The organism is Pseudomonas frigoris, from assembly GCF_047758635.1.
In the GTDB taxonomy this organism is placed as follows: Bacteria; Pseudomonadota; Gammaproteobacteria; order Pseudomonadales; family Pseudomonadaceae; genus Aquipseudomonas; species Aquipseudomonas frigoris.
Genome location: NZ_CP180479.1, coordinates 2005593 through 2063263, shown reverse-complemented (window position 1 = coordinate 2063263; position 57671 = coordinate 2005593). Strand labels below are relative to the sequence as shown.

Here is a 57671-nt window from a genome sequence, read left to right as displayed (position 1 = left end):
TCGAACACGAACAGGCTGTCGAACAACGGCTGGCCCTTGGGCAGCTCGCTGTTTTCCTGGATGCTCACCAGCGGCAGGTATTCGTACTCGCGCAGTTGCATGTTGCTGTCGAGCAAGCCGCTCAACCATTGACGAACGCTGCAACGCTGATGGTCTTCGGGCATTTTCACCCGCAGCGCGATGCTGTTGATGAACAGCCCGACCGTGCGTTGCATCTGCGGCATGTCCACCGGACGCCCGGCCACCGTGACACCAAACAACACGTCGCGATCACCGCTCAAACGGCGCAGCACCAACGCCCACGCCGCTTGAGCGAAGGTGTTGATGGTCAGTTGATGCGCCTGAGCCAGTTCGCGCAGTTGCGCACCGTCACGGGCATCGAGCCTTGTGTAGCGGTCACCGACGATCATGCCGCCGCTTTCGCCGGCATGTTCACGCAGGAACGGTCGATCGCTCGGAATCGGCGTGGTCCGTTCGAAACCTTGCAGGTTGGTTTTCCACCACTGCCGCGCCTCGGCCAGGCTCTGGCGTTGCAGCCAGCCAATGTAGTCGCGATAGCGCGGTGGCACGGCCAGTTGCGCGTCCCGGCCTTCGCCAAGGGCGGTGTAGATTTCGAAGAAATCGTTCATCAGCAGCGAACGGCACCAGGCATCGATGAGGATGTGGTGGTTGCTCATCATGAACCAGTAGCGCGCCGCGCCGACCTTGATCAGGCGCAGGTGGAACGGTGCCTGATTGAGCAGATCGAACCCGGCCTCGCGCTCGCTTTTGAGCAACGCCTGCAACTTCGGCTCCTGCTCGACTTCGGCGATTGCGCTCCAGTCCAGGTACTCGATTGGCGTGCTGCCCGGCTTGTGGATAACTTGCAGCATGTCTTCGCCCACGTTCCAGCAGAACGACGCGCGCAGGGCTTCGTGACGGGCGATCACCGCTTGCCAGGCCTGGGCAAAACGCTGCGGGTCGAGCTCGCTGTTGATGCGGTAGCGATCCTGCATGTAGTAGAGGCCGGTGCCCGGTTCCAGCAAGGTGTGCAGCAGCATGCCTTCCTGCATCGGTGTCAGCGGGTAGACGTCTTCGATGGCGGCGGCCGGGATGGGCAACGCGTCGAGTTGCGGCTGGGTCAGTTTCGCCAACGGGAAGTCCGACGGCGTCAGGCCTCCCGCATCGGCGCGCAGGCAATGCTCGATCAGGCTCTGCAATTCGCCGAGGTAAGCGTCTGCCAGCTCAGTGATGGTCCGCAGATCGTGGCGTTCGGCACTGAAGGTCCAACGCAGCACCAGCTCACCGCCATAGACCTGACTGTCGACACTCAGCTCATTGGGCAGCGGCGCGCGAGGATCATGGGCCGCGCCGACCGCTTCATCGAGAGGACGGAACAAGGCGTCCGCGCCAAAGCTCTGGTCGAACTGGCCTAGGTAGTTGAAGGTGATCGGCGCCACCGGCAAGGCAGCCATGGTCTGCCGGCTCGAGTCATCGGCGAGATAACGCAGCACGCCATAACCCAAGCCTTTATGCGGCACCGCACGCAGTTGTTCCTTGATCGCCTTGATCGAGGCGCCCTGCCCGTCCACTGGCATCAGCCGCAGCGGATAGGCACTGGTGAACCAACCGACGGTGCGGGTCAGGTCGATCTCGTCGAACAGCGTTTCGCGGCCGTGACCTTCGAGTTGAATCAGCGCCGATTCGTGACCGCTCCAACGGCACAGCACGCGGGCCAATGCGGTCAGCAGCAAGTCGTTGACCTGAGTGCGATAGGCACTCGGCGCTTGCTGCAACAATTGGCGGGTGCGCTCGCTGTCGAGGCGCACGCTGACGGTTTGCGCATGACCATTCTGCCGGCCACCCTCGGGGCGATCACACGGTAATTCGGCGCTTTGACCGGCCAGTTGCGACTGCCACCAGCTCAATTCTTCACGCAGGGATTCGCTACCGGCATACGCTTGCAAACGTGCCGCCCAGTCCTTGAAGGCACTGGTTTTCGCCGGCAGTTTTGCCGACTGCCCCGCGTCCAGTTGGCGATACACCGTTTGCAAATCGTCCAGCAACACCCGCCACGAAACCCCATCCACGACCAAGTGGTGAATGGCGATGAACAGCCGTTGTTGGCCCTCGGGACCGTCGACCAGCAGCGCGCGCATCAGCGGACCCTCCTCAAGGTCGAGGCTGCGCTGGGCATCGGCGAACAGTGCCGCGCATTTGTCCATGGTCGAAACACGCACTTGCCACAGCACCGGCGCGTCGGAAACCGCCTGGTGCTCGGCCTGCCATTGGCCTGCAATTTCAGAGAAGCGCAAACGCAAGGCGTCGTGCTGTTCGATCACTGCCAGCAGCGCTTGCTCCAGACGATGGGGCTCCAGCGCCACGGTGGGTTCCAACAGCAATGCCTGGTTCCAGTGTTGGCGCTGGGGGATGTCGGTGTCGAAGAACCAGTGCTGGATCGGCGTCAGACGCGATTCGCCGGTCAGCAAACCTTGTTCGGCGGTGACCTGCTCGGTGCGGGTCGCCACGGCGGCCAGGGTCTGCACGGTCTGGTGCTGGAACAGGTCACGCGGGCTGAAGTGAATGCCCTGCTGCCGCGCACGGCTGACCACCTGGATCGACAGAATCGAATCGCCGCCCAATTCGAAGAAGTTGTCGTTGAGGCCGACCTGTAGAACGTTCAGCACTTCGCACCAGATGCTGGCCAACGTCAGTTCAAGCTCGTTGCTCGGTGCCACGTACTGCTGACGGTTCAGCTCCGGGTCCGGTGCCGGCAATGCGCGGCGGTCGAGTTTGCCGTTGGCGGTCAGCGGCATGCTTGCGAGCAGGATCAGGTGCGTCGGCACCATGTAATCCGGCAACTGGGATTTGAGGTGCGCCTTCAACGCCTCACGCAGTGTGTGTTGTTGCGCTTCATCTTGCTCGGCGACTTCAGTCACCAGATAGCCGACCAGTTGTTTGCCGCTCGGGGCATCCAGCGCCAGCACCACGGCTTCACGCACGGCGTCGTGTTCCAGCAAACGGGTTTCGATTTCGCCCAACTCGATGCGAAAACCACGAATCTTCACTTGATGGTCAATACGTCCGAGGTATTCCACCAGACCGTCGGCGCGCTGGCGCACCAGATCGCCGGTGCGGTACAGACGCCCGCCATTGGCGGCGAACGGATCAGCCACAAAACGTTCGGCCGTCATGCCCGGACGCTGGTGATAACCCTGCGCCAGACCGGCGCCGCCGACGTACAACTCGCCGGTCGCGCCTTGCGGCACCAGCGCCAGATCAGCGTCGAGGATGTAGGCCACGCGCGCGCCGATCACACTGCCGATCGGTACGCTGCTGAGGCCTTCTTCCAATTGCTCGGGCGCCAGACTGGCCAGCGGCATGACCACGGTTTCGGTCGGGCCATAGGCGTTGAAAAACAAGCTCGGCTTGAACGCCGCGCAAATCCGCGTCAGGTGCTCGCCAGTCAGCGCTTCACCGCCGGTGATGCACATGCGCACTGGCAGGATTTCGCCCTGAGTTGCCAGCCACTGCGCCAATTGGCTGCCGTAGCTCGGGGTGAAGCCGAGAATGTTGATGTTGTGACGGCGAATCAGCCCGCAGATTTCTTCCGCGTCCCACTGGCCTTGAGCGCGCAAAACGACTTGAGCACCACTCAACAGCGGCACCAGCAACCGCTCGGTCGCGGCGTCGAAGTTGATGGAATAGAAGTGCAGTTCGCAATCGTCCGGGCGCATGCCAAAGCGCTCGATCACCGCGCGGCAATGCATGGCGATTTCACCGTGGGACACCACCACGCCTTTCGGTTTGCCGGTGGAGCCCGAGGTGTAAATCAGGTACGCCTGATGCTGCGGCAGGCTGATAAACGGCAGCTCGGTGGCCGGGTAGTTGGCCAGTTCTGCTGTGTCCTCCTCCAGGCACCAGCGAGCCACGGTAGGCGGTAGTTCGCCAAGCGCTTCGAACATCGCCGCATCGCTGAGCAGCAAACCGATGCCACTGTCTTCGATCATGTAGTGCAAACGATCCAGCGGGTATTCCGGGTCCAGCGGCACGTAGGCGCCGCCCGCCTTGAGGATCGCCAGCAGGCCGACGACCATTTCCAGTGAACGCTCAAGCGCCAGACCGACCCGAACCTGCGGCCCGACGCCACGCTCGCGGAGCATCCAGGCCAGGCGATTGGCGCGGCTGTCGAGTTCGGTGTAGCTCAGGGTTTGCCCGGCGAAGGTCAGTGCCGGCGCATCTTTGCGCGCCAGCGCCTGCTCGCTGAACAGGTGATGAATGCACTGGTCGAGGCGATGTTCGCCCGGCTCGACGCCGAGGCTGTCGAGCAGGTTTTGCTGTTCGGTGGCTTCCAGCAGCGGCAGCTCACTGAGGCGCTGTTGCGGATCGGCCAGCAGCGCTTCCAGCAGGTTGCGCCAATGCCCGGCCATCCGCGCAATGCGTGGTTCATCGAACAGATCAGTGCTGTAGGTCAGGCAGCAACCCAGGCGATGGTCGAGGTCGGTGACTTCCAGGTTGAGGTCGAACTTGGTCGCACGCGCATCGTTGGCCAGGTATTCGACGGTCATGCCCGCGAGTGTGCGGCTCTGCTGGAATTCCCAGCGCTGCACGTTGCACATCACCTGGAACAACGGGTTGTAAGCGGTGCTGCGCGGTGGCTGCAAGGCTTCCACCAAGTGATCGAACGGCAAGTCCTGATGGGACTGGCCTTCGATCACGGTATGGCGAACCTGCTCGAACAACTCACCCACGGACATCTGCCCGTCAAGCTGGCAACGCAGCACCTGAGTGTTGAGGAACGCACCGATCAGCCCTTCGCTTTCCGGACGAATCCGGTTGGCCACCGGCGCGCCGATGCGCAGGTCGGTCTGACCGCTGTAGCGGTAAAGCAGCACCGCCAACGCGGCGGTCATGGTCATGAACAGGGTCAGACCGTTTTGTGCATTGAAGGCGCGGACCCGCGCGGCAAGATCATCGCTCAGGTCGAAACGGAACAGTTCGCCCTGATGGCTTTGCACCGGTGGACGCGGACGGTCGCCCGGCAATTCCAGCAGCGGATGTTCGCGGCCCAGTTGCGCGGTCCAGTAATTGAGTTGGCGCTGACGTTCGCCGGACTCCAGCCACTGGCGCTGCCAGACGCTGTAATCCAGGTAGTGCACCGGCAGCGGTTGCAGCGGCGATTCGCGGTCATCGACGAAGGCCTCGTAGAGCGCGCTCAGTTCCCGGGCGAAGATGTCCATCGCCCAGCCTTCGGTGACGATGTGGTGCAGGGTCAGCACCAGGTAGTGCTCCTGCTCGGCGGTCTTGACCATGCAGGCGCGCAGCAGGGGTCTGGTTTCCAGATCGAAGGGTTTATGTGCCTCGTCGTCGGCCAGTTGCTGGACGCGTTGTTCGCGGCGATCAACGTCGAGCGCGGAGAAGTCCTTCCAGTCCATGCGCATCCCGGTGTCCGGGTGAACCCGTTGCTGCGCCACGCCATCGATGCTCGGGAACGTGGTGCGCAGGGTTTCATGACGCATGATCAGTGCTTGCAGCGCGGCTTCGAAGCGCCCGACATCGAGCACCCCGCGCAGCCGCGCCATGCCGCCAACGTTGTAGGCCGGGCTGTCCGGTTCCATCTGCCAGAGGAACCACATGCGCTGCTGGGAATAGGACAACGGCACCGGTTGGCTGCGATCGACTTTCTCGATCGGCGGTTGCTGGTTGGTTTTGCCGCTGGCCTGGATCAGTTGAACCTGTTCGGCAAAGGCGCCCAGCTCACTGTTTTCGAACAGCGCGCGCAGCGGCAACTCGACGTCGCAGGCCTGACGAGTGCGGGAAATGATTTGCGTGGCCAGCAAGGAATGGCCGCCGAGTGCGAAGAAATCGTCGCGCAGACCGATTTTCGCGAGGCCCAATACCTCACGCCAGATGCCGGCGATTTGTTGTTCCAGCGCGGTAACCGGTTCGACGTGTTCGCGCACTTGCCATTGCGGTTCCGGCAAGGCGCGACGATCGAGTTTGCCGCTTGGGCTCAGGGGCATTTCGTCCAGACGCATGAGTTGCGCCGGGACCATGTACTCCGGCAACTCGGCGGCCAGCGCAGCTTTCAGGCGTGCGGTTTGAGCATCAATATCTTCTGTGGAATCGGTTGCGGTGTAGTAACCGATCAACTGTCCACCGGCCGCCGTCTCTCGCACCAACACCACGGCTTGAGCGACACCGTCCTGAGCCAGCAATCGTGCTTCGATTTCTTCCGGTTCAACGCGGAAGCCACGCAGCTTGACCTGCTGATCGAGACGGCCGAGGTATTCGATCACACCGTCAGCGGTCCAGCGTGCACGGTCACCGGTGCGGTACAGACGCGCGCCCTGCTCGCCCAATGGATCGACGACAAAACGTTCTGCAGTCAGACCCGGACGCCCCAAATAGCCACGGGCCAAACCGATACCGCTGATGCACAGTTCACCCGGCACACCGGCCGGAACGGGATTGTGTGCCTCATCGAGCACGCGGCACAGCACATTGCCCAGCGGACGACCAATCGGCGAGCGTTCGCCATCGGCCGTTGTGCAGTGCCAATGAGTGACGTTGATCGCGGTTTCGGTCGGGCCGTAGCGGTTGTGCAATTGCACGGCGGGCAGTTGTTCCAGCACGCGGTTGCGCAGTTCGGCAGGCAAGGCTTCGCCGCCGGAGAATACGCGGCGCAGGCTTGTGCACTCGGCGCTCAGCGGTTCGTCGATGAACAACGCCAGCAGCGGCGGTACGAAGTGCAGCGTGGTCACGCCGAATTGCTGAACCAGTTGCGCGATGCGGTGCGGATCGCGGTGGTCGCCGGGGCCGGCAATCAGCAAACGTGCACCGCTGATCAGCGGCCAGAAGCACTCCCACACCGACACATCGAAACTGATCGGCGCCTTTTGCATCAGCACGTCGGTGTCGTTCAAACGATAGGTGTTCTGCATCCATTGCAGGCGTTCGGCGAGGGCTGCGTGGGTGTTGCCGACGCCCTTCGGCTGGCCGGTGGAACCGGAGGTGTAAATTACGTACGCCAGGTTGTCGCCGTGCAGGTGCAGGCCCGGGGCGTGGCTCGGCCAGTTCTCCAGATGCAAGGCGTCCATGGCGATCACGCTGACGCCATCGGTGGCCGGCAAGCGCTCGAGTAATTGGGTTTGGGTCAGCAGCAACTCGACGCTGCTATCGCTGAGCATGTAGGCCAGGCGTTCGGCCGGGTAATCCGGGTCCAGCGGCACGTAGGCGCCACCGGCCTTGATGATCGCCAGCAGGCCGATCAGCAATTGCGGCGAACGCTCGGCGGCGATGGCCACGCAGACGTCCGGGCCGACGCCTTTGTCGCGCAGGTAATGGGCCAGGCGGTTGGATTGGGTGTGCAGTTCGGCGAAGTTCATGGCGCCACCGTCCCACATCAACGCGGTGCGTTCCGGGGTCAGGCGAGCCTGTTCGTTGAGCAATTCAGGCAGCCAAACGCTGGCCGGCGTACACGGTGCGGCGCTCCACGATGCTTGCTGATCGAGCTCGGACGAGGTCAGCAATTGCAGATCGCCGATGGCGATTTTCGGTTGTTCGCAAATGGCTCGCAACAGGTTGGTGAAGTGCTCGGCCAGACGCTCGATAGTCGTCGCGTCGAACAGGTCGCTGGCGTAGTCGAAAGACAGGCTCAGGCGACCCTTTTGGTCTTCCTCGCTGTGCAGTTGCAGGTCGAACTTGGCTTCGCGGCTGTGCCACGGCAGCTCTTCAGCCAGCAGCCCTGGCAGGCGACGCAATGCGCTCAAATCCCGCTGCTGGTGGTTGAACATGACCTGGAACAAACCTTGTTCGCGGGCTTGCGGGAAGGCTTCGAGCAATTGCTCGAACGGCAGATCCTGATGCGCTTGTGCGCCCAACGCGGCCTGACGGGTTTGCGCCAGCAGCTCCACGAATGGCAGCTGCGAATCCAGTTCGGCGCGCAGCACCTGGGTGTTGATGAAGAAGCCGATCAGCCCTTGGGTTTCCAGGCGCGGACGGTTGGCGTTCGGCACGCCGATGCGGATGTCGCGTTGGCCGCTGTAGCGGTGCAGCAGGCTCTGGAACGCGGCGAGCAACAGCATGAACGAGGTGGATTCATGGGCCTGGGCGGTCTGGCGAATGGCATCGCTCAGGGTCGCGCCCAACCGTACGGTGTGGCGCGCGGCGCTGTGAAGGTGTTGCGCCGAACGCGGATGGTCAGTGGCCAGGCTCAGGGTCGGATGGTCACAGCCCAATTGCGCTTTCCAGTAAGCCAGCTGACGCTCGCCCTCCCCTTGCGCCAGCCATTGACGCTGCCAGCTGCCGTAATCGGCGTACTGGGTCGGCAATACCGGAAGCGTCGCCTTTTTTCCTTGGGACGCTGCGGCATACAGGCGCGAGAACTCGTCGATCAGCACGTTCAGCGACCAACCGTCGGCGATGATGTGATGCATCGTCACCAACAGTTGATGGTCCTCATCATCGAGACGCACCAGAGTCACCCACAGCAGCGGGCCTTGCTGCAGATCGAATTGCGTGCGGGCTTCGTCTTCACGGATCTGCTGTGCGCGAGCTTCACACTCGGCAACCGGCAGGTCGCTGATATCGATGAGTTGCAGGTTGAATTCGCTCGCTGCATCGACCTGTTGCAGCGCCACACCATCACGTTCGAAGAACCGCGTGCGCAGGGATTCGTGACGCTCGATCAACTGTTGGAAGCTGGCGCGCAAGGCGTCTTCATCCAGCTCGCCGCGCAGGCGCAAGGCGCCGGGAATGTTGTAGGCGCTGCTCTGCGGGTCAAGTTGCCAGGTGATCCACAGACGGTTTTGCGCAAGCGATTGCGGCATGGCATCGGTGCGCGACAACGGGGTGATCGCGCCTTGGGCGAGTCCCCCGTCCTGTTGCTGCTGAGCGACTTCGGCGGCAAACGCGCCGAGGGTCGGCGCTTCAAACAGCAGGCGCAGGTTCAGCTCCAGACCGAGTGCTTCGCGCAGACGCGCAACCACCTGAGTGGCGGCAATGGAGTTGCCGCCCAGCAGGAAGAAGTGATCGTCGGCGCTGACCTGTTTGACGCTCAGCTGCTCGCACCAGATCTGGCCGATCAGGGTTTGCAGTTCGGAACCTGATTCAGTCGCGGATTTACTTTCGATGTCTGCCGACGGGAACAATGCATAGCTTTCGAGGCTGCCGTCCGCCAGACGATTGCGGCATGCCGAGCGTTGCAGTTTGCCGCTGGAGGTCTTGGGCAACGCGCCCGGATTGAGCAGTACCACCACGCTTGGCGCTTCCTGATACGCCTCGGCCACGGCTTGGCGGATGGCTTTGATCAGGGCATCGGGCGGGAGGATTTTCTGCACGCTGCGGCTGATTTCCGCCGCAATGCCGATGCCTTCCTGCCCCTCGATGTTGACGGCGAAAGCGGCGACACGACCTTTGCGCACCACCTCCACTTCGCGCTCGATGGTTTGCTCGATGTCCTGCGGATAAAGGTTGTGGCCACGGACGATCAACATGTCTTTCAGGCGCCCGGTGATGAACAGTTCACCGCCGCGCATAAAGCCCAGGTCACCGGTGCGCAGCCAGGTGCGGCCAGCGTGCTGAACGAAGGTTTTGGCGCTGGCCTCCGGATTGCGCCAGTAACCGTGGGCGATACTTGGTCCGGCGGCCCAGACTTCGCCAACCGCGTCGTCAGCCAACTCGGTGAGGGCTGCTGGATCGACAATCAGCACCGCGTGATCCGGCTGACTGATGCCGCAACTCATGATCGGGCTGCCATCGCCCCGCTCGGCACGGTTTTGTGCCAGGGCTTGATCGTCCACGCGCAGGTTGCCAATGCCCTGACCGCGAGGGCTGCCAGCCACGAACAGCGTCGCTTCGGCCAACCCGTAGGACGCCATGAAACTGTCTTGGGTGAAACCACAGGCCGCGAACTTCTCGGCGAAGCGTTCCAGCGTATCGAGGCGAATCGGTTCGGAACCGGAATACGCCACGCGCCAGCCACTCAGGTCGAGGCGTTCCAGGGCCGATTCACTGACCCGCTCGCTGCACAATCGATAGGCAAAATCCGGCCCGCCGCTGATGGTGCCGCCGTACTCGCTGATCGCTTCCAGCCAGCGCAACGGCCGGCCGAGGAAATACGCCGGCGACATCAACACGCACGGCACGCCGCTGAAAATCGGCTGCAACAGACCGCCGATCAGGCCCATGTCGTGGTACAGCGGCAACCAGCTGACGATCACGTCGTCAGGATTCAGATCGATGCCGAAGCCGTGGCGAATCAGCAATTCATTGGCCACCAGGTTGCCGTGGCTGACTTGCACCCCTTTCGGCAACGCGGTGGAGCCGGAGGTGTATTGCAGGAACGCGATGTGGTCGTCTGTAAGGACCGGCGCCACCCAACGTTCGGCCAGGGCGCTGTCGAGGGTGTCGACACACAGCAACGGCGGCGCGCCCTCAATTTGCTGCAACGCATCGCGCAGAGCGGCGCTGGTCAGCAGCAAACGCGGTTCGGCATCGCTGATGATCGACAGCAAACGCTCTTGATGATGACGACGAGTCGACTCCGGCGGATAGGCCGGCACCGCAATCACACCGGCGTACAGGCAGCCGAAGAACGCCGCGACGTAATCCGGACCGCTGGGAAACAGCAGCACCGCGCGATCGCCAAACGCAGCCTCGGCCTGCAACGCGCCAGCAATGGTCCGCGCCCGCTGATCCAGCTCGCGATAACTGAGCACCACAGCCTGATCCTGGGTTTCGGAGAGAAAACGCAAGGCCACCCGGTCCGGCGTCAGGGCCGCTCGGCGCTGAAGGGCTTGGACCAGTGTGCTGGGGAGTTCGAACGCGTCGGTCATGAGGTTTCCTGCCTGAATTCGGCTTGCAAGTGGAATCGGTTTTCTGACGTCACGCCCCTTCGAGGGCGTACAGGGCGCGGTCTTCGCCGACCGCACAAGGCTTGGGAATGCTGTTTTGGCCGCAGCCGCTACCCGGAACCATTCACCAATGAGAACGGTTGACCTCTTGAAATAATTAGTCGGTAAGCCTGATCGCCAATGGGGCTGCAGTGCGTCAGCGTGTCGCAGTTCTCACTCTGCACCTTTGCGGCGCATTAGTTCTATTTCTCATTTGACAATCATTATCATTAAGAATAATTTGTCGCTCGATGTGTTGGACGGCTAAGCCCCCGCTTGCCGTCCCACGAACCTATTGGCAGCAAGGTGATTTCCATGACGGAACAAGTGTCCACAAGCAGGTGCGATTCACCGCTACTTCAGGCATTCGTCGACAATCGACTGATTCTGGTCAAGATTGCAGCCCGCATTACCGGCTGCCGGTCGCGTGCTGAAGACGTAGTGCAGGATGCGTTTTTCCGGCTGCAATCAGCGCCGCAGATCACGTCCTCGTTCAAGGCTCAGCTCAGCTACCTGTTCCAGATCGTGCGCAACCTGGCGATCGATCACTACCGCAAACAGGCGCTGGAGCAGAAGTATTCGGGCCCTGAAGAGGAAGGCCTGAACGTGGTGATTCAAGGTGCTTCGCCGGAAACCTCGCACATCAACTTCTCGACCCTGGAACACATCGCCGACGCGCTGACCGAGCTGCCCAGCCGCACCCGCTACGCCTTCGAGATGTACCGCCTGCACGGCGTGCCGCAAAAGGACATCGCCAAGGAGCTTGGCGTCTCGCCGACCCTGGTGAACTTCATGATTCGCGATGCGCTGGTGCACTGCCGCAAGGTGTCGGGCAGTCGTGTGGATACCTTTGCCCGCCGCTAAGATCTGAAATTTGCGTCGCCCCCTTCGCGAGCAAGCCCGCTCCCACATTGGATCTTTTGTGAACACACTCTTTGTGGACACTGGAGATCAAATGTGGGAGCGGGCTCGCTCGCGAAGACTGACTCAAGGTCGGTGCAGACCTTGAGACTTACATCTCAAACCAACACACACCGATCAAAAAACCGCTCACGCCCCAGCACCATCAGCGCCGCACGCTTGTGTGGGAAGTCGAACGCTTTCTCGCAGTGGAAACCCTGGCTCTGCATATGCCCGATCATCTTCACGTTGTCGGCGCGAGGCTCGGCAACCACTCGCTGAGTGCGTGGATCGTCGAGAAACAGGTAGTGCGTCAACGCCGATAACCAGCTCGCCACCTTATGCGGGCCTCGGTGATTTTCTTCACCCACCAGCATGTGAATACCGCGGTCGTAATCACCGGCGTCATAGAACGGCGCGATGCGATCTTCCTTGGCCCAATACGCTTCAAAGTAGGCGAACGGCTGATCATCGAAACAACCGATCAGCGTCAGGGTGTGGGGATCGGCCTCAAGTTTGCTCAGGTACTCGTGATGCTGCTCGAGGCTGCCCTCCTCCTGCCAGAAACTCGCCACGCGCGGGCTGTTCTGCCAACGATTGAAACGCGCCAGGTCCAGGCCGATGTCAACCGTGCGCAGGGAAATCCAGGCACCGAGGCGCGCATCAAAACGCCGATAGACTTCACCACGCGGTTTCACCGGGCGCAGCGGATGACGCTTGCCGCCACTGATGACCATTTGCTGCGGATAACTCGATGTCTGTGACACGCCCAGCCAAGGCTGCGGCAACTGCCAGAACAGCGTGCGTTCGCAACGATACTGGCCGACGATTTCGGTAGGGATCAGCAACCCGCCGAGCAATGCTTCGGTGGGGGCTTCATCGAGATGCCAGGTCAGGCGCTGGCAGACCGGGTCACGGGCAAACAGCCAATAACAGACCGCCCAGACGGCCCGATTGTCGGCGTGGTCGAAGCGCTCTTCTACTTGCACATGCAACTCGGGCTCGCGAGTCAGGCGCAACTGAATCAGCGGCTGCCCTTCAAGGCTGAGACACAGGCGGCTTTCGGTTTCATCAGCTACAAGACAGCTTCCTGTCGGCAAGGCCAGGGCAGTCAGGTCATTCAGAGTGGACATGGGTCGGGCTCACGTTAATCGTCGACAGTTCAACGAGGTGACGTGAGCCAGTGCGGGAAATTTAAGAAAAGTCGGTCAATACGCGACCTGTGGTGCGATCTCAGGTACCCGGGACCGGCACCACGGCGATCTTGTAGGGATCGAAAATCTTCAGCATTTCGCCATTGTCCCGCAACCCTTGCAGCAACTTGCCGAACGCCTCACCACTGATGGGTGCGGCCGGACTGAGGATGGCGTAGTGGTGATAAACCTGATCGATACGTTGGGACACCAGCAGTTGATTGGCGACTTTCTCGTTGCGCAGCAGGTAATCGCTGAGGTACGAGCGCGTCACCAGGGCAACGTCGGCACGCCCACGCAGCACCATCAGCAGGTTACTGTCATGGGAATACGTCAGCGTGGCGTTGTAGTTTTGCGCGAGGAATTTTGGATCGGCATTGAAGTTGGCGAATTCGTAGTGATAGCCGCTGAAGAGCGCCAGACGCTTGCCAGCGAGGTCGGCAAAATAATTCTGCTGACGAACCGGCTGGCCATCGGGTTGGCGTTGCGCGACAAAAATCTCGGCGTCGTCCAGTCCCATGTCGACAGTGGTGTGCGGGATGTCCTTCCAGCCCCAGTCCGGGTTCTCGAAAATCGCCATGTCCACCCGGCCTTGCTTGAAGTCACCAAAACGCCGGGGAATGGAAGTGGGCACCAACTCAAACTGATAGCCGCTCTGCAAGGCATTGAGCGCCTCGACCAGCTGCGGCAGCAAACCGGTGTCGGCACCGGATTCCGGGCGCACGGTATAGGGGGGGAAATGTGCGGCACCGACCCGCACCAGCTGTGCGGCCTGGGTCGGAACCACGCATAACGCCGCAAGCGTTGCCAGCAAAAGCCGCGAAACCGTCCGAATTGGCGAAGACATCAAAACAACCCACTCCCCAAAAAATACACTTCAATGCATTCAAGCTAGGCGGTTTCGGCCACTTAGCCAGTTTCCTGCGACCTGAATAAACTTATTGCTTCTCTTCCAGCACCAGAATCAACGCCTCATCGGCCAATTGATCGAGGCTCATGCTGCCGCTGGCGCGATACCAGGTGGTGGTCCAGGACAACGCACCGGTCAGAAAACGGCGGGTGATGAACACATCCCCGCGAATAAAACCGGCCTCCTTGGCCTCGCCCAGCACCTGAAGCCAGAGTTCTTCATAAATATCGCGCAGCGCCAGCACCTGCGCCTGCCCGTCTTCCGACAGCGAGCGCCATTCATACACCAACACCGCCATGGCCTCGCCGCTGCCGCCCATGATCGACTGCAATTCACAACGAATCAGCGCCAGTACCCGCTCGCGCACACTGCCGGCTTCTGCCAGGGCTGCACGCATCAACGCAGTGTTGTAACGAATGGTTTCCTCCATCACCGCCCGCAGGATCTCGTCCTTGCTTTTGAAGTGATGAAAAATACTGCCTGACTGAATCCCCACGGCGCCGGCCAGATCGCGCACGGTGGTGCGTTCGTAACCTTTGTTGCGGAACAGGTGAGCCGCCACTTGCAGCAGTTTGCCGCGGGCGCTGTCCGGGTCGGTCAATTGGCCGCTATCGACCAATTCGCGCATCACCCTCAGGGCTTTTTGCTCGTCCACCCGTTCTCTCCTACAGTCGATCAATCAAATACGCCGCTCACCGCTAAAACTGCGGGGTTGCGCGGGCAATTTAAGCTGGCCGGCGCGACCAAGCAAGCGCTCGGGCAGAAGATATTTCAGCCGTTTACAAACCAAGCGCTTGCTTGGTAGTCTCGATGTACTTCTGTCGGGGGTGGTTATGGAGTTGACTGTGCCAAAAACAATCCGCATCGGTTGCGCCAGCGCCTTCTGGGGCGACACCTCGACCGCCGCCGCGCAACTGGTGGTAGGCGGGAGTCTGGACTATCTGGTCTTCGATTATCTGGCCGAGATTACGATGTCGATCATGGCCGGCGCGCGCATGAAAGATCCCGAGGCCGGTTACGCCAGCGACTTCATCGAAGTCCTCATCCCGCTGTTGGGTCAACTGGCCGAACAGAAAATCCGCGTCATCAGCAACGCCGGCGGGGTCAACCCGCAAGCCTGCGCCGCCGCCCTGCAAGCGGCCTGCGACAAGGTCGGGGTAACGCTGAAAATCGCCGTGCTGCTGGGCGATGACCTGCAGCCGCAGCTCAAACAGCTGGGCGGCAGCGGTATCCATGAAATGTTCAGCGGCGCCCCCTTGCCGCCGATGTGCGTCTCGACCAACGCCTACCTCGGCGCACCGGGCATCGTCGAGGCCCTGCGTCTGGGCGCCGACATCGTCATCACCGGACGCGTGGTCGACAGCGCCGTGGTCAGTGCCGCGCTGGTGCATGAGTTCGGCTGGTCGTGGCACGACTACGACAAACTCGCCCAAGCCGCATTGGCCGGCCACATCATCGAATGTGGCGCCCAGTGCACCGGCGGCAACTTCACCGATTGGCGCGAGGTGCCCGACTACGAACACATCGGCTTCCCCATCGTCGAAGTCAGCGCCGACAGCCAGTTCATCGTCAGCAAACCCGAAGGCTCCGGCGGGCTGGTCACTCCACTGACGGTCGGCGAGCAGATGCTGTATGAAATCGGCAACCCGCAGGCGTATCTGCTGCCCGACGTGGTCTGCGATTTCACTGAAGTCAAACTCGTGCAACAAGGCAAAAACGCGGTCCAGGTGCATGGCGCAAAAGGCTTGCCGCCGACCGATCAGTACAAGGTCAGCGCGACGTACCCGGACGGTTTCCGCTGTACCGCCAGTTGCCTGATCGCCGGGATCGATGCGGTCGACAAGGCGCGTCGGGTCAGCGAAGCCATCATCAACAAGACCTCGGAAATCTTCAGCCAGCGCGGTTGGCCACCCTACAGCGAAGTGAACATCGAACTGCTCGGCAGCGAGGCCACTTACGGCCCCCACGGTCAGCGTCAGGACAGCCGCGAAGTGGTGATCAAACTCGCGGTGCGCCATCCGGGTAAACAGGCGTTGATTGTGTTCTCCCGTGAAATCGCCCAGGCCGCCACCGGCATGGCGCCGGGACTGACCGGGATTGTCGGTGGACGGCCGACGGTGTATCCGCTGATCCGGCTGTTCTCGTTCCTTATCGACAAAACCGCCTGCACGCTGGAAATTGATCTCAAGGGCCAGCGCCATCCCTGCGCCCTGCCTGCCGTTGATGTGCTCGACACCGCCGACCTGCCCGTGGCGTGCGCCTCACCGAAACCCTCAGGCCGGGCCGATGCCAGCGTGGCCCTGGTCAAACTCGCTGTGGCGCGTTCCGGTGACAAGGGCAACCACAGCAACATCGGCGTCATGGCCCGCGAGCCGGAGTACCTGCCGTGGATTGCCGAAGCCTTGACGCCGGAAGTGATCGTCGACTGGATGAGTCATGTCCTCGATCCGATCCACGGACGTGTCGAACGCTGGTACCTGCCGGGCACCCACAGCCTCAATTTTCTGCTGGAGAACGCCCTGGGAGGCGGTGGCGTGGCCAGCCTGCGGATCGATCCGCAAGGCAAAGCCTTCGCCCAGCAACTGCTGGAATTCCAGATACCGGTGCCCCAACGCATCGCTGACCGAGTCAACTAGAGGACTGTCGCCATGGCATACGATTCGATTTTCAAAGCCGATTTGTTTGCAGGCCAAAACATCATCGTCACCGGTGGTGGCAGCGGCATCGGCCGTTGCACCGCGCACGAACTGGCGGCCCTCGGCGCCCATGTGCTGCTGCTCGGGCGCAAGGCCGACAAGCTGAAAAACGTCGCGGCCGAGATTACCGAAGATGGCGGCAAGGCTGACTGGATGGTCTGCGATATTCGTGAGGAAGAAGCGGTCAAGCATGTGGTCAGCGAGTTGATCCGCAAGTACGGACCGATTCACGGTCTGGTCAATAATGCCGGCGGGCAGTACCCGTCGCCGCTGGCGTCGATCAATCAAAAAGGCTTCGATACGGTGTTGCGCACCAACCTGATGGGCGGCTTCCTGATGGCCCGGGAAGTGTTCAACCAGTCCATGAGCACGCACGGCGGCGCCATCGTCAACATGCTCGCCGACATGTGGGGCGGCATGCCCGGCATGGGCCACTCGGGCGCGGCGCGTTCAGGCATGGACAACCTCACCAAGACCGCCGCGTTCGAATGGGGTTATGCCGGGGTGCGGGTCAATGCCGTGGCGCCGGGCTGGATCGCGTCCAGTGGCATGGACACCTATGAAGGCGCATACAAAGCGGTGATCCCGACGTTGCGCGAGCACGTTCCACTGAAACGCATCGGCACCGAATCGGAAGTCAGCGCGGCGATCGTTTTCCTGCTCAGCCCGGCCGCGGCATTTGTCAGTGGCAGCACTTTGCGCATCGATGGCGCCGCCAGCCTGGGCGGGCGCGCCTGGCCGATACACAAGGCGCAGATCAGCGAGTCGTTCAACGGTTTTCACCGCGCCTACCTTCCCGACGTGCTCAAGGACAAGGAATAAGTCATGCCGGTGATTCAGTCGCAAGTGGACCCGTTCAGCGAACAGTTCACCCGCAATCGCGCGGCGATGCTGGTCGGCATCGAACAGGTCCGCCAGCTCGAACAGACCTTGCTGAACAAGGCGGCCGAAGCCAAACCCCGGTTCGACAAGCGCGGGCAATTGTTGCCCCGGGAACGCCTCAACCTGCTGCTGGACCCTGGCGCACCGTTCCTCGAACTGGCGAGCCTGGCGGGCTACAAACTGCATGACGACAAGGACGGCAGTTCGGCTGGCGGCGGTTTGATCGCCGGGATCGGCTATGTGTCCGGCGTGCGGGTGCTGGTGGTGGCGAACAACAGTGCGATCAAGGGCGGGACCATTTCCCCCAGCGGTTTGAAAAAATCCCTGCGCCTGCAACAGATCGCCATGGAGAACAAACTGCCGGTCATTACCCTGGCCGAAAGCGGTGGCGCCAACCTCAATTACGCGGCGGAGATTTTCGTCGAAGGCGCCCGCAGCTTTGCCAATCAGGCGCGGATGTCGGCCATGGGCCTGCCGCAAATCACGGTGGTCCATGGCTCGGCCACGGCGGGCGGCGCCTATCAGCCAGGGTTGTCGGATTACGTGGTGGTGGTGCGTGGCAAGGCCAAGCTGTTTCTGGCCGGTCCGCCGCTGCTCAAGGCTGCCACCGGCGAAGTCGCCACCGATGAAGCACTGGGCGGCGCCGAGATGCATGCGCAAATCGCCGGCACTGCTGAATACCTGGCCGAGAACGATGCCGATGGCGTGCGGCAGGTGCGCGAGATTGTCAGCCTGTTGCCGTGGAATGATCAGTTGCCCTGGATACCCGAACGTCGCTGGGAAGAACCGCTCTACCCCATCGACGAGTTGCTCGGGCTGATTCCTGACGACGCGAAAAAACCTTACGACGTGCGCGAAATCATCGCGCGGATTGCCGACGGCTCGAACTTTCTCGAATTCAAGGGTGAGTTCGATCAGCAAACCGTCTGCGGCCATTTGCAGATTCAAGGTCGCGCCTGCGGGTTCATTGGCAACAATGGACCGATCACGCCCAAGGGTGCGAGCAAGGCGGCGCAGTTCATTCAGCTCTGTGACCAGAGCAAGACCCCGTTGCTGTTCTTCCACAACACCACAGGATTCATGGTCGGCACCGAGTCGGAGCAGCAAGGCGTGATCAAACACGGCGCGAAAATGATTCAAGCGGTGGCCAATGCCCGGGTGCCTAAACTGACCATCGTCGTCGGTGGCTCCTACGGCGCCGGCAACTACGCGATGTGCGGCCGCGGCCTCGACCCGCGCTTCATTTTTGCCTGGCCCAACAGCCGCACGGCGGTGATGGGCGGTGCCCAGGCCGGCAAAGTGCTGCGGATCGTCACCGAGGCCAAACAGGCCAAGGACGGCCTGGTGCCCGACCCGAAAATGCTCGACATGCTGGAACAGGTCACCGCGCAGAAACTCGACAGCCAGTCCACCGCGCTCTATGGCAGTGCCAGCTTGTGGGACGACGGGTTGATTGATCCTCGGGATACCCGGACCTTGCTCGGGTACTTGCTGGATATCTGTCATGAGGCTGAAGTGCGGCCGCTGCAATCCAACAGCTTTGGTGTAGCCCGCTTCTAAGGACGATAAGGAGAACAATAAAAAATGATCTTCACCCAGGAACACGAAGCACTGCGCCGCACCGTCCGCCAATTCGTCGATCACGAGATCAATCCTCACGTCGAGGCATGGGAAAAGGCCGGACGCTTTCCGATCCACGAGATCTTCCGCAAGGCCGGCGACCTCGGCTTGCTGGGGATTTCCAAACCGGAAAAGTTTGGCGGCATGGGGCTCGATTACAGCTATTCGATCGTCGCGGCTGAAGAGTTCGGCACCATCCACTGCGGCGGCATTCCGATGTCCATAGGCGTGCAGACCGACATGTGCACCCCGGCGCTGGCGCGTTTCGGCTCCGATGAATTGCGTGAAGAATTCCTGCGGCCGGCGATCACTGGCGAGCAGGTCGGCTGCATCGGTGTTTCCGAAGTCGGCGCCGGTTCCGACGTGGCCGGTTTGAAAACCACCGCCCGCAAGGACGGCGACGACTACGTGATCAACGGCAGCAAGATGTGGATCACCAACTCACCGAGCGCCGATTTCATCTGTCTGCTGGCCAACACCTCGGACGACAAACCGCACATTAACAAGTCGCTGATCATGGTGCCGATGAACACGCCGGGCATCAGCCTCAGCTCGCACCTGGACAAGCTCGGCATGCGCAGCTCGGAAACCGCTCAGGTGTTTTTCGACAACGTGCGCGTGCCGCAACGCAATCGCATCGGCCATGAAGGCGCGGGGTTCATGATGCAGATGCTGCAGTTCCAGGAGGAACGGCTGTTCGGCGCGGCGAACATGATCAAGGGCCTGGAGTACTGCGTCGACAGCACCATCGAGTACTGCAAGGAACGTAAAACCTTCGGCAATGCGCTGATCGACAATCAGGTCATCCACTTCCGCCTGGCCGAACTGCAAACCGAAATCGAATGCCTGCGGGCGTTGGTCTATCAAGCCACCGAGCAATACATCAAAGGCCAGGACGTCACCCGTCTGGCGTCGATGGCCAAACTCAAGGCCGGGCGTCTGGGCCGCGAAGTCAGCGACAGCTGCCTGCAATACTGGGGCGGCATGGGTTTCATGTGGGACAACCCGGTGGCCCGCGCTTACCGTGACGTGCGGCTGGTGTCGATCGGCGGCGGTGCCGACGAAATCATGCTGGGGATCATCTGCAAACTCATGGGCATCCTGCCGGGGAAAAAGAAATGAGCACCTTGCCCGTTTGCCAGACCTTGCTGCTCGAACCGCATAACGGTGTCCTGCACATCACCCTCAACCGACCGGAAAGCCGCAACGCCATGAGCTTGCAGATGGTCACTGAGCTGCGCGCGGTGCTGGCGGCGGTGCGTGACGACCGAGCCATTCGCGCGCTGGTGATCGGTGGTGCGGGCGGGCATTTTTGCGCCGGTGGCGACATCAAGGACATGGCCAACGCACGCGCTCAAGGCCCGAGTGCCTATCGCGACTTGAATCGCGCGTTCGGTGCGTTGCTGCAAGAGGTGCAACACGCGCCGCAAGTGGTGATCACGGTGCTGCAAGGCGCGGTGCTCGGCGGTGGTTTGGGTCTGGCCTGCGTCAGCGACGTCGCCTTGGCCGATCACCAGGCACAATTCGGTCTGCCGGAAACCAGCCTCGGTCTTCTGCCTGCGCAGATCGCGCCGTTCGTGGTGCAGCGCATCGGCCTGACCCAGACTCGCCGACTGGCGCTGACCGCGGCACGTTTCGATGGCACACACGCACGGCGCATGGGGTTGGTGCATTTTGTCGAGCATGACGCGCAAGCGTTGGCCGAGCGTCTCGATGAAATTCTGGCCCATGTGTTGTGCTGCGCGCCGGAGGCCAATGCGACGACCAAAAAACTGTTGCTGGCGAGTGCCGGACAGCCATCGAGTGCGTTGCTGGATGAAGCGGCCGACTGGTTCAGCGAGGCGGTGACCGGGGCTGAAGGTATTGAGGGGACCATGGCCTTCGTACAAAAGCGTAAACCGGGTTGGGCGCCTTAAAAGCATCGTCGGAACGCCGCCCGGAGCAAGCTCGCTCCCACATTTGAAATGCATTCCCCTGTGGGAGCGGGCTTGCTCGCGAAGAGGCCATCACATCCACCGCAAAACAAAAGGGAAACCCCCATGCCCGGACTCAGCAAAATCCTGATCGCCAACCGCGGTGAAATCGCCTGCCGCATCCAGCGCACCGCCCAGGCCCTGGGCTATCGCACGGTCGCAATCTTCAGCGATGCCGACGCCGATGCGCTGCATGTGCAGATGGCCGACGAAGCCGTTAACGTCGGCCCGGCCCCGGTGCAGCAGTCCTATCTGAATATCCCGGCCATTCTCGATGCCGCCCGGCGCACGGGCGCTGACGCGATCCATCCAGGCTACGGCTTCCTCTCGGAAAACGCCGGGTTCGCCCGCGCCTGCCAGGATGCCGGCATCACCTTCATCGGTCCCAGCCCCGACGCCATCGAACTGATGGGCAGCAAACGCCTGTCGAAACTCGCCATGCTCGATGCCGGTGTGCCGTGCATCAAGGGTTATCAGGGCGAAGAACAGGACGACGCGACCCTGAGCCGAGAAGCCGCACGCATCGGCTATCCGCTGATGATCAAGGCCAGTGCCGGCGGTGGCGGGCGGGGCATGCGCCTGGTGCACGAGGCCAGTGATTTGCTGGAGCAACTGCGCACCGCCCGCTCCGAAGCGCTGCATGGGTTTGGCAGCGACGAACTGATTCTCGAGCAAGCGCTGATTGACCCGCGTCACGTCGAAGTTCAACTGTTCGGCGACCAGCACGGCAACCTGATCTACCTTGGCGAGCGCGACTGCTCGATCCAGCGTCGCCATCAAAAAGTCATCGAAGAAGCACCCTGCCCGGTGATGACCGCCGAGTTGCGTCAGGCCATGGGCGAAGCGGCGCTGAAGGCAGGTCGCGCAGTGAATTACGTCGGCGCTGGCACTGTCGAGTTCCTGCTGGATACGCGTGGGCAGTTTTACTTTCTGGAGATGAACACCCGACTCCAGGTGGAGCACCCGGTGACCGAATTGATCACCGGCCTCGATCTGGTGGCCTGGCAGTTGCACGTCGCCCAAGGACTGCCTCTGCCCCTGCGACAGGAGCAGGTTCAGCTCAGCGGCCATGCCATGGAAGTCCGTTTGTACGCCGAAGATCCGGCATACGGTTTTCTCCCACAAACCGGCCGCATCACCGCCTGGGAGCCTGCGTTGCAGCGCGGCGTGCGGATCGATCATGGCCTGATCGAAGGCCAGACAGTCAGCCCGTTTTATGACCCGATGCTGGGCAAGATCATCGCCCACGGCGCCACCCGCGAAGAAGCCCGGCGTAAGTTGCTGCGGGCGGTGCAGGACAGCGTGCTGCTCGGCGTGCAAAGCAATCAGCGCTTGCTCGCCGCCCTGCTGGAACACCCGCAGTTCATCAGTGGCGAGTTCAACACCGGGTTCATCCCGGCACACTTTTCGGAGCATCCCTGCCTGCATGCGCATGTGCCGAGCGCCGAAGAACTGGCCATCGCTGCTGTGCTGTTCTATCAGGCCTCGGCGCAGGTTCATCAAGTGCCACTGGCCGGTTGGCGCAACAACGCCAGCGTGCCGTTGCTCTATCGAATCGGCCTTGAGGATCAGGATTGGCCGGTGGAATTGAACGCTGTGCCGGGTGAACCGTATCGGATTCAAGTCGCCACAACGCCCTTTGAATTGAAGTTCATCCAGTGCGACGGACGCTGGGCCAATATGGAAATCAACGGCATCCGGCGACGTCATGCTTACCGTCTCGAGGCCGGGCAACTCTGGCTGTTCACCCGTCCCGGCAGTGTGCGGCTTGTGGACCGGACGCAGGCCTTGGTCAGCAGTCAGGCCAGCGTCAGCACCGGCACCCTCAAGGCTCCGATGGACGGGGCGATCGTCGATGTGCTGGTGACTGAAGGCAGCCCGGTCATTAAAGGCCAGTTGCTGGTCGTGCTGGAGGCCATGAAAATGGAGCATCCGCTCAAGTCGGGCATCGACGGCGTGCTCAAACGCTTGCAGGTCAGGGTCGGTGATCAGGTGAAAAATCGTCAGATTTTGTTGGAGGTCGAATAAGCCGCTAGGCGGATCCGCCGGGTTTGGCTACGCTCAAGCCCTATCAGGACGCGGATACCAGGAACCCTGCGATGCCTCACTGGCTGGTCATTGATCTAGAAGCCACCACCGATGAGGGTGGTTGGCCAGTAACGGAAATGGAAATCATCGAAATCGGCGCCACCCTGGTGGACCGCAAGGGGCGCGAACTGGACGCTTTCCAGCGTTTCGTCCGGCCGCTGCGTCGGCCCATGCTGACGCCGTTTTGCCGGCAACTGACCCACATCACCCAGGCCAACATCGACGCCGCGCAGCCTCTGAGCGAGGTCTGGGCGTCGTTCGAGCACTGGCTCGACCAACATCACTCGCGCCTCGAAGGCTGGGCAAGTTGGGGCGATTACGATCGCAAACAGTTGGTTCAGGAGTGGGATCGCCTGCAACTCGACAGCGCCCTGAGCCGAGTGCCGCACATGAACCTCAAACAGCGCTTTGCCAAGGCTCGTCGACTGGAGCGCCCGCTGGGGCTTAACGGCGCGCTGCAACTGGCGGGCATGCAGTTCAATGGCCAACAACATCGGGCACTGGAAGATGCGCGCAATACCGCACGATTATTGCCACTGGTTCTTCCGCTTTAGAGAGGTGACGCCGGCATGGGCCTTGTGCATACTGGCCGGCCCTTTTCAGCCCTTTTCGAGGAATCGCCCATGTTTAAAGTCAACGAGTACTTCGATGGCACCGTCAAGTCGATCGCCTTTGGCACCGCTGAAGGTCCTGCGACCATCGGCGTCATGGCACCGGGCGAATACGAATTCGGCACCAGCCAGCGTGAAATCATGCACGTGGTGTCCGGCGCCCTGACCGTCAAACTGCCGGACAGCAGCAACTGGGAAACCTTCGCCGCCGGCAGCCAGTTCAACGTGCCTGCCAACAGCAAGTTCCAGCTGAAAGTGGCCGTCGACACCGCTTACCTGTGCGAATACCGCGGCTAGACACCTGGGTTTTCACAGCGACAAAAAAATGCCCGCGTCCTTGGACACGGGCATTTTTTGTTCAACGGCAGTCATTCAAATTGTCTTATTCCAGAACCGTCACCGGCATACCGACTTCAAGTTGGCCATTGCTGTCGTTGACCAGGTTCTGTCCGAACATCGCACCATCGGCCTCGGCACGGTATGTTTGCAACGTGGCCAGAGGTTCGCGATCTTCGCTGCGCTCGCCGGTTTGCGGGTCGATGGTGGTCAGAATGCAACGTGAACACGACTTGACCACGCGGAACTCGACATCACCGATGCGGATGCGCTTCCAGGCATCTTCGGCATACGCCTCGCTGCCCTCGATCACCAGGTTGGGCCGAAAGCGCAGCATTTCCATCGGTCGGCCGACTTTTTGCGACAAGTCTCCCAACGATGCCTGTCCGATCAGCAACAGCGGAAAGCCATCGGCGAAGGCCACCTGATCATCGTCCTTGCCATAGCCGGCCTGAGTGGTCCGTGCGCGATCAAGAGGGACTTGCACCAGACGAGTCGGTTTGCCAATGAATTCACTGACCCAGGCACCCGCCTCGTCGCCGGCATCCGGCACACGCAGTGTGTCGCGCCAGATGGTCACGCCACGCAGTTCCGCGTCGCTGGCAGGCAATGCGATATCGATCGGTGAGCGGCCCGGCGCACTGAGGGTCAAGCCACCGTCGGCATTCCACAACGCCGACAGCTGACTCATCTGCGCCACTGCACGCTGGGTCAGAAAGCGCCCGCTGGCCTCGTCCACCAGCATCCAGCGTCGATCACCGTCCAGGCCCAGCTTGTCAAGGCTGACCTGCTGCAGGATCTCGCCCTTGCCGGATTTCAACGGATAACGATAAAGCGCGCTCAGACGCAACATGGCCAGCTCCCTGGTGGGCAAAAAACGCCACCCTATACGAGCTTGATCGCCGAATCAAAGGCTGACGTCAAGTCAGCCTCTGCGGGTGGTGTCAGGCAGGTACTTCATCAAGCATCAAGCGCTGGCGCACCACGTCGACGAGTTTGTCCGGCTGGAATTTGGAGAGGAAGTTGTCGCAGCCTACTTTCTTGACCATCGAGTCGTTGAAGCTGCCGGACAACGAGGTATGCAGCACCACGTAAAGGCCACGCAGACGCGGGTCGTTGCGGATTTCCGTGGTCAGGCGATAGCCGTCCATTTCCGGCATTTCCGCGTCGGTGAAGATCATCAACAGTTTGTCGGTCATGTTTACACCGGTATCGGCCCAGGCCTTGAGCATGTTCAGTGCCTTCAAGCCATCGCTGGCAATGTGCATTTTCACGCCCAGCTGACCCAGGGTGTCACGCAGTTGCGACAACGCCACGTTAGAGTCGTCCACCAGCAGCACTTCACGGCCACGGGCACGTTCCAGAACCGGATCGTCGAGTTTGTCGCGCGAGACCTTGGCGTTGTACGGGACGATTTCCGCCAGGACTTTTTCGACGTCGATGATTTCCACCAACTGATCGTCGACCTTGCTGATGGCCGTCAGGTAATGCTGACGACCGGCGCTGGCCGGCGGCGGCAGAATGGCTTCCCAGTTCATGTTGACGATACGGTCCACACCACCGACCAGGAACGCCTGTACCGAACGGTTGTACTCGGTAACGATGATCGTACTGGTCGGGCTTGGCACCAGCGGACGCATACCGATGGCCTGGGACAGGTCGATCACCGGCAGGGTCTGGCCACGCAAATTAACCACGCCGCAGACAAATGGATGACGCTGAGGCATCAGTGTCAGCTTCGGCAGTTGCAGCACCTCCTGCACTTTGAACACGTTGATCGCGAACAATTGCCGTCCGGCCAGCCGGAACATGAGAATTTCCAGGCGATTCTCACCCACCAGTTGCGTGCGTTGGTCTACCGTGTCGAGAATGCCGGCCATCAATGACTCCTGGGCTTGTTCTGATGAATTCACTAAAGAGGGTTATCGGCTGTTTTTGCCGGACCTTGACCCCCTGTAAAATGCCACGACCAAACATTGATGTCACATTAACATCATGCTTTACTAGCCAGGTGATTTCATCTGCATCATTGCCTGCCGCGAGACCTCGTTTCGTTCGGCTGGTTCCCCCGTGTAAGGGATTCCCCTAGTAGCAATCAGGCCCAACCTGATATTCGCAATATCCAATAGCCATTAATGTGACGCCATTCTCATTGCATGAACGGAGTCAGGCTTTTGTGTGCGATCGCAGGTAAGTGGCCATCCACCCTATCGAGTTCCCCAGCCTGCAGCCAGACAGGCCGGCGCGCGATCTCACGACGGCATGGCAATGCGGGGACTCTGATCGTCCCCGTCGACACACACGACATCCCCTCATTTGACATGACGTTGTGGAGATAAGCATGCCGAACGATCGTAAAGAGTGGGCTCAACGGCTCCCGGAGTTTCTCGTCGAAGCAGAGACCCTCCTGGTTAAAACCGAGGAATGCCTGAGTCATTTGCAACTGATCAGCAATGACAAGGATGCCATCGACTGCATGCTTAGCACCCTGCTCAAACTGGCCAACAAGGCCGATGCCCTTGCTCTGGCAGCTGTTTCCGAGTTCTCGTTGCACATTCATGGTTTGCTGAGCCATGCCCAGAATCACATGGATTTACACGACCAGGCCCTGAGTGCGCTGAAAGACTGCCTGACGTTGATCGCCTGGCAACTCGAGCTAATCGATCAAAAGACCGGCCAACTCAGCCTTGATGACAGCGAACAGACATCCCTGATCGAAGCCTTCGCCTTTCAGGTCGGACAAAGTCAGTTTCAGCCCCCCGCTAATTCCAAACCGTTCACGCTCGTTTCCTCTTTGGGACGGTAATCCTCAATGGATCGGAGCACTGTGCCGCGCTCCGAGTTTTTATTGCCATGACTGCCTCTCTAACTTTAACGGGCTCATGTCGCAATTGAATATTCCATACCTGCTAACGACAACTCAAAACAAATAAAACCCTTCCTGCCACCCAACTTTTTCCATTATGGAACTGCTGTCCACAAACGCTTATTTCCTGACTCGGCAGACATATATAGCAAACGCGACCAACGGTATCTTAAGTGGTATTATGCCGCCCATTAGTTGACGTCAATTAATGGCAGAGTGACTCCAGACAGAGACCCGTCATCCACGATGCCCGGTTTTCCCGCAGCGAACATCCATTGGCTCCATCCGCTATGTACGCCAGCCTCAAGTCGATCACCCTAAAGCCACCCTCCCGAAAAAACGCGCGCCTGGTCACGCTTGTGTTGTGTACCTGCTCGGCGCTTGGCTGCCTGCTGATTTATAGCCAGTCCACTCCCCTGCCGCTGAGTCTGCTGGTACTCAATATTGCGGCATTGACCTGCGTCGGGGTGCAGTACTGTCTTTCGCGCAAGTCGATAAAGTTTCAACCCCAGGAGTTGGCTGACCGGTTGTTGGAGGTACAGGAAAACGAACGGCGCCGGCTCAGTCGGGAACTGCATGACGATATCGGCCAATTGCTGACCGCGGCAAAACTTCAAAGCGACTGGCTCAAACGCCGAATGCCCGAAGAACTTCAGGGCCAGTGTTCGGTGCTCTGCGATACGCTGGAAGAAACCCTGGCCAAAGTGCGAGACGTATCGGCCATTCTCAATCCGAGGCAGCTGACCAGTCTCGGGCTGGAAGCCAGTCTGCGGGCGCATTTACTCAAGACGCTTGCCAACACGCCGGTGCACTGGAGCCTGGAATGCCATCAGCGTTTGGCCGGTATACCGGAGGAAATGACGCTGGCCGCCTTTCGAATCACCCAGGAAGCGGTGACCAATATATTGCGCCATGCCGAAGCGAAAAATCTGTTGGTCCGCCTGCAACGTCAGCCTCAGGGCCTGACACTATTGATCAGTGACGATGGCCTGGGATTCGCGCCAGCGACCGATCCAGGTCGTGAGGGGCAACGTGGAATGGCAGGGATGTCGGAACGGATCAATCAGCTGGGCGGCACACTGAGCGTGACCAGCGAGCCGGGCAAAGGCACTCAAATCGAAGCACTCTTCCCCTGGGCGCCTCGTGCGCTCGAACGGGCCAGTACGAATAAGGTTATGCGTTGACTTGTAACTTACTTCTGGTGGATGACCACTCGCTTATCAGGGCAGGCGTGCGCGCTCTGGTGCTGGATATTCCCGGCTACGCGGTAATCGGTGAGGCCAATGACGGCTCGCAGCTGCTCGAGATAGTCGAACAGTTGTCCCCGGACATCGTCCTGCTGGATATTTCCATGAAGGAAACCAGTGGCCTTGACGCATTGCAGCGACTCAAGCGAGTACGCCCGCAGAGCAAGGTGCTGATCCTGTCGATGCACACCGATCCAGCACTCATCATGCAGGCACTGGAATCCGGTGCACATGGCTATCTGCTCAAGGACACCACGGCTACCGAGCTCGAACATGCCCTGGATGCCTTGCGTAACAACGAACGCTACCTGAGCCCGGCCATCGCCCACACCGTCATCAACCAGGCGCTAACCCGAACTCAGAAAAACCAGCCGGAACCTGCCGACTCGCACAACCTGACAGCGCGTCAGCTGGAAATCCTTCGGCTGATCGTTCGCGGAAAATCCACCCGGGAAATTGCCAATGGCCTGGGCCTCAGCATCAAGACCGTTGAAACCCACCGCTCGCAGATCATGAAGCGCTTGCAGATCTACGATGTGGCGGGCCTGGTGCTGTTCGCCGTTCGCGAGCAGATCATCAGCCTGGATGATTGATCAACTGCGATGACCCCAGCAGCGGCGAGTTTTCAGGTAAATGCACGCGCAGTGCCGCAGGACGTATCGAGAAACGCAAATTGTCACCTTCCAGAGGTTCGCCATCGAGGTTGATGTAGAGGCCTTCCGAGACCTTGATTTCGACCCATGGCAACCGGACTCGCACAAACATGTTGTCGATGCCGAAGCCATCGGCGAGCAGGGTTTTCAAGATGCCGACGACTTCCTGCGGCGCAGGCAGAATACTGATGTCCAGCAGACCGTCGTCAGCCAGCGCTTCTGGACACAACACATGCCCACCACCAGCCTGCCGGCCATTGCCGATGCCCAATGCCAACAGCTCGCCACTCCACTGAAAATCAGGCCCCTGCAACTCGCCATAGGCTGCGTGCAACTCACTGAAGCGCGATAAACCGGTGAACAGGTAAGCCGCGCCCCCGAGGATTTTTTTCAAGTCCTCCGAGGTGTTTGCAGTGACCTGACTGCCAAAACCGCCCGTGGCCATATTAAGAAACACTTGGCCGCCGACCTCCCCCAGATCAATGGCGCTCGGTGCAATGTCGAGAAGTTCCAGCGCCTGCGCGGGCTCCAGAGGCACGCCAGCGGCACGCGCAAAATCATTGGCGGTCCCCAACGGCATCAGTACCAGGCTGGCCTCAGTCGAATGCGCAGCCATGGCTTCGGCAATATCGCGCAAGGTACCGTCACCGCCACCGGCGATGATCTGCATGTAGCCTGCCGCCAGCGCTTCATCCACCAGCCGCTGTGCGTCGCCCGCTTCCCAGGTCACTCGAACGGCCAGCTCCCAACCCTGTTTGCGCTTGTCCGCAACGGCAGAACGAACCGCCTCGTTGAGCGCTTGCTTGCCATGCAGAATCAACAACGCCTTGCGTTCGCTCATTAGTTGTCACTCCCATGATTGAATTCCGTATGGGAGATGTTGACCTCATCTCGCCCCATAAAAGTCGCAAGAATTTGAATTATTTGAAGTCGAGCCCTATGGCGTCCTACAAGGCGGGATTTTTTCTTACAAGACGTGAGGAATCGGCTCAATTGACCGACCCATGCGATTGGTACACCTTGGCGCCTGCGGTTATCAAACATCAGCAGGAACTACACAGGGACGTGCCATGCAAAGCCATGAGATCAGGTCACCGGTCATTCCGGTCGTACCGCTCGCAGAAAAACGCGCCAATCATCAAGCTGAATTCAAAATCAGCGCAAAACCCACTGGAGAAGTTGATATGGAACCTCGCGTCGTTGAATTGGAGACACACCTCAAATACATCCGACGAGACATGGATGAAGTCCGTGGTGACGTCAAATCCATCAAACACAGGCTTGCCTATTCGGCTGGCGGAACAACCGTGGTCATCGGGCTTCTGGCCTGGATCGCCAATAGCCGTTTTGACCAGGTCGTGACACTCCTGGCTCATTAAGGGTTAGCCATGAACGCAAAACCCGGTTCGACCAACCGGGTTTGCGGCAAGAGTCAGCTCAGGACTTCACTCAGCGGGATAAAGCTTACGCAGTCACCTTCGATCAACGTGCGATCCTCCAGCACCTCAACCAGACCATCAGCCCAGGCGGCGCTACGCAGTACACCCGAACTCTGATTCCTGTAGATGATTGCCCGGCCATTCTCCAGACGTCCGCGCAAGTACTCGCGCCGATTACCTGCTTTTGGCCATGCAAACCCTGCTGACACCTGAAATTTCAGGGGTTCAACCTCTTTTACACCCTGTCGGCGCAAGAGATAGGGCCTTGCCAACAAAGCAAAGGTCACCAGCGTTGAAGCCGGATTGCCAGGCAAACCAATCACAGGTACGCCGCGAAAATGTCCGAATGTCAGCGGTTTGCCAGGTTTGATGGCGAGTTTCCACAACGTCAACTCGCCCTCTTCCCGCAAGGCAATGCCCAGAAAGTCAGCCTCTCCCACCGAGACACCACCGGTCGAAAGGATCAGATCGACATCTTTCAATTCACCAAGGCGAGTGCGGGTGGTCGCTAAATCATCCGGAAGAATTCCGGCATCGATCACCTCACATCCCAGGCGCTGCAACCAACTGCACAGCAACACTCGATTGCTGTTGTAGATCTGTCCCGGCCCCAGAGCCTGACCCGGTTCAATCAGTTCATCCCCGGTGGACAGAACAGCAACGCGAACCTTGCGAATCACGTCCAGCTCTGCGCATCCCAGCGATGCAGCCAAGCCCTGTTCGATCGGCCCGAGGCGCGTGCCGGCTGACAGAATCAATTCACCAACAGTAGCTTCCTGGCCTTGAGGACGAATGTTTTGTCCTGGGGCCATGGTTTCGGTGAAACGTACTCGCTCGTCCGCCTGAACCTCGGTGTTTTCCTGCATCTCGACGCAATCTGCACCAGCGGGCACTGGTGCACCGGTGAAGATTCGTGCACAGGTGCCAGGCCTCAACGGCTCCGGAGCCTGACCGGCAAAAATCTTCTGGCTGACCTCCAGTGGCTCTCCAGTCCAGTCGGCCACGCGCAAGGCATAGCCGTCCATGGCACTGTTGGGCCAAGGTGGCAGATCAAGCGTCGAGACCAGGTCATCGGCCAGCACCCGGCCCTGAACCTGCGCCAATGGCAAGCGTTCACGCTCACGAATCGGTGAGGCTTCGGCCATTGCCAGCAAGCGTGCCAGTGCCACCTCGACAGCCATCAGACTGCCAGTCTTGCCTGGCTTACCCGCGGGATTCACAGGGTGCCGCCTGTTTGAGATGAGCCACGAAATTGCACGGACGGTGACGCGAATCCAGCTGCTCGGCAAGAATGCCATCCCAACCGGTGCGCACGGCATTGGTCGAACCCGGCAAGCAGCAGACCAGCGTGCTATTGGCCAGGCCGGCCAGAGCACGGGACTGAACAGTAGAGGTGCCGATATCCGCTACCGATATCTGCCTGAACAGCTCACCAAAACCGTCGACCTGTTTATCCAGCAGGCAACTCACCGCTTCCGGAGTGCTGTCGCGTCCAGTGAAACCGGTACCGCCAGTGATCAGCACCACCTGCACGACATCGTCGGCAATCCAGTTGGCGACTTGCGCACGAATTTTGTAGAGATCATCTTTGAGCAGAACCCGGGCCGCCAGGTTATGACCGGCAGCGCTCAACCGGTCGACGAAGACCTGGCCTGAGGTATCGGTTTCCAGGGTACGGGTATCGCTGACCGTCAGCACCGCGATGTTGAGCGGTGCGAAAGGTACATCAGCCTTGGCTTTCATAGGCTCATCCAGTTGTAGGAGAAACAGCCCGGTGTTATATCACAGCGCTTCATTTTTTCGCCGCCCCCATGGAGACCTGCCATGACCTCGAATACACATTTGCCGCCCTGTTCCATTCTGCTCCTGGCAGGTGGTCGTGGCCAACGCATGGGCGGTCAGGACAAAGGACTGCTGGAATGGCAAGGTGAGCCACTGATTGCCCACTTGCACCGCAAGACCCGTTCATTGAGCGATGACCTGATCATCTCCTGCAACAGAAACCTGGAAAAGTACGCGCCCTACGCCGACCAGCTGGTTCATGACGATGAAGGCGACTTCCCTGGCCCCCTGGCCGGTATTCGCGCAGGCCTGAAGGCCGCCCGCCATGCGCATCTGCTGGTGCTGCCGTGTGATGTACCGCGCATCGATGCCGCGCTGCTCAATAGCATGCGCGACGCCGCCAGCCGGCACCCGGATCAACCGCTGATGCTGCGCCATGGCGAACATTGGGAACCTCTGCTGTGCATAATCCCCGTAGCACTCTCGGCGGATTTCGACAGTGCCTGGAACGACGGCGAACGCAGCCCGGGTCGTCTCATGCGCAAACTGGGCGCTAATGCCCTGCAATGCCCCGACAATGACCCACGCCTGGCCAACCTCAACACACCAGAACTGTTGAGTGTCCACTACACTGTGTCAGACTGACAGGAGAAGGAACTTGCGCGTGCTGTACACGTCTCAAGCTCCGTAACCAAAAGAATTCATATTCGGAGACACACTCATGACTCAACGGCCCCTCGCCACTTTCATGCTCGCACTGGGCCTCGCTACCCTCGCCGGTTGCGCATCGCCTACAGTGATCACCTTGAATGACGGTCGAGAAATCCAGGCTGTCGACGCGCCAAAGTTCGATAAAGATTCGGGTTTCTACGAATTCGAACAACTGGATGGCAAGCAGACCCGCATCAACAAGGATCAGGTTCGTACCGTTAAAGAGCTGTAATTTTTGCGGTGATAACCGGATATGGAAAAGCCCGCTTTATGCGGGCTTTTTCGTGGCTGAAGATCAGCAAACTCACTGAACTTCGTGATCACCACTGCAGGGTGATGGTGCTTTCGAATGCTCTTTCCTGGCCGGTGACCGGGTCCAAAAACCGTAATCCCTGAGCGAGCAGTTTCAAAGGATTGGCATAGTCATCCTCAACATCCTTGAGTACGTGCGGATAAAACGGGTCGTTGCAGATGCTGGCGCCCAAGGCTGTCATGTGCACCCGTAACTGATGCTTCTTGCCCGTCACCGGGTAAAGCGCATAACGCCAGAGATCACCGTTCTTCTCCCTGACTTCGACAGCCGTTTCGGTATTGCTGACGCCCGGACCTTCCTGCATGCGGAAGAAAGGCTCGCCATCGATGAGGCGACTCTTATGGACCAATGGAAAAGAGCGTTCAGGCAACGCTCGGGCAATTGCCTCGTAGCGCTTTTCGATCTGCCGCGTAGGAAACAACGACTGATAGGCAGAACGGCTCTGAGGGTTGGCGGAAAACAGCACCAGCCCCGCTGTGTGCCGGTCAATGCGATGCAAAGGCACCAGATGCGGGTTATCGAGTCGACGGATAAGCCGTCGCAACAGGGTCTGCTCCACGTATTCACCCGCGGGAGTCACTGGCAGAAAATGTGGCTTGTCCGCCACGACCAGATGCTCATCCGCGTACAGAATCGACTCGACCACCGGGATCGGCTTTTCGTCCGGCACCTCACGGAAATAATGAATCCGCAAGCCTTCCTTATAAGGCAGATCAAGGGCGATCGGCATGCCGTGACCGTCGAGGACACGACCGCGAGCGATTCTGTCCAGCCATTGTTCACGACCGATGGCGCTGAAGTGTTCGCACAGACAATCGAGCACGGTCTGCCACGGACCAGGCGGCAAGTAGAGCGTGCTGGCCTGGTTGTGTGCAGCAGAAAAAGATGAAGTGGACATACGAAAGTTCTAACCCTCAATACAGGGCGGCATTATCCAACAGCGGCCGGAACGAACCTAGAAGAGAATCCTCAAGCCGGTATCTGCGCGCGCGCTGCCGCTTCGGTGAACTCCTTGAGCCAGCGCAGCACATCGACTGCCTCCCAGCGACCAGGGTCATAAAGCGCATACAACAAACCCTGATAGCCCACGACATCCAGCTGCCGGTGATAGCCCGCACGCTGGAACAAGGCTTCGATTTCGGCGAAACAGGTATTGAAATGCAGTTTATTGAAGGGGGTTTTTCCTTCTGTCACCAGGCCATCCAGACGCAATTCGAGGACAGCCTCGCGCACCACGTCCGCCGACATCCGGTTCACGCTGTTCTTCAATTGTTCGACATTGACCACAATTCATCCCTCTCACGCCCGGACCGCCTGCCCAAACCCGAAAACCAGGGGTGCAAGGCAGGCATCACGAATAACTGTATACGCATACAGTATCCGATCAGTGCCGGTAAAGCCAAGGGGGTCCATCGCAAAGTTCGACAGGCGGAACATCGCCATTCGCGACAACGGCTTAACGCAGGAACGCCACTACCTGATCGGCACTGAACGGCCAGCCCAGCTCCGCGCCAGTATCGACCCGCCGTAATACCGGAATACGCAGACTGTAAGCTTCGAACCATGTTTCATCGTCCGCGATATCCACCAGTTCCACCAGCAGACCGCGCTCGACAAATTCCATCAGCATGGCTTCTGCCACTTCACAGAGATGACACCCAAGGGTGCCGAACAGCTGACATTCAGGAAGCATGAGCGCTCTACCGAAAAAATTAAGTCATCATTCTAGGCCCGCCCCGAAAAGCCGTCGAGCCATTGAATGCTCTACCCTTGAGCCATAACGGCAACGGGTCGCGGCAATACGCTGACGCACATCAGTCGCCTTCCATATCCTTTGCGCGATGCTCACGGATTATTTGCCTCTACGCTTGAATTGCCAGCGTCCATCACCGGAGTTTTTTGTGTTCGCTAACCTGTTGATCATCCTCGCCTCCTCCCTGGTGGTGATTGCACTGTTCCAGCGCCTGCGATTGCCACCGGTGCTGGGCTACTTGTGCGTGGGGCTGATCGTCGGGCCAACTGCATTCAACTGGGTGAATGAAAACGAAGAGTTGCCGGACCTCGCCGAGTTGGGCGTGGTGTTTCTGCTGTTCTCCCTCGGGCTGGAGTTTTCCCTGTCGAAAATGCTCGTGTTGCGCCGAGTGGTGTTTGGCCTTGGCAGTCTGCAAGTGCTGTGCTCCGGGATGCTGCTAGGTGGTTTGCTGATGCTGCTCGGCATGCCGATCACGCCTGCGCTGTTACTCGGCGCCGGCCTGTCGCTGTCTTCCACGGCCATTGTCAGTAAAGAGCTGAGCAGTCTCGGCGAGATTTTCAGCAGCCACGGTCAGAATGCCATTGCCGTGTTGCTGTTCCAGGATGTCGTGGCGGTATTGCTGCTGACCCTGGTGCCGGTGTTCGCTGGCAGCAGCGACCAGGCCTGGTATTGGGCGCTGCCACTGACGCTGGGTAAAACCGTCGTGTTGTTCGTCGGTCTGCTGCTGGCCAGTCGCTGGTTGCTGCCGCGGCTGTTCCATGAAGTGGCGGCTGCCCGTTCCCCGGAACTGTTCGTGCTACTGGCGCTGGTGATTGTTCTGCTGACGGCGTGGCTGACGCACCTGCTCGGTCTCTCGCCTGCCCTGGGTGCGTTTCTCGCTGGCATGCTGCTGGGGGAAAGCCACTACCGGCATCAGATCGAGGCCGACATCCGCCCGTTTCGCGACATCCTGCTCGGGTTGTTCTTCGTCAGTATCGGCATGCTGATCGACTTGCAGTTGTTCGCCAACCACGGCCTGCTGATTCTCGGCCTGACCCTGGGGTTGTTGGTGCTCAAGGGCAGCGTCGTTGCGCTGCTGGTCAAATGGCGTGGCAGCGATGGCGAAACCGCCTGGCGCAGCGGCCTGGCATTGGCTCAGGGCGGCGAGTTCTGCTTTGCGCTGATGGCACAGATGCAGCAGAACAAACTGATGCCCGCGGATTTTGGCGGCCTGCTGCTGGCGGCGACCTTTTGTTCGATGCTCGTCACGCCGTTGTTGCTGCGCGCCGCACCCCACATCGCCACCCGCCTGCATCGCAAACCCAACGAAGAAGCAAAACTTGAAGAAATCAGCGCGCTCAATGCCGGGTTACACAACCATGTCGTTATATGTGGCTACGGTCGTGTAGGTCAGTCAATCGGACGCGCACTGCGCAATGCACAGCAACCCTATATCGCACTGGATACTGATCCGGTGCGTGTCCACGAAGCCGCCGCGGGTGAAACCTGTGTGCATTATGGCGACTCACGCCGCGGTGAACTGCTGGTCGCGATAGGGCTGGAGCGCGCCAGGCTGTTGGTGATCGCCGTGGATCAGGCCGACATCGCTTTACTGATCCTCAAGGAAGCGCGGCGACTCAACGCGACAGTGCCTATTCTGGTGCGCACACGCGACGACAGCCAGCTGGCCGAGTTGAAGGCAACCGGCGCCAGCGAAGTCGTGCCCGAACTGCTGGAGTCGAGCCTGATGCTCGCCTCCCACGCGCTGATCATGCTGGGATTACCCGCGCATCAGGTACAGGAGCGGGCCGACCAGATTCGGCACGACCGCTATCGTCTGCTGCACGGTTTCTATCCTGGCGCTGACGACGAAGAGAACTAGTCCTGGCTCACAGCGCCAATCTTGTGCACCGACAAGTCCGCGCCGTAATACTCTTCTTCCTGACTCAGGCGCAGACCATGGAACGCCTTGATCGCGCCATACACGGCAAAGCCACCGGCCAGCGCCACAACCACCCCCAACGCAGTGCCGATCAACTGGCTGATCAGACTCACGCCGCCCAGCCCACCCAACGCGCTTTGGCCGAAAATGCCGCAGGCGATTCCGCCCCAGACGCCACACAAACCATGCAACGGCCAAACCCCCAACACATCGTCGATGCGCCATTTGACTTGAGCCGCGGTGAAGCACCAGACAAACAATGCGCCGGCGATGACGCCAGTGATCAGCGCACCCACCGGGTGCATCAGATCGGAACCGGCGCAGATCGCCACCAGCCCGGCCAGCGGGCCGTTATGCAGAAAGCCCGGGTCATTGCGCCCGACGATCAGCGCCGCCACGGTACCGCCGACCATGGCCATCAACGAGTTCACCGCCACCAGTCCGCTGACACCTTGCAAGGTTTGCGCGCTCATCACGTTGAAACCGAACCAGCCAACGATAAGGATCCACGACCCCAGCGCCAAAAAGGGAATACTCGAGGGCGCGAACGCCACCAGTCGCCCTTCGCGATAGCGACCATTGCGCGGCCCGAGCAACAACACCGCCGCCAGAGCCAGCCAACCGCCCATGGCATGGACCACCACCGAGCCGGCGAAATCATGGAAGCTGGCGCCAAAGTGCTCCAGCAACCAGGCTTGCAGGCCAAAGTTGCCGTTCCAGATCATGCCCTCGAAGAACGGATAGATGAACGCCACGATCAGTGCTGTTGCGCACAACTGCGGGACGAACCGGGCACGCTCGGCGATGCCTCCGGAAATGATCGCGGGTATCGCCGCAGCAAACGTCAGCAGGAAGAAAAACTTCACCAGCCCATAGCCATGATCAGCATTGATCACCGCCGCCGGTTGCATGAAGGTCACCCCATAGGAAATCCAATAGCCTATAAAGAAGTAGGCCAGGGTCGAAATGGCGAAGTCGCTGAGAATCTTCGACAAGGCATTGACCTGGTTCTTTTGTCGAACCGTGCCGACTTCAAGAAAGGCGAAACCGGCGTGCATCGCCAGCACCATGACCGCGCCGATCAGAATGAACAACGTATTTGAGCTATGGACCAGACTGTCCACAGCGCTTTGCAGATTTTCCATGGGGTTGGCAGACCTGAAGGCTAAAAAAGCACCAAAGCAGTTCGCGCAGACAATTCATGCACCAAGTTGCACCTTGCCGGGATCGGCAGATTGATCCCGATGAGCCACTTTGGCGCACAAGGTTGGAACCTTTGCGCGAGTTTTCATTATTTGAGATAAGGTTTTGCTCGAATCCTGCCCAGCAACAGCGCAACGGCGCAGGCAGACGCACCACGACGTAGCAAAAGTTGTACCAGTCATTTGTACTGAACCTTCGCGCAAGGCTCATACTCGAACGATTCAGAAGCCACTTACGGAGATCCACCCATGGCCAGTATCAAGGCAAAGACTGCTCAAGAAATCCTGATGAACGATTTTCAGACGCTGGTCAGCGACACCGAACGCTTGCTGGAACACACCGCAACGTTGGCCGGCGATCAGGCTGATGAGTTGCGCGAGCAAATCCACGACAGTCTGCTGCGTGCGCGCGAAACCTTGAAATTGACCGAAGACTCCCTGCGCGACCGCAGCAAGGCTGCCGTTACCGCCACCGAAGACTATGTCCAGGCCAACCCATGGCAATCGGTCGGGATCGCGGCCGGCGTGGGTTTCCTGCTTGGCTTGCTGGCCACTCGGCGCTGATATGGCGATCGGCGAATCCGGCTCGTCCGCGACGGGCCCAAGCTCCTCACCGCGGCGCCTGGGTGCCGCGTTTCTTGGACTGCTGCACAGCCATGTCGAACTGTTCGGCATCGAATTGCAGGAACAAAAAGCCCGCACGGTAAGCCTGTTGCTATTCGCAGGCCTGGCGCTGGTTTTTGCCTTGCTGTTGCTGGTGGGGTTGTCGACGCTGGTGTTGATCCTGTTTTGGGACACCTACCGTCTGGCGGCAATCATCGGGCTCTGTGTTTTCTACACACTTGCGGCCATTTTCTGTGCGATGCGCTTGAGAGCGGCGATTTTCGATGAATCGTCGCCCTTCCACGGCACCCTGGAAGAGTTGGCCAACGATCGGGAGCGTCTGCTGCCATGAGCCTGCCTGAACTGCCTCACAACAGCTCGCGCACGGAAATGCGCAAGGCGCTGATCCGCCTGCGCATGGAAATGCATCGTCAGGAAATCCGCCACGAATCCGCGCAACTGCTGCAACCCTTGCAGCGCGTGCGCGGGATGACGCAGAACCTGCAGGATGGCTTCGGCATCAAGCACGCTCCACTCTGGGGCGTGGCAGCCGTCACCTTGCTGGGCTTTCTGACGGGTAAGGGCGCCAAGAGCGGTGGCGTCAGCAGCCTCACTCGACTGGTTCGTCTCGGCGCCACGCTGGGGCCGTTGATCAAGCTGGTCATGCAAGGCTCTTCGCGTCACCACTAAGGCCGTTATCTGGCTGCATTCTTGCAACATCTGGATTGAACCTCTTTATCGAGGGGTTCAATCCTGCGTGCCTGACCGGTGAACAGGTTTTATCCAATAACAAGACCTGACCAAGGAGGCCTCGTGATCGACGGGCAACCGCTCGCCAGTTTTCAGCCATTCATCGATACCACCACCGGCCGTATCGCTGGTGTCGAGGCACTGGGAAGATTGCTGCAGGCCGACGGTCAACTGACCTCGGTGGGGCCGCTGTTCGCCGACCCGCGAACGCCCGCCATCGCGCTGCGTCGTCTGGATCGCCAGATCCGCGATAACGCGCTAAGCCGCCTGCATGAAGCGCCCTCGGACTGGTTTCTGAGCCTGAACATATCGCCACGCTGGATCAACCGCTTGCGGCAGGACCAGGCTCTACCGAGCCTCGAGCAATTGAGCAGGCACAACGTCGATCCACAACGCATTGTCTTCGAGATCACCGAACTGGGAGGCGATATTCAGCGCCTGACCGAAGTCGTGGCACGCTACCGACAGGCCGGCGCGAGGATCGCCATCGATGATTTCGGTGCCGGATACTCTCAGCTTGATCGCGTACTCGCGCTGCAACCGGACATTCTCAAACTCGACATGCGCTTGTTCCAGGCCGCTGCGTTAGGTGGACCGAGCAGCGACGTGGTCAAGGCTCTGGCGCAAATGGCGGAGAAAACCGGTTGCTGGATCATCGCCGAAGGGGTGGAAACCGAGGCTCAACTGAGTTTTGCCCTGGAGTGCGGCTCGCGCTACGTTCAGGGTTTTCTGTTCGCCCGGGCGCAAGCCGGTTTCTTTGCCTCGGACGCCTTTGTCGAGCGCTTCGCGCAACTGCGTCAGCGCTATGTTCAGCAGAAGCTGGATGAGCGCGGTCGCCTGATGATCATGCGCCAGCAACTCAGCGAGCTGATGACCATCCTGCAAGCATGGGCTCAGGCCCGCGCGCCGCTCAGTGCCTTGCCACAACTGGATGCATTTCCCTGGCTGCTGCGCTTCTACCAATGCGACCGCCACGGCACGCAACTGACGCCCAACCTTGAATGGCGCAACAACGGCTGGGAGGCCGACAATCGCTACCTGGGCCACAACTGGTCATGGCGCCCCTACTTCTATCACCTGCTGGCAGAGGGTTGGGATGAGCGAAGACTGACGCTCTCCAATACTTACCGCGATGCCACCAGCAACCAGTATTGCCTCACCGCCGGGCAATTTTTCGACAACGGCGAGCGACTGCTGCTCATCGATATCGACGCCGTCGGGCTGTAGTTCCGCTTGCAGGTCCGGACGCGAACCCGGAAGCTTAAGCAATCAGTCACCTGACGGAGAGAACCAGCCTTGGATTGGCAAACACTGCTTACCCGCGAACGCCTCGGAAAGCCTCTGCACAGCCCGGAAGAACTCGGTCGCAGCCCTTTCCATAAAGACCACGACCGGATCATTTTCTCGGGCGCGTTTCGCCGCCTCGGGCGTAAGACCCAGGTCCATCCGGTCACCAGCAACGATCATATCCACACGCGCCTGACCCACTCGCTGGAAGTCAGCTGCGTCGGCCGTTCGCTGGGCATGCGCGTCGGCGAAACCATCCGCAGCGCCCTGCCTGACTGGTGCGAGCCCAGCGACCTGGGCATGGTGGTGCAATCGGCTTGCCTGGCCCATGACATCGGCAATCCGCCCTTCGGCCATTCCGGCGAAGACGCGATTCGCCACTGGTTCCAGCAAGCCGCCGGCCGTGGCTGGCTGGATGCAATGAGCGAAGTCGAACGCAATGACTTCCTCAATTTCGAAGGCAATGCCCAAGGCTTCCGGGTACTCACCCAGCTGGAATATCACCAGTTCGACGGCGGCACCCGGCTGACCTACGCCACGCTGGGTACTTATCTGAAGTATCCATGGACGGCAAAACACGCGGATTCACTAGGCTACAAGAAACACAAGTTCGGCTGCTATCAGAGCGAATTGCCGCTTCTGGAACAAATCGCCCATAAACTCGGCCTGCCGCAACTCGAGGAACAGCGTTGGGCGCGCCATCCGCTGGTGTATCTGATGGAGGCTGCCGATGACATCTGTTACGCGCTGATCGATCTGGAAGACGGTCTGGAAATGGAGTTGTTGGAGTACGCCGAAGTCGAGTCCCTGTTGCTGGACATTGTGGGTGACGATCTGCCGGAAACCTATCGCCAGCTTGGTCCACTGGATTCGCGCCGGCGCAAACTGGCGATCCTGCGAGGCAAAGCCATTGAACACCTGACCAACGCCGCAGCACGGGCCTTTGTCGAGCAACAGGACGCGTTGCTGGCCGGCACGCTGCCCGGTGATCTGGTGGAGCACATGCACGGCCCTGCCAAGCGTTGCGTCTTGAATGCCAAGGACATGGCGCGCAAGAAAATCTTCCAGGACAAGCGCAAGACCCTGCATGAAATCGGCGCCTACACCACGCTGGAAATCCTGCTCAATGCCTTCTGCGGCGCGGCACTGGAACAGCATAACGGTCGAACGCCGTCTTTCAAGAGTCGCCGAGTCCTCGACCTGTTGGGTAACAATGCGCCCGATCCTCACGGCTCATTGCACGCCTCGTTTCTACGGATGATTGATTTCATCGCCGGCATGACCGACAGCTATGCAAGCGAAATGGCGCTGGAGATGACCGGTCGTTCGAGCCACTGATGAGACCTGGGTGATCAGCCATTACGCCGCCTGCAATGGTTGATTTGCCTCTCAAACCCCAAGTGCACTCAACGTTCGCCGAATCCCCCTACAACATGCGCTGAGCTAACTGATCGATTATTCGGTAACCTCGCGAAATAATCTCGCGTCCTTCAGTTCGACAGAAGAAGCGTGAATACTCCTATGTTCAAAGACGATCTGCGCATCTTGCTGGTGGAAGATCATCCCTTCCAACTCCGGGCGACTCAATACCTGCTTGAGAGTTACGGTTTCACCCAACTGACCACCACCGACAGTGCCGATGGCGCCTTGCAACAAATGCTCAAGGCTGTGCAACCATTTGATATTCTTTTGTGCGATCAATGTCTGCCCGACCTCTGCGGGCTTGATCTGGTCGAATTCGCCAGCCACCGGGGGATGATTAGACAGGCAATACTGTTAAGCAGCCTGACATCCGCTGAACTGGATGAACTTGAAAAAAAGGCCAACGAACACGGACTGCCATTGTTGGGGTACTTGATCAAACCGCTGAAACAATCCGAATTTAGAAACTTATTGACCTTGGCCTCATTGTAAAAAACCACATACCAAACGCACTAAAAACCAAGCCAAAACATAACTCACAACTTACAATTAAATACTTCCAACCTCTCGACTAACTACCAACAACCTTTACCCTTCTTCATAAAAAACCTAGTTGATACGTAGTCCCATTCTTCTTCAGCTGTAGGATTGTTCCTGTATTGCCGCTGCAGGTCCGTCAGCTCATGCGTCGCCTCAACTATCTGAGCTAAGGTGCGCGCTTTATTAGAGCTCGTATGGGATTTGATTATGAACTCCGTTTTTATTGTCGACGATCACCCGGTCATCCGCCTTGCCGTCAGAATGTTGCTTGAACATGAAGGTTACAAAGTCGTCGGAGAAACTGATAATGGGGTCGACGCCATGCAGATGGTTCGCGAATGCATGCCTGATCTGGTCATTCTCGACATCAGCATTCCCAAGCTGGATGGGCTGGAAGTTCTCGCCCGTTTCAACGCAATGAGTACCCGCTTGAAAACATTGGTGTTAACAGCACAGTGCCCGACACTTTTCGGTATTCGTTGCATGCAATCCGGCGCATCAGGATATGTGTGTAAACAGGAAGACCTGAGTGAACTGGTCAGTGCTATAAAGGCCGTACTGTCAGGTTACAACTATTTCCCAAGTCAGGCCTTGAATCCTGTTCGCTGTGATGACGCACGTTTCGCCGACCTGGAACTGTTCAAGTCAGTCAATGACCGGGAACTGATGGTATTGCAACTCTTTGCCCAAGGCCGCACCAACAAGGAAATTGCCAAAGGCATGTTTCTGAGCAACAAGACTGTCAGCACTTATAAAAAACGCCTCATGCAGAAACTCAAAGCCAAATCCCTGGTTGAACTCATCGATATGGCAAAACGCAACGCGTTAGTGTGAGAAACAGGATGCCCAGTCGTATAAAGGATTATCTGACACTCATGGCCGCAGGATTATGCCTCACCGCCTCAGTGGCCGCTGCGCAGACCGTCAGCGAGAACTACACCCTGATGAGTCGCTCGATGGCCGGACACCAGGAAGTCCAACTGGATAAATCACAACGACAATGGATTGAGAATAAACGGGAACTGATCCTGGGCACGTCAGCCCCGGACTACCCCCCTTTCGACCTGACCATCAGTGGTCACGACTACGAAGGTTTTACCGCCGATTACGCGGGCATCCTCGGTAAAACAACCGGTTTGCCAATCAAGGTTCTGAGATTTTCGTCCCGGGAGGCCGCTATAGAGGCACTCGAAAACGGCGAGATCGATTTGCTGGGGACCGCCAATGGATTCGAAGCTCACAACGCTGACATCGTACTTTCCACCCCCTACGCCGTAGACCAGCCGGTTCTGGTGACACGCGAAGGTGAAACCAGATCCTTGACCGATGGCCTGGCCGGTCTGCGCCTGAGCATGGTGTATCACTATTTGCCGCTGGAGGAGGTCAAGGAAATGTATCCGAGGGCGATCATCACGTCCTTTCCGTCCTACCAGAATGCGATCAATGCCGTTGCCTTCGACCAGGCTGACGTTTTTCTGGGTGACACCATTTCCACCCATTACATGATCAACAAGGGGTATCTGAACAACATCCGCATGGCCAACTTCGGCAAACACGAAGCCCACGGTTTCAGCTTTGCCGTGCACAAGGACAACCCGCAACTGCTCGGGATCATCAACGCAATGCTCATGGCCATTCCCACCAGCGAACGAGACAACATCTCCAAACGCTGGAGTGCCGGCAGTGACATGCTGCTCACTGATCAAAAACTGCAGCTCACCCACAATGAGGAACGCTGGCTGGCACAACACCCGGTAGTGCGTGTGGTGGTCAATGAGGCTTTTGCGCCGCTGACGTTTTTCGACAGTGATGGCAACTTTCGTGGGGTTACCGCCGACTTGCTCGAGCTGATCAGATTGCGCACCGGTTTGCGCTTCGACGTCCGTCGCAGCCGCAGTGATGACGAGATGATCGAGCAGATCAGGGACAATAAGGCCGACTTGATCGCCGCCCTGCTCCCCAGCGCCCAACGTGAATCTACGCTGAACTTCACCCGCCCCTACCTGCAAAACTCTTTTGTCCTGTTGACTCGCAAAGCCGCCGACAGCCCGACAAGCCTTGCGCAGTTGCAGGACAAACGCCTGGCAATCGCCCAAGGCAATCCCCTGGTGGATTACCTGCGCAGCGAGTTCCCGCGGATCAGGCTGATTGAAACCCCGGACACGTTCAGCGCCGTGGAGTTGCTGGCCGAGGGCAAGGCAGAAGGTGCGGTGAATTCACTGGTGATTGCCAACTACTTCATCTCATCGCAGCTCTTCGAGCACACCCTTCAAATCAGTACCACCATCGGTACCCGGCAGGCTGCGTTTTCCCTGGCCACAGGCCGAGATGCCAAAGAACTGAACGCCATCCTCAACAAGGCACTGCTGAGCATTGCGCCGGAAGAACTGGGCATCATCAACAGCCGCTGGCGCGGCTATTCGGCGTCCTCGCAAAGTACCTGGCGCAACTATCACCGACTGTTCTACCAAATCGTCATCGGTGCCGGGGTACTGCTGCTGATTTCCGTTGCCTGGAACGCTTACATGCGTCGCCAGATAAAGCAGCGTCAGGCAGCCGAGCGTGCATTGAACGATCAACTCGAATTTATGCGATCACTGGTCAACGGGACGCCTCATCCCATCTACGTGCGCGATCGCCAGGGGCTGCTGCAAAGCTGCAACGACAGTTACCTGGAAGCCTTCTGCGCGAGACGTGAAGACGTCATCGGCAAAGGCGTCATGCAAGGCAATATGAGCAATGCGTTCGAAGCCCGGGAGTATCAGGCCGATTACCAGCGCGTCGTGGCCGAGGGCATACCGCTGATTCTCGATCGCGCGCTGCACATCGGCGGCCGCAGGCTGACGATTTACCACTGGATTCTTCCCTACCGTGATTCGAGCGGTGAAGTACAAGGCATCATCGGCGGCTGGATCGACATCAGCGAACGGCGGCAACTGTTCGATGATCTGCGCTATGCCAAAGAACGCGCCGATGAAGCCAACCGTGCCAAAACCACGTTTCTGGCGACCATGAGCCATGAGATCCGCACCCCGATGAATGCGGTCATCGGCATGCTCGAACTCACGCTGAAACGCATCGATCATACGCACCCGGATCGCTCGGCCATCGATGTGGCGTACAACTCGGCCAAGGACCTGCTGGAGCTGATCGGGGACATTCTCGACATTGCACGGATTGAATCCGGACGGCTGAGCCTGAGCCCTGAACGGGTCAATCCAAGTGAAATCGTGGCCTCGGTGGTGCGGGTCTTCGATGGACTGGCGCGCCAGAAAAGCCTGCGGCTGCAGCTGGAGTTTCGCCCTGCCAATCCAGGGTTTGATGTCCTGTTGGACCCGATGCGCTTCAAGCAGGTGCTGTCCAACCTGGTGAGCAACGCCATCAAATTTACGGAGCGCGGCCAAATCAGGATCATCGTCGACCTGCACCCAACCGCCGAGCCTGAGCGGGTCCGGATGCTGTTGCAGGTACACGACAGCGGCATAGGGATCAGTGAACAGGATCAGCGGCGGCTGTTCGAACCTTTCGCTCAAGCCGATCACTGCGGGCAATCAGCCAGAGGCGGTGCGGGGCTTGGGCTGGTGATCAGCCGCAGCCTGTGCGAAATGATGGGCGGCAGCCTGCAATTGAGCAGCCAGCCGGGTGTCGGCACTCAAGTCGAGGTGTCGTTGCATCTGGCAACACTGCCGCTCGAGCAGAAGCCAGAGACTGTTGAAGCGCAAATCCACACCACGACACCCCCGTTGAATGTTTTGGTGGTCGACGATCACCCCGCCAATCGCTTGCTCATGTGCCAGCAACTGGAGTTTCTGGGCCACCGATTCAGCGTCGCGCCGGATGGCAAGGCGGGATTTGAGGCATGGGAAGCCGAGCCGTTCGATCTGGTGATTGTCGATTGCAACATGCCGATCATGAACGGATACGAACTGGCCCGCGCCATTCGCCGACAAGAACAAAAAACGCACCGCCCGCCCTGTACCGTGCTGGGTTTTACCGCCAACGCACAACCGGAAGAAATACAACGCTGCAAACAAGCCGGGATGGACGACTGCCTGTTCAAGCCCCTTACCCTGACAGCCTTGAGTCAGTGGTTTGAAGGTATCAGGCCAACCGTCCGCGATCCCGCGTTCAGCCTGCAAGGACTGCGTCTTTTGACCGGTGGCGATCCGGTATTGGACCAGCGACTGTTGACCGAACTGTTGAACAGCAACCGTCTGGACCGAAAAGAACTGCTGGCGCTGTCCCCCTCCAAAGAACCTCAGCCATTTCTCGACGTCGCCCACAAAATCAAGGGCGCCGCCCGAATCGTCCAGGCTTCCCGGGTGATCGACAGCTGCGAGGCGCTGGAAAAGGCCTGCCATGAAGTGTTTCATCACGACGAAGTGGCCGATTGCAGCAAGGCGATAGAGCGCGCCATGCTCGAATTGGAGCAAGCATTGCAGCAACAGATCGGCCAAAACGACAAAAGCAGAATGACAGAGCCTTAACTATGCTTGGACGCTGAGCAGTGCGTTAACCATCATGGAGAGACCTGCAATGCCCAGCCCACTGCGCCCGGATCAACGTCGGTTTCCCCTGCACGTCCATATCAGCGTGATGTTCACTTTCCTGCTGTTGCTGACTGGCGTGGTGCTGGGCCTTTTCAACTACCGGCAAACCACGCAGATCATTCTTTCCAGCAGTGAAAAACTCTTCAACCGCATCGAGCAGGACGTCCGTCTCGACCTGCACGCTACCTATGAGCCGATTCGCCATCTGCTGACCCTGCTGGCGGAATACCCGGCGACCCAGGCAACTGACCTTGAGCAACGCCTGGCGCTACTCAAACCCTTCAGCCAGTCGCTCAAGGACAACCCCGACCTGGCCTCGTTGTATCTGGGCTACGGCAACGGTGACTTCTTCATGGTTCGGCCCTTGCGAACCCCCGACCTGAAAACGCTCCTCAAGGCACCGGACACTGCGGCTTATCAGGTGTGGAGCATTGAGCGAACAGGCAACAGCAGTCAGGTCCGTTCCCAATCATTGTTTTTCGATCAGGATCTGGCCCTCATCAGCCGCCAGGACAACCCCGACGAAACCTACGATCCGCGAACCCGCGCCTGGTATGCCAACGCCCGCAGCGACAGCGATCAGATCACCACCGAACCCTACATCTTTTTCTCCACCCACAATGTCGGCACTACCCTGGCCCGGCGCAGTGGCGAACAGGCTGTCATGGGTGCCGATCTGACCCTGGCGGAACTCTCCGCAACCCTGGCCAAACATGTCGTGACCCCCAATACCGAAATCGTGCTGTTCGATGCTGAAGGGAATGCCATCGCCTATCCCGACAGCAGCAAACTGATCATCGACGATCAGACTGCCCGCCTGATCAAAGCCGCTGACCTCAGCCCCAGCCTCGACGCATTGCTCAACAATCCCCCCGCAGGTAACCGCCTGGATGTCGCCGGTCGTCAATGGATCGTTGCCCGCAGTCGCATGCAGGAAGGCGGCCCCCAGGGACTGCAACTGGCGCTGCTGGTACCGGAAGATGAGTTACTCGTCGATGCCTACCGCATGCGTTGGCAAGGCGCGCTGATTACCCTGGCCACGCTGTTGCTGTGCCTGCCGTTGGGCTGGCTGACCTCGCGGATACTGGTCAAACCCCTGCGCGCGCTGGTAAGGGAGGCCGATGCGGTTCGCAGTTTCGACTTCAACTTTCCGGCCTCACGTCGCTCTCCTGTGCTCGAAGTCGACCAACTGAGCGTGTCGATGACGCGCATGAAAGAGACCCTGGCGAGTTTTTTCCAGATCACCGACAGCCTGAGCGCCGAGACTCGCTTCGCCCCCTTGCTGGAACGGGTGTTGTTTGAAACCGTGAAAATCGGCCAGGCCCAGGCCGGTCTGATCTACCTGCGCGAAAGTGATGGCGATCGAATGGAGCCCCATGGGCTGGTCGTCAACGGCACCTCACGGGCATTGCCGTCATTTGATCTTCGAGGACACGAACTCCAGGCTCCGCAAAGCCCTGCATGGCTACAACAGCTGTCGAATGCCGACAACATCGTCACCACGCTTGGCTTCGAACAGGCCGGGGATTTGCAGAAGGTGTTGCATGCGCTGGAGTGTCCCCGCGTTCATCTGATCGGCATTCGGCTGCACAATCGTCATAACGAAACCGTGGGCCTGCTGATCCTGCTGTTGGCCGATACCGGCAACCTGAGCGATCTGGAAAAACTTCGTCCGGACCGCATCGCATTCCTCCAGGCCGTGTCCGGCGCGGCCGCCGTGAGTATTGAAAGCCAGCGTCTGCAAGCCAAACAAAAACAACTGCTGGATTCCTTCATTCAACTGCTGGCGGGTGCGATTGACGCCAAAAGCCCCTACACCGGCGGGCACTGCCAGCGAGTGCCAGCGCTGACCCTGATGCTCGCTCAAGCTGCCGCTGCCAGCCAGGACCCGGCCTTCAGTGGCTATCAACCCACCGAAGATGAATGGGAAGCGCTGCACATCGCCGCCTGGCTGCACGACTGCGGCAAGGTCACCACTCCGGAATACGTGGTCGATAAAGCCACGAAGCTGGAAACCCTTAACGACCGTATTCACGAAATCCGCACCCGCTTCGAAGTGCTCAAGCGCGATGCCTGGATCAGCTATTGGCAAGCCATGGCCCTGGGCGGTAACGAGCAGCATTTGGCCGAACTGCGCAACGCCACGCTAGCAGGGCTGGACAATGATTTTGCGTTCATTGCCCGATGCAACCTGGGTGGCGAGGCGATGGCCGAGTCCGACCTGCAACGCCTGCGCAGCATCGCCCAACGCACCTGGACCCGAACCCTGGATGACCGGCTGGGCGTTTCCTGGGAAGAGAACCGGCGTCAGGCGCGGACACCGGCTCCGACACTGCCGGTCAGCGAGCCATTGCTGGCGGACAAACCCGAGCACCTGTTCAAACGGCCCGAGGCCGAACTGATTCCGGAGGATAATCCGTGGGGGTTCAAGCTCGATGTACCGCCCTACAAGTACAACCGGGGCGAGCTCTACAACCTGAGCGTTGCCCGAGGCACCCTGACCCGCGAGGAGCGTTACATCATCAATCACCACATGGTGCAGACGATTCTGATGCTCAGCCACCTGCCCTTCCCCGGCCACCTCACCAACGTCGCGGAGATCGCCGGCGGCCACCACGAGAAAATGGACGGCACCGGGTATCCCAAACAGTTGAAGCGCGAAGAAATGAGCCTGCCGGCGCGGATGATGGCGATTGCCGATATTTTCGAAGCACTGACCGCCGCCGATCGCCCCTACAAGAAAGCCAAGTCCTTGAGCGAAGCGCTAGGCATCATGGCCACCATGTGCCGGGATGCCCACATCGATCCTGAGTTGTTCGGGCTGTTCATCAACGCGCAAATCTACTTGCAGTACGCCGATCGATTCCTCGATCCCCAACAGATTGATGCGGTTGATCCGGCAAGCCTGCTGGTCAAGGCAGGCTTGAGGGCATGATCAGCAGTCGGTCAGGCGCAGGAAGATCGCCGCCAATTGCTCGATACCGGCCTGATCTTCAGCGGTAAAACGCGCCAGTTTCGGGCTATCGAGGTCCAGTACGCCAATCAATCGTCCCTCCTTGACCAGTGGCACCACCAGTTCGCTGTTCGACGCGCTGTCGCAAGCGATGTGTCCGGGGAACGCGTGCACGTCCTCGACCAACTGGGTCTGCAAGGTGGCCGCCGCCGCTCCGCATACACCCCGACCGAACGGAATCCGCACGCAGGCGATTTGTCCCTGAAACGGGCCAAGCACCAACTCTTCGTTGCGATTGAGGTAGAACCCGGCCCAGTTCAGGTCATCGAGCTGGTTGAACAGGAACGCAGAAAACTGCGCGGCGTTGGCAATGAAATCCCGCTCGTCCGCCAGCAATGACTCCAATTGCGCCCACAGCATGCCGTAGCCTTCGAGGCCCTGGCCGCTCTTTTGTAAATCGATCATGCCTTGTGCTCCAACAGCTTCAGCCCGACCCAATAGCGGGCAAATTGATACGCACAACGTCCGTTGCGATTGCCCCGGCCCGTAGCCCAGCGCACCGCGAGGATGTCCAGTTCTTCGTCTCGCTGCCACTTAAGGCCCGCCTTGTCGGCCAGTTGACCGATCCAGTGTTCGACGACGTTGAGGAAGTGCTCCTGAGTAAACGGATAGAACGACAGCCACAATCCGAAACGGTCCGACAGCGCAATCTTGTCTTCCACCGCCTCGCTGGGATGGAGTTCGCCGTCAACGCGTTTCCAGTTTTCGTTATCGCTTTCCTTTTCCGGCACCAAGTGGCGACGGTTGGACGTGGCGTACAGCAAAACGTTATCCGGGGCCTGTTCGAGAGAGCCGTCGAGCACGCTCTTGAGCACGCGATAGTCACCCTCGCCCGACTCGAACGACAGGTCATCGCAGAACAGCACAAAACGCTGGGGCAGCTTGGCGATCTGTTCGACCACGCGCGGCAAGTCCGCCAGGTGATCGCGTTCGATCTCGATCAGCCGCAGACCGGCCTTGGCGTGTTCGGCCAGCAAGGCGCGAACCAGCGACGATTTACCGGTGCCGCGCGCGCCCCAGAGCAATGCGTGGTTGGCCGGCATGCCATCGAGGAACTGTTGGGTATTTCGCCCCAGTTGCTCCAGTTGCCGGTCGACACCGATCAGGTCGGACAAACGCATGTCGAGGCTGACTTCCAGCGGCAACAGAAATCCGCTGCGCCCCTCGCGTTGCCAGCGCGCGGCAAGGCAATGATTCCAGTCGATAACTTGCCGAGGGGTGGGCAGCAACGGTTCAATACGAGCCAAAACAGCATCGGCACGTTCAAGAAAAGCATTTAATCGGGAATCCACGTCTTCTCCTCGGGCACGTTCACAGTAATGATGGCGATACAGCGACGAAACACAGCTTCGGTGTCCGGTTCATCCCTTTGCACAAGGGCTCGCGAGAACATCGGTATCCATGCATGATCGACTATGCTTGAGCAGCGAAGGGAAACGGAAGTGGTTCAACACCCCATGGATATCAAGTTCACCAACCGGCTGTCCTACAAGCAAGCCAGGCTTACCGTGCTGGTCGGTTTCATTCTGGGCACGCTGCTCAGTCTGCTGCAAATAGGCATCGATTATGCCAGTGAAGACGCCTCCATCAACCGCGAAATCCTGTCTTTGCTGGAAATCAGCCACAACCCCGCGTCCCGCATCGCCTACAACATCGACGCCGAACTCGCTCAGGAACTGACCCTGGGCCTGTTGCGCTCGCCGGCGATCATCGGCGCGCAGTTGACCGACAACAACGGTACCGTGCTCGCCAGCGTCAAACGCCCGGGCGTGCAAAGCGGTTATCGGGTGATCAGCGACTTCCTGTTCGGCGCCAACCGGCAGTTCGAAGACCGTCTCTACCTGGATCACTTGCCGACCGAATCCCTCGGCACCCTGCGCCTGGACGTCGACACCTATTCATTCGGCAACCGGTTCCTGCGTCGGGCCGAGGTGACCCTGCTCAATGGCTTCGCCCGCAGCCTGCTGCTGACTGGCATCCTGCTGGCGCTGTTCTACGTGATGCTGACCAAGCCGTTGGTGCGGGTCATCCGTGAACTCAGCAGTCGCGACCCGCGCAGCACGGAGTCGACGTCGCTGGAGTGTCCGACGGACCATGAAAACGATGAAATCGGTGTACTGGTCAAGGTTGCCAATCAACAATTCGAAAACATCGCCACCGAAATCCAGCAGCGACGCAACGCCGAAAACCGCCTGACCGACTACCTCGGGCAACTGGAGAACATCGTCTCGGCCCGCACTGCGGAACTCAAGGCGATCAACTCGCGGCTCAGCCAATCCAATCAGGAACTGGAAGTCGCCCGCAGCACCGCCCTGGACATGGCCGAAGCGCGCTCGGTGTTCCTGGCCAACATGAGCCACGAGATCCGCACGCCGCTCAATGGCCTGCTGGGGATGATCGCGCTTTCCCTGGACGGCCCGCTCAATGCCGAGCAACAGCAACAGCTGTCCATCGCCCATGACTCGGGCAAAGTACTGGTGGAACTGCTCAACGATATTCTCGATTTGTCGAAGTTCGATGCCGGCCAACTGGAGCTCGAACATATTCCGTTCGACCTCGGTTCGCTGATCGAGGACACCGCCAACCTGCTGTCGCAAAACGCCGCGCCGAGTGTCGAGCTGAGCTGCCTGATCGACCCGCACTTTCCGGCCTTGGTGCTTGGGGATCCGACGCGGGTCCGACAGATCGTCAGCAACCTGTTGTCCAACGCCCTCAAGTTCACCCGTTTCGGTCGAGTCGATGTACGTCTGTCGACGTTCGAGGACGGCGTCAGAATCGAAGTCTGCGACACCGGCATCGGTATTGCCCAGGATGCCCAGGTCAAGATCTTCCAGCCCTTCACGCAGGCGGGTGCCGGCATTACCCGGCAATTCGGCGGGACCGGGTTGGGCCTGGCATTGACCTACAACCTCTGCGAAGCCATGCAAGGGCGCCTCACCATCAGCTCGGAAGCAGGCTTCGGCAGCCAGTTCTGCGCGGATCTGCCGCTGCCCAGCCACACCCGCGCCCTTCCCCCGGCTTCTCTACAGGGCAAGGTCATCGCAATCACCGCCGCCAGCAGCGGTCTGGCAGAACTGTTGAACAGTGTGTTGCCCGGCTGGGGGCTCGACTATGAGCAGCGTTCCCTCGATGACTCGTTGCTGGGCCTGAACCCGGATGTACTGATTACCGATTGCCCCGAATGCCTGTTTGGCCTGCGCCCTTCGTGTACAGCACCGATTCTGCTGGTCACCGCTTACGGCAGTTTCATGCCCAGCGAAGAAGCCCTCGCCCTCGCCCCCTTACAGCAACAGGCGCGGCCTCTGGCACGCAACGCGCTGTACCAGACGCTGCGGCGAACCCTGCAGCCGGAACTCAACACGATCAACGGTGCCCGGCTCGACGCCCTCTCCCCACAACGACGCGGACGCGTGCTGCTGGTGGAGGACAATCCGGTCAACCAATTGGTGGCCAAGGGGATGCTCGGAAAACTCGGTTGCGAGGTGATTGTCGCCGGTCACGGTGGCGAGGCGCTGGATCAACTGGAGCAGAGCGAATTCGATCTGGTGCTGATGGATTGCAACATGCCGGTGATGGACGGCTATGAGGCCAGTCGGCAAATCCGTCGCAGCGGACGCTGGCCACAGCTGCCCATCGTCGCCCTGACCGCCAACGCCATGTCCGAAGAGCGCGAACGCTGTCGTGCGGCAGGCATGAGCGATTACCTGGCAAAACCCTTCCGCCGGGAAGAGTTGGCTGCCCTGCTGGACCTGTGGGTCCCTACTACGACAGTGCTTTGATTTGCCCTAAAAGGTGATCAAGACCATCGCGCAGATCATTCAGGCGATCCAGATCCACACCGCTGTCGCATAACAGACGGGCCTTGAGCGGCCCGACCTGATCGCGCAAAGCCTTGCCGGTGGGCGACAGGCTCAAGTGCACTTCACGCTCGTCCCGCGCCGAGCGCTGACGCTGAACCAGTTGCAGTTGCTCAAGACGCTTGAGCAACGGCGTCAGCGTGCCGGAATCCAGCGCCAGGCGTTCGCCCAACGCCTTGACCGTCGGTTGCTCTGGGGCCGCCTCCTGCCACTCCCACAACACCAGCATCGCCAGGTATTGCGGGTAGGTCAGGCCGAGCTGATCGAGCATTGGCTTGTAGGCGCGGATCACCGCCCGGGAAGCGGCGTACAGCTTGAAGCACAGTTGACTGTCAAGCTTCAGGGAATCGACTGACAAGGTGTTCATTTGAGCAGGGCTTCGATCTCGCGGGTCAGGTCCTGCGGCTTGGTCGCGGGGGCGAAGCGCTTGACCAACTGGCCATCCTTGCCAATCAGAAACTTGGTGAAGTTCCACTTGATGCCCTGAGAACCCAGCACACCCGGCGCGCGTTTTTTCAGTTGAACGAACAGCGGATGGGCGCCAGCGCCATTGACTTCAATCTTTTTGAACAGCGGAAAACTGACGCCGAAGTTCAACTCGCAGAACTCGGAAATCGCCCCTTCGTTGCCTGGCTCTTGCTTGCCGAACTGGTTACACGGAAAGCCCAGCACCACCAGGCCTTGATCCTTGTAGGTCTGCCACAACTCTTCAAGGCCTTTGTACTGCGGGGTGAAGCCGCATTTGCTCGCGGTGTTGACCACCAACACGGCCTTGCCGGCGAAATCCGCCAGGGTCTTTTGCTCACCCTTGATGGTGGTGCAAGGGATGCTCAGCAGGTTGTCGCTCATGGTTCGGACTCTAAATGAGGGAAGATAAGACAAACATAGCGAGCAATTGAATTGCGTGCAATTTAATAAATCGATAGTCGATCAACCGTAGGAGCTGCCGAAGGCTGCGATCTTTTGATCTTGACTCTTCTCTCGATCGCTGAAGATCAAGATCAAAAGATCGCAGCCTTCGGCAGCTCCTACAGGGCTCACATTACGAGCGCGGTACCAGGTCCAGGCACACTGAGTTGATGCAATAACGCAGGCCGGTCGGCGGCGGGCCGTCCGGGAACACGTGCCCCAGGTGCGCATCGCATTTGGCACAGACCACTTCGGTGCGGATCATGCCGTGGCTGACGTCACGGATCTCGACCATGGCGCTGTCGCCGATCGGTGCGTAGAAACTCGGCCAGCCGCAGCCGGAGTCGAATTTTGTTTTGGAGTCGAACAGCGGCTCGTTACAGCAGATGCAGTGGTAAACACCATCGACCTTGCTGTCGTTAAATTTGCCGGAGAACGGCCGTTCAGTGCCTTTGAGGCGGCAAACGTTGTACTGCTCCGGATCGAGCATCGCCCGCCATTCTTCCAGGGTTTTTTCCAACTTTTCCATCGTCACACCTCAGCAGTTGAAAAAGCCCGATCTGTACCTTTTCCACGGATCGGGCGGCACGTATGATTGCGCCTCGTCAAACGCCAGTCTGGCAGCCAGACCACGCGCATTCAAACGGATTTATGGGTGCTGCCTCTCAAGGCGTCAGGCCTGTGTGAATACGCAGGATTCCCAGCACGGTCGTTCATACGCCGCCTGGATCGTTCATTTTCGGGAACACATCGCCATGCAGGTCAGCAAATCGAACAAGCTCGCCAACGTCTGCTACGACATTCGCGGCCCAGTGCTCAAGCACGCCAAACGCCTGGAAGAGGAAGGCCATCGCATCCTCAAGCTGAACATCGGCAACCCGGCGCCTTTTGGTTTCGAAGCGCCGGATGAAATCCTCCAGGACGTCATCCGTAACCTGCCGACGGCTCAAGGCTACAGCGATTCCAAAGGTCTGTTCAGCGCCCGCAAGGCCGTGATGCAGTACTACCAGCAAAAGCAGGTGGAAGGCGTCGGCATTGAAGACATCTATTTGGGCAACGGCGTTTCCGAGCTGATCGTAATGTCGATGCAGGCCCTGCTCAACAACGGCGATGAAGTGCTGGTGCCGGCCCCGGACTACCCGCTGTGGACCGCCGCGGTGAGCCTGTCGGGCGGCAACCCGGTGCATTACCTGTGCGACGAGCAAGCCAACTGGTGGCCGGATCTGGCCGACATCAAGGCCAAGATCACCCCGAACACCAAAGCACTGGTGATCATCAACCCGAACAACCCGACCGGCGCGGTGTATTCGAAAGAAGTCCTGTTGGGCATGCTGGAACTGGCCCGTCAGCACAACCTGGTTGTTTTTTCCGACGAGATCTACGACAAGATTCTGTACGACGATGCCGTGCACATCTGCACGGCTTCCCTGGCGCCAGACCTGCTGTGCCTGACGTTCAACGGTCTGTCCAAGTCCTATCGCGTGGCGGGTTTCCGTTCCGGCTGGATCGCCATTTCAGGCCCTAAACACCACGCCCAGAGCTACATCGAAGGCATCGACATGCTGGCCAACATGCGCCTGTGTGCCAACGTGCCGAGCCAACATGCGATCCAGACCGCCCTCGGCGGCTACCAAAGCATCAATGATCTGGTATTGCCCAACGGACGACTGTTGGAACAGCGCAATCGCACCTGGGAACTGCTCAACGACATTCCCGGCGTGAGCTGCGTCAAGCCAATGGGCGCGCTGTATGCGTTCCCACGGATCGACCCGAAAGTCTGCCCGATCCATAACGACGAGAAATTCGTACTAGACCTGCTGCTGTCGGAGAAGCTGCTGGTGGTACAAGGCACCGCCTTCAACTGGCCATGGCCCGACCATTTCCGTGTGGTAACCCTGCCGCGCGTGGACGACCTGGACATGGCCATCGGACGTATCGGCAACTTCCTCAAGTCCTATCGCCAGTAACCTGCCTGTCACCGTGCGACGCTTGCGCAAGTCGCACGGTGATTGATTCAGCAACATTTCTTTGCGCCCTGCCGAACATCGCTTCTTCAATCGCTGACTGATGACTCGTTGCGTGCTCGCGTCTAACAACGGCGGGGCTTATGACGCTAATTGCCTGACAAACGCTTCCCGCATTGACGTCGGAAATGCCCTTCAAGCAGCTAGACTGTTGCCGTAGGACACAGTTTGAAATAGTCACCTGGTTGAATAGCCCGGGTCAGCACCTTATATACCCCGCAGTACGCTACATCTTTAGCATGAGGAGATTTCTACAACCATGATGCGCATCCTGCTGTTTTTGGCCACTAACCTGGCGGTCGTGCTGATTGCCAGCATCACCCTGAGCCTTTTCGGCTTCAACGGGTTCATGGCGGCCAACGGGGTTGATCTCAACCTCAATCAGCTGCTGATTTTCTGTGCGGTCTTTGGTTTCGCCGGTTCGCTGTTCTCGCTGTTCATCTCCAAGTGGATGGCGAAGATGAGCACCAGCACCCAAATCATCAGCCAGCCGCGCACACGTCACGAGCAATGGCTGCTGCAAACCGTCGAGCAATTGTCCCGGGAAGCCGGGATCAAGATGCCCGAAGTCGGTATTTTCCCGGCCTACGAGGCGAACGCCTTTGCCACCGGCTGGAACAAGAACGACGCGTTGGTCGCGGTCAGCCAAGGGCTGCTCGAGCGTTTCTCCCCTGATGAAGTGAAGGCCGTTCTGGCTCACGAAATCGGCCACGTAGCCAATGGCGACATGGTCACCCTGGCATTGG

46 protein-coding genes (2 of these 46 cut by a window edge) are annotated in these 57671 nt (G+C 59.4%); 28 read left to right on the top strand and 18 right to left on the bottom strand.

Annotation, left to right across the window (positions count from 1 at the left end; all coding sequences use genetic code 11):
* Positions 1 to 10817 carry the 5' portion of a non-ribosomal peptide synthetase gene (locus ACMXYH_RS09350; RefSeq protein WP_415766905.1) on the bottom strand. The gene continues 2167 nt to the left of window position 1, outside the view, so the window shows 10817 of its 12984 coding nt (coding positions 1-10817); it begins with the start codon at positions 10815 to 10817; its stop codon lies off the left edge, out of view.
* A 372-nt stretch (positions 10818 to 11189) separates the two neighbouring features.
* On the opposite strand from ACMXYH_RS09350, the gene ACMXYH_RS09345 reads away from it, so the two are divergent.
* Complete coding sequence (locus ACMXYH_RS09345) at positions 11190 to 11738, top strand: RNA polymerase factor sigma-70 (protein WP_008145913.1); 549 nt, start codon at positions 11190 to 11192, stop codon at positions 11736 to 11738.
* Between the two features lie 155 nt (positions 11739 to 11893).
* Here the strand turns inward: ACMXYH_RS09345 and ACMXYH_RS09340 are convergent, their stop codons facing one another.
* From ACMXYH_RS09340 to ACMXYH_RS09330, 3 genes are all read right to left on the bottom strand, one after another.
* A complete protein-coding gene (locus ACMXYH_RS09340; RefSeq protein WP_415766904.1) occupies positions 11894 to 12907 on the bottom strand; it encodes a GNAT family N-acetyltransferase in 1014 nt (337 codons plus the stop codon).
* A 100-nt stretch (positions 12908 to 13007) separates the two neighbouring features.
* Positions 13008 to 13814 carry a substrate-binding periplasmic protein gene (locus ACMXYH_RS09335; protein WP_415766903.1) on the bottom strand — a complete coding sequence of 269 codons (807 nt, stop codon included), beginning with the start codon at positions 13812 to 13814 and terminating at the stop codon, positions 13008 to 13010.
* 91 nt (positions 13815 to 13905) lie between these two features.
* A complete protein-coding gene (locus tag ACMXYH_RS09330; protein ID WP_415766902.1) occupies positions 13906 to 14532 on the bottom strand; it encodes a TetR/AcrR family transcriptional regulator in 627 nt (208 codons plus the stop codon).
* Positions 14533 to 14722: 190 nt separating this feature from the next.
* Between ACMXYH_RS09330 and ACMXYH_RS09325 the strand changes: the two genes are divergently transcribed.
* The 8 genes from ACMXYH_RS09325 (at position 14723) to ACMXYH_RS09290 (ending at position 24044) form a co-directional block, all read left to right on the top strand.
* On the top strand, positions 14723 to 16513 hold the full coding sequence (locus tag ACMXYH_RS09325) for an acyclic terpene utilization AtuA family protein (protein WP_415766901.1): 1791 nt from the start codon (positions 14723 to 14725) through the stop codon (positions 16511 to 16513).
* A 12-nt stretch (positions 16514 to 16525) separates the two neighbouring features.
* A complete protein-coding gene (locus tag ACMXYH_RS09320; protein WP_415766900.1) occupies positions 16526 to 17395 on the top strand; it encodes an SDR family oxidoreductase in 870 nt (289 codons plus the stop codon).
* Between the two features lie 3 nt (positions 17396 to 17398).
* Entirely contained in the window at positions 17399 to 19015 is a 1617-nt protein-coding gene (atuC, locus tag ACMXYH_RS09315) for a geranyl-CoA carboxylase subunit beta (RefSeq protein ID WP_415766899.1), read from the top strand.
* A gap of 24 nt (positions 19016 to 19039) precedes the next feature.
* Complete coding sequence (gene atuD / locus ACMXYH_RS09310) at positions 19040 to 20197, top strand: citronellyl-CoA dehydrogenase (RefSeq protein ID WP_008145906.1); 1158 nt, start codon at positions 19040 to 19042, stop codon at positions 20195 to 20197.
* Positions 20194 to 20991 carry an enoyl-CoA hydratase/isomerase family protein gene (locus tag ACMXYH_RS09305; protein WP_415766898.1) on the top strand — a complete coding sequence of 266 codons (798 nt, stop codon included), beginning with the start codon at positions 20194 to 20196 and terminating at the stop codon, positions 20989 to 20991. The genes atuD and ACMXYH_RS09305 overlap by 4 nt, the downstream gene beginning before the upstream one ends.
* Positions 20992 to 21114: 123 nt before the next feature.
* Positions 21115 to 23076, top strand: coding sequence for an acetyl/propionyl/methylcrotonyl-CoA carboxylase subunit alpha (locus tag ACMXYH_RS09300; protein WP_415766897.1), 1962 nt, complete (start codon positions 21115 to 21117; stop codon positions 23074 to 23076).
* 71 nt (positions 23077 to 23147) lie between these two features.
* Positions 23148 to 23690 (top strand): exonuclease domain-containing protein, encoded by a 543-nt coding sequence (locus ACMXYH_RS09295; protein WP_134419163.1) that lies wholly within the window; start codon positions 23148 to 23150, stop codon positions 23688 to 23690.
* A 69-nt stretch (positions 23691 to 23759) separates the two neighbouring features.
* Positions 23760 to 24044: a pyrimidine/purine nucleoside phosphorylase gene (locus ACMXYH_RS09290; RefSeq protein ID WP_085647581.1), complete on the top strand. Its 285-nt coding sequence runs from the start codon at positions 23760 to 23762 to the stop codon at positions 24042 to 24044.
* Between the two features lie 85 nt (positions 24045 to 24129).
* Here the strand turns inward: ACMXYH_RS09290 and ACMXYH_RS09285 are convergent, their stop codons facing one another.
* A complete protein-coding gene (locus ACMXYH_RS09285; RefSeq protein WP_415766896.1) occupies positions 24130 to 24936 on the bottom strand; it encodes an MOSC domain-containing protein in 807 nt (268 codons plus the stop codon).
* Positions 24937 to 25027: 91 nt separating this feature from the next.
* Complete coding sequence (locus tag ACMXYH_RS09280) at positions 25028 to 25963, bottom strand: chemotaxis protein CheV (RefSeq protein ID WP_046049189.1); 936 nt, start codon at positions 25961 to 25963, stop codon at positions 25028 to 25030.
* 461 nt (positions 25964 to 26424) lie between these two features.
* Between ACMXYH_RS09280 and ACMXYH_RS09275 the strand changes: the two genes are divergently transcribed.
* The 3 genes from ACMXYH_RS09275 to ACMXYH_RS09265 all read left to right on the top strand — a co-directional run bounded on the left by ACMXYH_RS09275 (position 26425) and on the right by ACMXYH_RS09265 (position 28789).
* Complete coding sequence (locus ACMXYH_RS09275) at positions 26425 to 26889, top strand: hypothetical protein (RefSeq protein ID WP_134419161.1); 465 nt, start codon at positions 26425 to 26427, stop codon at positions 26887 to 26889.
* A gap of 350 nt (positions 26890 to 27239) precedes the next feature.
* Positions 27240 to 28133: a sensor histidine kinase gene (locus ACMXYH_RS09270; protein ID WP_134419206.1), complete on the top strand. Its 894-nt coding sequence runs from the start codon at positions 27240 to 27242 to the stop codon at positions 28131 to 28133.
* A complete protein-coding gene (locus ACMXYH_RS09265) occupies positions 28130 to 28789 on the top strand; it encodes a response regulator (RefSeq protein ID WP_134419160.1) in 660 nt (219 codons plus the stop codon). Before ACMXYH_RS09270 ends, ACMXYH_RS09265 begins: the two co-directional genes overlap by 4 nt.
* On the opposite strand, the gene yegS is transcribed toward ACMXYH_RS09265, so the two are convergent.
* Positions 28773 to 29690: a lipid kinase YegS gene (gene yegS / locus ACMXYH_RS09260; RefSeq protein WP_415766895.1), complete on the bottom strand. Its 918-nt coding sequence runs from the start codon at positions 29688 to 29690 to the stop codon at positions 28773 to 28775. The genes ACMXYH_RS09265 and yegS overlap by 17 nt on opposite strands.
* A 229-nt stretch (positions 29691 to 29919) precedes the next feature.
* Here yegS and ACMXYH_RS09255 point away from each other — a divergent pair, with 229 nt between their 5' ends.
* Positions 29920 to 30228: a hypothetical protein gene (locus ACMXYH_RS09255; RefSeq protein WP_415766894.1), complete on the top strand. Its 309-nt coding sequence runs from the start codon at positions 29920 to 29922 to the stop codon at positions 30226 to 30228.
* Between the two features lie 53 nt (positions 30229 to 30281).
* On the opposite strand, the gene ACMXYH_RS09250 is transcribed toward ACMXYH_RS09255, so the two are convergent.
* Positions 30282 to 31508, bottom strand: coding sequence for a molybdopterin molybdotransferase MoeA (locus ACMXYH_RS09250; protein WP_415766893.1), 1227 nt, complete (start codon positions 31506 to 31508; stop codon positions 30282 to 30284).
* Positions 31492 to 32031, bottom strand: a complete 540-nt coding sequence (gene moaB / locus ACMXYH_RS09245; RefSeq protein WP_129437308.1) for a molybdenum cofactor biosynthesis protein B — start codon at positions 32029 to 32031, stop codon at positions 31492 to 31494. The genes ACMXYH_RS09250 and moaB overlap by 17 nt, the downstream gene beginning before the upstream one ends.
* A gap of 81 nt (positions 32032 to 32112) precedes the next feature.
* On the opposite strand from moaB, the gene mobA reads away from it, so the two are divergent.
* Both mobA and ACMXYH_RS09235 read left to right on the top strand, forming a co-directional pair.
* Positions 32113 to 32715: a molybdenum cofactor guanylyltransferase MobA gene (gene mobA / locus ACMXYH_RS09240; protein ID WP_134419157.1), complete on the top strand. Its 603-nt coding sequence runs from the start codon at positions 32113 to 32115 to the stop codon at positions 32713 to 32715.
* A 76-nt stretch (positions 32716 to 32791) separates the two neighbouring features.
* Positions 32792 to 33013: a YgdI/YgdR family lipoprotein gene (locus ACMXYH_RS09235; protein WP_129437312.1), complete on the top strand. Its 222-nt coding sequence runs from the start codon at positions 32792 to 32794 to the stop codon at positions 33011 to 33013.
* Positions 33014 to 33101: 88 nt separating this feature from the next.
* On the opposite strand, the gene ACMXYH_RS09230 is transcribed toward ACMXYH_RS09235, so the two are convergent.
* The 3 genes from ACMXYH_RS09230 to ACMXYH_RS09220 all read right to left on the bottom strand — a co-directional run bounded on the left by ACMXYH_RS09230 (position 33102) and on the right by ACMXYH_RS09220 (position 34787).
* Positions 33102 to 33992 carry a pseudouridine synthase gene (locus ACMXYH_RS09230; RefSeq protein WP_134419156.1) on the bottom strand — a complete coding sequence of 297 codons (891 nt, stop codon included), beginning with the start codon at positions 33990 to 33992 and terminating at the stop codon, positions 33102 to 33104.
* Between the two features lie 71 nt (positions 33993 to 34063).
* Complete coding sequence (locus ACMXYH_RS09225; RefSeq protein WP_046049178.1) at positions 34064 to 34381, bottom strand: hypothetical protein; 318 nt, start codon at positions 34379 to 34381, stop codon at positions 34064 to 34066.
* A gap of 169 nt (positions 34382 to 34550) precedes the next feature.
* Positions 34551 to 34787: a glutaredoxin family protein gene (locus ACMXYH_RS09220; protein ID WP_111452360.1), complete on the bottom strand. Its 237-nt coding sequence runs from the start codon at positions 34785 to 34787 to the stop codon at positions 34551 to 34553.
* Between the two features lie 208 nt (positions 34788 to 34995).
* Between ACMXYH_RS09220 and ACMXYH_RS09215 the strand changes: the two genes are divergently transcribed.
* Positions 34996 to 36708 (top strand): cation:proton antiporter, encoded by a 1713-nt coding sequence (locus ACMXYH_RS09215; protein ID WP_415766892.1) that lies wholly within the window; start codon positions 34996 to 34998, stop codon positions 36706 to 36708.
* Here ACMXYH_RS09215 and ACMXYH_RS09210 read toward each other — a convergent pair.
* On the bottom strand, positions 36705 to 37913 hold the full coding sequence (locus ACMXYH_RS09210; RefSeq protein ID WP_134419154.1) for an ammonium transporter: 1209 nt from the start codon (positions 37911 to 37913) through the stop codon (positions 36705 to 36707). The genes ACMXYH_RS09215 and ACMXYH_RS09210 overlap by 4 nt on opposite strands.
* Before the next feature lie 306 nt (positions 37914 to 38219).
* Here ACMXYH_RS09210 and ACMXYH_RS09205 point away from each other — a divergent pair, with 306 nt between their 5' ends.
* From ACMXYH_RS09205 to ACMXYH_RS09165, 9 genes are all read left to right on the top strand, one after another.
* Positions 38220 to 38534, top strand: coding sequence for a DUF883 family protein (locus tag ACMXYH_RS09205; RefSeq protein ID WP_415766891.1), 315 nt, complete (start codon positions 38220 to 38222; stop codon positions 38532 to 38534).
* A gap of 1 nt (position 38535) precedes the next feature.
* Positions 38536 to 38925, top strand: a complete 390-nt coding sequence (locus tag ACMXYH_RS09200) for a phage holin family protein (RefSeq protein ID WP_008145878.1) — start codon at positions 38536 to 38538, stop codon at positions 38923 to 38925.
* Positions 38922 to 39263, top strand: coding sequence for a hypothetical protein (locus ACMXYH_RS09195; protein WP_140683436.1), 342 nt, complete (start codon positions 38922 to 38924; stop codon positions 39261 to 39263). Before ACMXYH_RS09200 ends, ACMXYH_RS09195 begins: the two co-directional genes overlap by 4 nt.
* A gap of 123 nt (positions 39264 to 39386) precedes the next feature.
* Positions 39387 to 40550, top strand: coding sequence for an EAL domain-containing protein (locus ACMXYH_RS09190; protein ID WP_415766890.1), 1164 nt, complete (start codon positions 39387 to 39389; stop codon positions 40548 to 40550).
* A 69-nt stretch (positions 40551 to 40619) separates the two neighbouring features.
* Positions 40620 to 41948, top strand: coding sequence for a deoxyguanosinetriphosphate triphosphohydrolase (locus tag ACMXYH_RS09185; protein ID WP_415766889.1), 1329 nt, complete (start codon positions 40620 to 40622; stop codon positions 41946 to 41948).
* A gap of 183 nt (positions 41949 to 42131) precedes the next feature.
* On the top strand, positions 42132 to 42524 hold the full coding sequence (locus ACMXYH_RS09180; RefSeq protein WP_095131946.1) for a response regulator: 393 nt from the start codon (positions 42132 to 42134) through the stop codon (positions 42522 to 42524).
* Positions 42525 to 42779: 255 nt separating this feature from the next.
* A complete protein-coding gene (locus ACMXYH_RS09175; protein WP_046049241.1) occupies positions 42780 to 43406 on the top strand; it encodes a response regulator transcription factor in 627 nt (208 codons plus the stop codon).
* Between the two features lie 8 nt (positions 43407 to 43414).
* Positions 43415 to 47059 (top strand): transporter substrate-binding domain-containing protein, encoded by a 3645-nt coding sequence (locus ACMXYH_RS09170; RefSeq protein WP_415766888.1) that lies wholly within the window; start codon positions 43415 to 43417, stop codon positions 47057 to 47059.
* Between the two features lie 49 nt (positions 47060 to 47108).
* Positions 47109 to 50057 carry an HD domain-containing phosphohydrolase gene (locus ACMXYH_RS09165; RefSeq protein ID WP_415766887.1) on the top strand — a complete coding sequence of 983 codons (2949 nt, stop codon included), beginning with the start codon at positions 47109 to 47111 and terminating at the stop codon, positions 50055 to 50057.
* On the opposite strand, the gene ACMXYH_RS09160 is transcribed toward ACMXYH_RS09165, so the two are convergent.
* Complete coding sequence (locus tag ACMXYH_RS09160; protein ID WP_134419133.1) at positions 50058 to 50540, bottom strand: GAF domain-containing protein; 483 nt, start codon at positions 50538 to 50540, stop codon at positions 50058 to 50060.
* A complete protein-coding gene (locus ACMXYH_RS09155; RefSeq protein WP_134419132.1) occupies positions 50537 to 51427 on the bottom strand; it encodes an ATP-binding protein in 891 nt (296 codons plus the stop codon). Before ACMXYH_RS09155 ends, ACMXYH_RS09160 begins: the two co-directional genes overlap by 4 nt.
* A 165-nt stretch (positions 51428 to 51592) precedes the next feature.
* On the opposite strand from ACMXYH_RS09155, the gene ACMXYH_RS09150 reads away from it, so the two are divergent.
* Positions 51593 to 53914 carry a hybrid sensor histidine kinase/response regulator gene (locus ACMXYH_RS09150; protein ID WP_178084129.1) on the top strand — a complete coding sequence of 774 codons (2322 nt, stop codon included), beginning with the start codon at positions 51593 to 51595 and terminating at the stop codon, positions 53912 to 53914.
* Here the strand turns inward: ACMXYH_RS09150 and ACMXYH_RS09145 are convergent.
* The 3 genes from ACMXYH_RS09145 to msrB form a co-directional block, all read right to left on the bottom strand.
* Positions 53898 to 54359 carry a MarR family winged helix-turn-helix transcriptional regulator gene (locus ACMXYH_RS09145; RefSeq protein WP_008145868.1) on the bottom strand — a complete coding sequence of 154 codons (462 nt, stop codon included), beginning with the start codon at positions 54357 to 54359 and terminating at the stop codon, positions 53898 to 53900. The genes ACMXYH_RS09150 and ACMXYH_RS09145 overlap by 17 nt on opposite strands.
* On the bottom strand, positions 54356 to 54841 hold the full coding sequence (locus ACMXYH_RS09140; protein ID WP_008002671.1) for a glutathione peroxidase: 486 nt from the start codon (positions 54839 to 54841) through the stop codon (positions 54356 to 54358). The genes ACMXYH_RS09145 and ACMXYH_RS09140 overlap by 4 nt, the downstream gene beginning before the upstream one ends.
* A 193-nt stretch (positions 54842 to 55034) precedes the next feature.
* Entirely contained in the window at positions 55035 to 55430 is a 396-nt protein-coding gene (gene msrB / locus ACMXYH_RS09135; protein ID WP_415766886.1) for a peptide-methionine (R)-S-oxide reductase MsrB, read from the bottom strand.
* A 226-nt stretch (positions 55431 to 55656) separates the two neighbouring features.
* Between msrB and ACMXYH_RS09130 the strand changes: the two genes are divergently transcribed.
* Positions 55657 to 56868 carry a pyridoxal phosphate-dependent aminotransferase gene (locus tag ACMXYH_RS09130; protein ID WP_046056560.1) on the top strand — a complete coding sequence of 404 codons (1212 nt, stop codon included), beginning with the start codon at positions 55657 to 55659 and terminating at the stop codon, positions 56866 to 56868.
* 316 nt (positions 56869 to 57184) lie between these two features.
* A protein-coding gene (gene htpX / locus ACMXYH_RS09125) for a protease HtpX (RefSeq protein WP_008145865.1) crosses the window boundary here: on the top strand, positions 57185 to 57671 show its 5' portion. It continues 401 nt past the right edge of the window; the window shows 487 of its 888 coding nt (coding positions 1-487); its start codon is at positions 57185 to 57187; the stop codon falls past the right edge of the window.

Bases quoted from the DNA above. Each gene is read 5' to 3' on its own strand.
- ACMXYH_RS09210 (WP_134419154.1), bottom strand. From the start codon at position 37,913: ATGGAAAATCTGCAAAGCGCTGTGGACAGTCTGGTCCATAGCTCAAAT.
- yegS (WP_415766895.1), bottom strand. From the start codon at position 29,690: ATGAGCGAACGCAAGGCGTTGTTGATTCTGCATGGCAAGCAAGCGCTC.
- ACMXYH_RS09285 (WP_415766896.1), bottom strand. From the start codon at position 24,936: ATGTTGCGTCTGAGCGCGCTTTATCGTTATCCGTTGAAATCCGGCAAG.
- ACMXYH_RS09230 (WP_134419156.1), bottom strand. From the start codon at position 33,992: ATGTCCACTTCATCTTTTTCTGCTGCACACAACCAGGCCAGCACGCTC.
- ACMXYH_RS09175 (WP_046049241.1), top strand. From the start codon at position 42,780: ATGAACTCCGTTTTTATTGTCGACGATCACCCGGTCATCCGCCTTGCC.
- ACMXYH_RS09200 (WP_008145878.1), top strand. From the start codon at position 38,536: ATGGCGATCGGCGAATCCGGCTCGTCCGCGACGGGCCCAAGCTCCTCA.
- ACMXYH_RS09305 (WP_415766898.1), top strand. From the start codon at position 20,194: ATGAGCACCTTGCCCGTTTGCCAGACCTTGCTGCTCGAACCGCATAAC.
- ACMXYH_RS09235 (WP_129437312.1), top strand. From the start codon at position 32,792: ATGACTCAACGGCCCCTCGCCACTTTCATGCTCGCACTGGGCCTCGCT.
- ACMXYH_RS09270 (WP_134419206.1), top strand. From the start codon at position 27,240: ATGTACGCCAGCCTCAAGTCGATCACCCTAAAGCCACCCTCCCGAAAA.
- ACMXYH_RS09170 (WP_415766888.1), top strand. From the start codon at position 43,415: ATGCCCAGTCGTATAAAGGATTATCTGACACTCATGGCCGCAGGATTA.
- atuC (WP_415766899.1), top strand. From the start codon at position 17,399: ATGCCGGTGATTCAGTCGCAAGTGGACCCGTTCAGCGAACAGTTCACC.
- ACMXYH_RS09130 (WP_046056560.1), top strand. From the start codon at position 55,657: ATGCAGGTCAGCAAATCGAACAAGCTCGCCAACGTCTGCTACGACATT.
- ACMXYH_RS09335 (WP_415766903.1), bottom strand. From the start codon at position 13,814: ATGTCTTCGCCAATTCGGACGGTTTCGCGGCTTTTGCTGGCAACGCTT.
- moaB (WP_129437308.1), bottom strand. From the start codon at position 32,031: ATGAAAGCCAAGGCTGATGTACCTTTCGCACCGCTCAACATCGCGGTG.
- ACMXYH_RS09150 (WP_178084129.1), top strand. From the start codon at position 51,593: ATGGATATCAAGTTCACCAACCGGCTGTCCTACAAGCAAGCCAGGCTT.
- ACMXYH_RS09195 (WP_140683436.1), top strand. From the start codon at position 38,922: ATGAGCCTGCCTGAACTGCCTCACAACAGCTCGCGCACGGAAATGCGC.
- ACMXYH_RS09300 (WP_415766897.1), top strand. From the start codon at position 21,115: ATGCCCGGACTCAGCAAAATCCTGATCGCCAACCGCGGTGAAATCGCC.
- ACMXYH_RS09320 (WP_415766900.1), top strand. From the start codon at position 16,526: ATGGCATACGATTCGATTTTCAAAGCCGATTTGTTTGCAGGCCAAAAC.
- ACMXYH_RS09165 (WP_415766887.1), top strand. From the start codon at position 47,109: ATGCCCAGCCCACTGCGCCCGGATCAACGTCGGTTTCCCCTGCACGTC.
- ACMXYH_RS09345 (WP_008145913.1), top strand. From the start codon at position 11,190: ATGACGGAACAAGTGTCCACAAGCAGGTGCGATTCACCGCTACTTCAG.
- ACMXYH_RS09205 (WP_415766891.1), top strand. From the start codon at position 38,220: ATGGCCAGTATCAAGGCAAAGACTGCTCAAGAAATCCTGATGAACGAT.
- ACMXYH_RS09160 (WP_134419133.1), bottom strand. From the start codon at position 50,540: ATGATCGATTTACAAAAGAGCGGCCAGGGCCTCGAAGGCTACGGCATG.
- ACMXYH_RS09340 (WP_415766904.1), bottom strand. From the start codon at position 12,907: ATGTCCACTCTGAATGACCTGACTGCCCTGGCCTTGCCGACAGGAAGC.
- ACMXYH_RS09290 (WP_085647581.1), top strand. From the start codon at position 23,760: ATGTTTAAAGTCAACGAGTACTTCGATGGCACCGTCAAGTCGATCGCC.
- ACMXYH_RS09295 (WP_134419163.1), top strand. From the start codon at position 23,148: ATGCCTCACTGGCTGGTCATTGATCTAGAAGCCACCACCGATGAGGGT.
- ACMXYH_RS09145 (WP_008145868.1), bottom strand. From the start codon at position 54,359: ATGAACACCTTGTCAGTCGATTCCCTGAAGCTTGACAGTCAACTGTGC.
- ACMXYH_RS09275 (WP_134419161.1), top strand. From the start codon at position 26,425: ATGCCGAACGATCGTAAAGAGTGGGCTCAACGGCTCCCGGAGTTTCTC.
- ACMXYH_RS09280 (WP_046049189.1), bottom strand. From the start codon at position 25,963: ATGGCCGGCATTCTCGACACGGTAGACCAACGCACGCAACTGGTGGGT.
- atuD (WP_008145906.1), top strand. From the start codon at position 19,040: ATGATCTTCACCCAGGAACACGAAGCACTGCGCCGCACCGTCCGCCAA.
- mobA (WP_134419157.1), top strand. From the start codon at position 32,113: ATGACCTCGAATACACATTTGCCGCCCTGTTCCATTCTGCTCCTGGCA.
- msrB (WP_415766886.1), bottom strand. From the start codon at position 55,430: ATGGAAAAGTTGGAAAAAACCCTGGAAGAATGGCGGGCGATGCTCGAT.
- ACMXYH_RS09180 (WP_095131946.1), top strand. From the start codon at position 42,132: ATGTTCAAAGACGATCTGCGCATCTTGCTGGTGGAAGATCATCCCTTC.
- ACMXYH_RS09220 (WP_111452360.1), bottom strand. From the start codon at position 34,787: ATGCTTCCTGAATGTCAGCTGTTCGGCACCCTTGGGTGTCATCTCTGT.
- ACMXYH_RS09255 (WP_415766894.1), top strand. From the start codon at position 29,920: ATGCAAAGCCATGAGATCAGGTCACCGGTCATTCCGGTCGTACCGCTC.
- ACMXYH_RS09140 (WP_008002671.1), bottom strand. From the start codon at position 54,841: ATGAGCGACAACCTGCTGAGCATCCCTTGCACCACCATCAAGGGTGAG.